Origin of the sequence: Ruminococcus sp. RTP21484sp1_RTP21281st1_A8_RTP21281_210402, assembly GCF_040914025.1 — a bacterium.
GTDB lineage: Bacteria > Bacillota > Clostridia > Lachnospirales > Lachnospiraceae > Blautia_A > Blautia_A faecis.
Window position 1 is genome coordinate 1 of record NZ_JBCPGE010000024.1, and the last position, 57,671, is coordinate 57,671.

Sequence of the window (57,671 nt, forward strand, 5' to 3'; positions counted from 1 at the left end):
GTCGCAGTTAGCAGTTAGTTCGCTGGAGCGTTGCGCCGGCGAGTGAGCAATCACCATTGTCCGAATGCGTCCGCCTTTAACAACTTTCAACACACTAAATAGTAATAAAATATACAGAAAAGAGGACACCCCATGAGCAAAGTAACCATAATCACCGGCGGTACATCTGGAATTGGAAGAGGGATTGCGGAGAAAATTCTGGAAAATTCTGCGTCGGACGATATTTTATATGTGAGCTATGGACATAACACGGAGCAGGCGGAGGAATTTCTTCATGCACAAACAGAGGAAAATCAGAAAAAAATCCGGTTGCTCCAGGCTGATATGTCATCCTATGATGAAATGATGAAATTTGTATCCCGGGTCAAAGAAGAAGCGAGCCATGTAGACTGGCTGATAAACAACGTAGGAATCAGCACCTATGCGAAATATGAAGATTACACTTTTGACGAATGGACCAAAATTGTGAATACTAACCTGTCTGTTCCGGTATTTCTGGTGAAAGAACTTCGCCCCATTATGAGCGAAGGTGGCAGCATTCTTTTTACCGGCTCCTACGCAGGACAGCAGGCTTATTCCTCATCCCTGGTGTATGGTGTCACCAAATCCGCCATTCATTTCCTTACCAAATCTCTGGTAAAAGAACTGGAACCAAAGCAGATCCGGGTCAATGCCATTGCCCCGGGATTTATTGAAACCAGCTGGCATAAGAACCGCACTCCGGAAAGCTATGAACGCATTAACCGTAAGATTGCACTTCACCGCTTTGGTGAGATCTCAGAAGTGGCAGATATGGCATACGAAGTTCTGAAAAATGGATACATGAATGGAAGCGTTGTAGACATTCATGGCGGATATGACTATTTCTAAAAAGAATCCTGTGATCTGATTCCAAATAAAAAATCTGTATCAGGATTATATTCGCGAAGTGATTAACAAAAACAAAATTCACAAATATAGTTCGGGATTTTTCTAAATATAAAATTTCTGGAATTAATTGATTTTAAGAAGATAGTGTGCTAAAGTATTTATAATGTTGTGCGAAAACGAGGAGAAAACATTGCACAAAAGTGATGAAAAATACCAGGCTTACGTAAAAATCCTAGAGGAAGAACTGGTTCCTGCAATGGGATGTACCGAACCCATTGCCATTGCCTATGCAGGCGCAGTGGCGAGAAAAACTTTAGGTAATCTGCCGGAACAGCTGGATATTAAAGTAAGTGGAAATATTATCAAAAATGTAAAAAGCGTCATCGTTCCCAATACTGGCGGCATGAGGGGAATTGCAGCTGCTCTGTGCGCGGGTGTGATCGCAGGCGATGCGGAAGCGCTCCTTGAAGTAATTGCAAGAGTAACATCCGGTCAGAAGGAAGAAATCAAGTCCTACATGGATCAGGTGAAACCTAGGATCACTCCGGCATCCACCGGGCATGTATTTGAAATCGATCTGACCGTAACCAAAGGTACTGAAACGGCCCGTGTCCGCATTGTAGATACGCACACCAACATCATCCTTATTGAGAAAAACGGCCAGCCTGTTTTCCGGAAAGATGTCTGTTCAGGTAAGGAAGAGAAAAAGACCGACCATTCCATATTAAACATAGAAGACATTATCGACTTTGCCAACACTGTTGACACAGAAGATGTAAAGGAGGTTCTGGAGCGTCAGATCCGTTACAATACAGCCATTTCTGAGGAGGGACTTCGTGGAAACTATGGAGCAAACATCGGAAAAGTCCTTCTTCACACCTACGGCGACAATATTAAGATCCGTGCCAGAGCCAAGGCAGCAGCCGGTTCCGATGCCCGAATGAATGGCTGCGAGCTTCCTGTGGTGATCAACTCCGGAAGCGGCAATCAGGGCATGACTGCCAGCATTCCGGTCATTGAATTTGCCAGAGAGTTGCAGGTTTCCCATGACAAATTGCTTCGCGCCCTGGTGCTTTCCAATCTTGTAACCATTCATCTGAAGACGGGAATCGGAACTCTTTCTGCCTATTGCGGTGCAGTAAGTGCAGGCTGCGGAAGCGGTGCAGGAATTGCTTATCTCTACGGCGGCGATTATGAAGTAATTGCACATACAATCGTGAATTCCCTGGCAATTGTTTCCGGAATCATCTGTGACGGAGCGAAAGCCTCCTGCGCAGCCAAGATTTCAGCAGCAGTCGATGCCGGAATCATGGGCTATGAAATGTACATACAGGGACAGCAGTTCTATGGCGGTGATGGAATCGTTACCCACGGTGTGGAAAATACCATCCGGAACGTGGGACAGCTGGCGAAGGAAGGTATGTGCGAAACGGATAAAGAGATTATCCGGATTATGGTAGAGCGTGGTTGAAAAAGGCTTTCTGCAAGATGTGCGCCACAATTTGCGGGAGCTTGCGGAAATACTTTTTCAAACAGGTTCTAGGAAAAGGAGATGAAGGGAAAACACTATGAAGTGGAAATACATATTAAAAAGAATACTGATTGCCATTCCCACTTTTTTCGGAATTACCATATTGGCCTATTTTATTCTGAATATGGCGCCTGGTTCACCGCTGGATGCACTTCTGGCAGATCCGGGAATTACTCCGGCAGAGCTGGAACGTAAGAGAGTGGCACTTGGACTGGATCAGCCGGTGATCATTCAGTATTTTACCTGGCTGAAACAATTGCTTACGGGAAATCTGGGATTTTCCTACAGCACCCAGAGACCGGTGGCAGCGATGATACTGGAGCGTCTTCCGGCTACTGCGATTCTGGCAGCAAGCTCCATTGTACTGTCATTGATCGTATCCATTCCTCTTGGAATCTTTGCTGCCTCCAGGCCGAATTCAGGAAGAGATTACTTTTCCGGCGGTCTGTCTATGCTGATGATGGCGACTCCGAACTTCTTTGTAGGACTGGTATTTATTTATCTGTTCGCCATTGTGTTTAACATTCTGCCATCAGGAGGAATGTACAGCTCAAGCGGAGCTCATACATTCGGAGATCTGATGAAGCACATGATCCTGCCTTGTCTGGTCCTTTCCTTTCAGCAGATTGGAGGATGGGTAAGGCACATGCGAAGCAGTATGCTGGAAGTTATGCAGGACGACTACATTCGTACCGCCAAGTCCAAAGGTCTTACCAAATGGAAAGTGATCATGAAGCACGCCTTGAAAAATGCCCTTACACCGGTCGTTACAGTTGTGGGAATGTCCATTCCTTCTATTGTAGGCGGTGCAGTTGTAACCGAGCAGGTTTTCGGATGGCCGGGAATTGGTTCTCTTATGGTAACAGCAATCAACGGACGAGACTACCCGGTTATTATGGGAATCACGGTTATGATAGCGGCAGCGGTTCTTATTGCGAATATTCTCACTGATGTTGCATACGGAATTCTGGATCCGAGAATCAGCTATAAATAAGGGAGGATAGAAGACAGAAATGAAAAAACAGAAAAACGAAAATGTAAGCTATCTTTCCGAGGTACTTGATAAACTGAAAGAACACAAAATGGCTATGGTAGGTCTGGTGGTCCTGATCGTGGAAATCCTGATGGTGGTTTTTCTTCCCATGATCCTGAAACTGGATCCTTATACTTCAGATTACACTGCCTTTTCTGCAGCTCCGGGAGGAGCGCACATCCTTGGAACTGATGCTATCGGGCGTGATGTTTTTGCCCGTCTGATGTATGGCGGAAGAACTTCTCTGCTGGTTGGTTTTGTTTCCACACTGATCAGCTGCGTAATCGGAGTTCCTCTTGGCCTGGTTGCTGGTTATGCCAGAGGAAAGGCAGAAGCAGTTATTATGCGAATTGCAGATATTTTTATGTCTTTTCCATCAATTGTGCTGATCCTGGTACTGGTTGCAGTTCTTGGACCGTCTGTCTGGTCTGTAACCTGTGTCATTGGTGTGCTCGGCTGGACACAGTTTGCCAGACTGATCTATGCAAATGTACTTTCCGTATCCGAGAAAGAATATGTAGAATCTGCAAGGGCAATTGGTACCTCCAATTTCAAGATCGTGACAAAGTATGTTCTTCCAAACTCTTTTGCCCCGATCCTGATCGCAATCACATTCCAGATGGCGAGTGCCATCCTTTCTGAATCATCGTTAAGCTTCCTTGGCATGGGTGTACAGCCGCCGGGAGCAAGCTGGGGAAATATGCTCTACGATGCGCAGTCCATTACTGTGCTTTCCCAGAAGCTGTGGATCTGGCTTCCGCCGGGACTTGCACTTCTGATCACGGTGTTAAGTATTAATTTTCTGGGCGACGGCATCCGCGATGCGCTGGATCCGAAAATCAAACTGTAATGTCTCAGGATCATGAAGGTCTTGATGCAAGGCCGGACAGTCCGTTGACATAAGATTGGTTCCGGGAGTTTCCCGGACTGATTTGCTTCACAAAACCTGTCAGAGAAAAAACATCCCTGACAAAAGAAAAAGGAGGAGACCTATGAAATTCAACATGAAAAAGGCTGCAGCGCTCCTGCTTGCAGGAAGCATGGTAGCAGGTTATGCTGTTCCGGCTGCTGCTGAGGCAGAGGAAAAAGTAGTAACAGCTGCTATGGACCAGGCATGGGATACCATGATGCCGCTGAACACCACAAGCAACTACACCCGTTTTATCTGTGACCAGATTTATGACCGCCTGACACAGACAAACGCAGACGGTTCCATTGAGGGACGCCTTGCTGAGTCCTGGACTGTAAACGATGCCAGTGACGCAGTTACCTTTAAGCTTCATGAAGACGCAGTATGGTCTGATGGTGAGCCGGTTACAGCAGAGGACGTTGTATTCAGCTACCAGATGTATTCTGATCCGTCTGTAGAGGCAAAGAGCCGTTATCACCTGGAGTACATTGCCGGTGTGGATGATTCCGGAGCAGAGCTTTCCGAGGATTCTATCGAAGTAACTGCAGACAGCGATTATGAAGTAACCTTCAAATTAAAAGAGGCTATGTATCCTGATACATTCCTGCAGGATATCGACACTGTTTTCATCATCCCGAAACATATATTTGAAGGAAAAACAGCAGAAGAGATCAATGCTCCTGACCTTTGGGCAAATCCGGTAGGTTCCGGCCCATTCATCTATGACAGTGAGATCAATGGTGAGCGTATGGAGTTCACAAAGAACGAAAACTACTATCTTGGAACTCCAAATATTGACCGTCTGATCATCCGTGTAGTACCGTCTGCAAACGTTCTTTCCGGTCTTATGAACGGCGAGCTTGATTTGATCGGATTCGGTTCCGTACTGACTGATGACTGGGAAACAGCCAAGTCCCAGGATAACCTGGTAACAGAGTCTGTTCCTACCACTTCCTATACCACTCTGATCTTCAATACTCAGAAGGAATATCTTACTCAGGAAGTTCGCCAGGCACTGAATATGGCAATCAACCGTGACGTACTGGTAAATGGTCTTCTTATGGGAGAGGGAACTCCGATCATGACCCCGATCGCACCGGTAAGCCCATACTACAATGACAAAGTTCAGGTTCAGTACGATCCTGAAAAAGCAAAAGAGATGCTTGCAGAAGCAGGCTTCCCGGCTGGACAGACACTGAAATTTTTCATCTCCTCTGGAAGCAGCATTACCGAGAGATGTGCAGCCCTGATCGTACAGGATTTTGCAAATGTCGGTGTAAATGTAGAAATTGAGCAGATGGACTTTGCAACTCTGATGAGCCGTATGCTTGACGGCGAGCATGATCTTGGAATCATTGGTTCCGGCGGAACTCTTGACCCAAGTGAGAGCCGTGAAATGATTTATCCGGAAAGCTCCTGCAACTTCTGCCAGCTTCAGGATACAGAGCTTTCTGACCTGATCGACAAAGGAAACGCAGAGCTTACTTTTGAAGCAAGAAAACCATACTTCGATGAGTATCAGGAAAAGGTTGTAGAAAAAGCAGCTATGGGCTACTTATATACAAAGAACCTTCTTACCGCTTACAACAAGAGCATGAAGAACCTGAACGTTGCAGACTTTAATTGTCTGAACTGGTCTTCCTGGGAGTGGGATAAAGAGTAATAAAAATGGGAAACAGGACAAAAGCGGATAAAGCTTTTGATCCTGGAACCCGCCAAATATGAGAGAAAAGACTCTCATGTCTGGCGGATTTCAGGAGCTGTGAAAGAATCACAGTGAGTTAATTAAGAGAAAAAGGAGTACAGCTATGGCATCTTTACTTTCAGTAGAGAATTTACAGGTACAGTTTCAGACAAAAAAAGGCATTAACACAGCCGTTGACGGTGTAAGCTTTTCTGTAGAAAAAGGCAGGATCCTCGGAATTGTAGGAGAGTCCGGATGCGGAAAAAGTGTCACATCCATGTCTATCCTTCAGCTTCTTGGAAGCAACGCCCGGATTTCCGGCGGCAGCATCAAACTGGATGGAAAAGAACTGATAGGGCTTCCGGAGAAAGAGATGTGCAGGATCCGCGGAAATGATATTGCCATGATCTTTCAGGATCCAATGACTGCCCTGAATCCGACTCTGACTATTGGAACCCAGCTGATGGAACCAATTATGCTCCACCAGAACTGCGGCAAAAAGGAAGCCTGGACAAGAGCTGTGGACGTTCTGAAAAGAGTTGGAATCGCAGCGCCGGAGAAGCGGATGAAGGAATATCCGCATCAGCTTTCTGGCGGTATGCGCCAGCGAGTGATGATCGCCATGGCAGTATCCTGCGAGCCAAGACTTCTTATTGCAGATGAGCCTACCACAGCCCTGGACGTAACCATCCAGGCACAGATCCTGGAGCTGATGTGTGAGCTCAGGGAAAAAATGGGAACAGCCATTATGCTGATTACCCATGATATGGGGGTAGTAGCAGAGACCGCAGACGATGTGCTTGTTCTTTATGCAGGAAAAGCAGTAGAATACGGCAGCATTGAGGATATTTTTGAAAGACCGAAGCATCCTTACACACAGGGACTTTTGAACTCTATTCCCCGCCTTGATGAGGATGTAGAGCTGCTGAATACCATTGAGGGCACCGTTCCGGCACCGGACGCCATGCCTGCAGGCTGCAGATTTGCTCCCCGATGTCCTTACGGAAAAGACCGCTGCATGAAAGAAAAACCAGGCGTTTACCATGCTGGAAATTCTCTGGTAAGCTGCTTCAGATACGAGGGTGAGAAATAATGAGTGAGAACACAGGAATCTTATTGGAAACAAAGGATTTATCCAAATATTTTACGGCAAAAAAAGGGCTTCTGAACCGTAATCCATCTGTAGTAAAAGCAGTAGACCATGTAAGTCTTTCTGTGAGAAAGGGTGAGACACTGGGCCTGGTCGGAGAGTCCGGCTGCGGAAAATCCACTCTGGGAAGAACTATTCTCCGCCTGATCCCGGCAACAGAGGGCCAGGTTATGTACAATGGGGAAGACATCCTTACCTATGATAAGAAAAAAATGTGGGAAATGCGCCGGAAGCTGCAGATTATTTTCCAGGATCCATATAGCTCCCTGAATCCCAGAATGACCGTTTATGATCTGATCAGTGCCCCTCTTGAGGTGTATAAAGTGGGGACTAAGGAAGAACGCAGGGAAATGGTGGAAGAGATCCTTCAGGAGGTTGGACTGGATAAACAGTATCTGAATCGTTTTCCTCACGAGTTTTCAGGCGGTCAGAGGCAGCGAATCGGAATTGCAAGGGCACTGATCCTGAATCCGGAATTTGTTGTCTGTGATGAGGCAGTTTCCGCACTGGACGTATCTGTCCGCGCGCAGGTGCTGAATCTTATGAGAAATATGCAGCAGAAGAAAAATCTGACCTACCTGTTTATCTCCCATGACCTGAGTGTAGTCCGCCATATCAGTGACAGAATTGCAGTTATGTATCTTGGAAGTGTGGTTGAGGTTGCAGAAAAAGCCCAGCTTTATTCCAATCCGATGCACCCCTATACAAAAGCTCTTCTTTCTGCAATCCCGCTTCCAGATGTGAAGAAGAAACGTCAGCGTATCATTCTGGAGGGTGACGTGCCAAGTGCCTACAATCCACCGTCAGGATGCAAATTCCATACCCGCTGTCCCTATGCAACAGACCGCTGCAGGCAGGAAGCTCCTGTGCTTCAGGAGGTGGAAAAGGGGCATAAAGCAGCCTGCCACAGGGCTTTGGAGCTTGCCTGAAAATTTATTTCCTGCAATCTGCAGGCTCCGCAAATTGTGACGTACATTTTGTAGAAAGCCTTTTTAAACATGTTCTGGAGTCTGCTGAATAATTACATATCAGGAAGGATACTACCGGTTTCCAAAGAATTCCATTAAAGGGATATCTTCGGGAAACCGGTATTTTTTTAAGCTATTTTTGTTTAATTTGACGTTGTTTTCGTTGCTTTATTGAAAAATATTTCATTTTTTGCTAAATTATATATAAATATGGAGTATTCTGATTTTGTTTAGAAATACTCCAAAATTTCGAAAGGGGATGGAATGGTGGAAAACAGAAATAACAGGTTGCTGAATGCGAAATTAAACAAGTATATCGTTCCAGGTATTATGATGTCGCTGGCACTTCAGCTTGGAAACATTGTGGACACTATCTTTGTAAGTAATTTAATTGGTGTAGAAGCAATGTCCGCAGTCACAATGAGTCTTCCGGTTGAAACGATAGTTCAGCTTACCGGTTACTGTCTGGGTGTGGGAGGTTCCATAGCCGCAGGAAATATGCTTGGTAAACGTGACAAAGAAGGGGCTTCGAGATTGTTTTCGGCCACTTTTATTGTCACACTCGTGGTGGGACTGCTGTTTTCTCTTATTGCATTTCCTGCTGCAGGACCTATTGCCAGATTTCTGGTATCCGGAGACGGAGTTTTGACAACTTATACAAGAGACTATATCCGCATTAGCATGTTAGGTGCACCGGTAATCGGAATCGGTCTGATGATGGTAAACTACCTTGGGGTGGAAAACCATCCGGAGCTTGCTTCTGTTTATCTGATCGCAGCCAATGTGATAAATCTTGTGCTGGATTACATATTTCTTAGATTTACACCACTTGGAGTTACAGGTGCATCCTTATCAACGGTACTTGGCTTTCTTTTTGCCATGGTGGTTTTCCTTTTCTATATTCGCTCAGATAAGAGGAATATCAGTTTCGTGCGGCTGAATGCAAAGGATTTCGGAATCGTGAAGGAGGCAGTGATTACAGGTGTGCCCATGCTTGTTTTCATGGCAACCAATTTTGTAAAAGCCCTTGGTCTGAACACCATCATTATGAATCAGATCGGGGAAGACGGAATGGCAGTATTTACGGTCTGCGACAATGTTTTGCTGATCGTGGAAATGCTTACAGGCGGAATCATTGGCGTAATTCCTAATGTTGCAGGAATTCTTTTTGGAGAAAAAGACTATGTGGGAATCCGTGTCCTGTGCAAAAAAATGCTGAAATACAGCTACATCGTGCTGGCAGTCATATTCGTTCTGATCATGCTGTTTACAGAACAGATCACCATTATGTTCGGAGGCGGCGGAGAGCTGGGACGGGAGATGGTTCATGCACTGCGTATTTTTGCTTTATGTGTAGTGCCTTATCTCTGGAATAAATTTACCGTAAGCTATTATGAATCTATTGAAGAGACTGCAATTGCAAGCTTTGTTACCTTCCTTGAAAACGCAGTGGCAGTTCTTCCTGCAACATTTATAGGAATTTCTATCTGGAAACAGATTGATGGAATCGGTACAAATGGAATTGGTGCTGCATTTGTTGCCACAGAGATCATAACCTTGATCGCAGCCTGGATTTTCCGAAAGATCAAACACAAAAATTCTACTTTTTATATTGTTCCGGACCAAAATCCCGGAATCAATTTTGATTTTTCCATTAAGAGCACCATGGAAGAAGCTGGCGCGGTTAACAGAAAAATCCTGGAGTTCTGCAAGGAAAACGGTGTATCCGGAAACAGAGCCAATCTTGCTGCCGTGTGTGCAGAAGAAATGACTGTGAATATCATTAAATTTGGTGGAAAAACTTCCAACTGGATCGACATCAATCTTTGCCTGGAGGATGACATTTGCCAGTTAAGGATAAGAGACAACGGAGTGAATTTTAATCCGTTGGAATACAGCTATGACCATGAGGAGTTTGATATCCATGGAATTGAGCTGGTGAAAAAGATTTCAAAATCAATGGATTATATCCGCGCAATTGATATGAATAATACTATAATATCATTTTAGGAGGTGCAGGAAATGTCTGACATTAACGAAAAGAGCAATTTTGTTTTTGAATTTCAGCCTGTGACAAAGCTGTTTGAAGAGCAGGTGCGGCTTCATCCTGACAAATGTGCTGTAGCTTCCAGCAAGGAAAGCTTTACCTACGCACAGCTGAATGAAAGAGCAAACAGAATTGCGAATTCTCTTATTGAAAAAGGCGTTGGCTGTGAAAAAATCGTAGGTGTGGTACTGGAGCGCTGCTGTGACTTTTACGCAGTCCGTCAGGGTATTTTGAAGGCTGGTGGTGCATTTGCTGTCGCAGCCCCGGATTATCCCGATGACCGTGTGCAGTTCATTTTTGAAGATGCAGGAGTTCCCTTTATTATCACCACAAAGGAAATCGCGAAGGACCGCCAGGAGCTGTTTTCCAGGCTTTCCTGTACGGTGCTTCTGCTTGAAGAATTGCTGGAAAATCCAAATGCCGGGAACCCGGATACCAGGATTAAGGAACATGATCTTTGCTACTGTATTTACACCTCCGGTTCCACGGGAAAACCAAAAGGTGTTATGATCGAGCATATCAACCTTGCCAATTTTGTAAATCCTAATCCAAAGAATGCAGAAACCTATGGCTATGTAAGCAGGGGAAGCGTTTCCCTTTCCATGGCAGCCATGACATTTGATGTTTCGGTGCTTGAGGAATTTCTCCCTCTCACCAATGGAATGACCGCAGTGATCGCAAGCGATGAAGAGATCCTGAATCCCATTATGCTTGGAGATTTAATTGTAAAAAATAAAGTGGATATTATGACCACAACTCCTACCTATCTTTCCAATATGATCGATCTGCCCCAGCTTCAGGAAGCAGCTGCCCAGATCAAGGTATTTGACGTAGGAGCAGAAGCATTCCCGCCTGCACTTTTTGACAAGATCCACGCAGTAAACCCGGATGCTTATATTATGAACGGCTATGGACCAACCGAGACCACCATCAGCTGTACCATGAAGGTGATCACCGACAGCAAAAATATTACCATCGGAGAGCCAAACGGCAACGTTCAGGTGTACGTGGTTGACAAAGAGAACAGGATCCTTCCGGACGGAGAGACAGGAGAGCTTGTAATTGCAGGTCTTGGTGTAGGTCGGGGCTATATCAATCTGCCGGAGAAAACAGCAGAAGTTTTCATCACTCTCAACGGCGAAAGAGCCTATAAAACAGGAGATCTTGCAAAGATCACTCCAGATGGTGAGATCGAATTTTTCGGAAGAATTGACAATCAGATCAAGCTTCGCGGTCTCAGAATCGAGCTTGGTGAGATCGAGGAGGTTGTTAACAGCTTCGAAGGAATCATCACCAGTATTACAGTACCGGTGGATAATAAATATCTTTGCTGCTACTTTATGGCAGACCGTGAGATCGATGTTGAAGCGCTTACCGCTTATGCGTCAGAATCCCTGGCTCATTACATGGTTCCGGATGTTTTCATCCAGCTGGAAAAAATGCCTTTAACACAGAATGGCAAAATTGACAAAAAAGCATTGCCCAAGCCGGTGGCGCAGCCCAGAAATCTGAAAGAGCCGGAAAATCCAATGCAGAAGAAGATTTTTGACATTGTGGCAAAAGTAGTAGAAAACGACTTCTTCGGAATCGACACCAGCTTTTATAAGGCCGGTCTTTCCTCCATCAGTGCAATGAAGCTCTGCGTCCTGATCTCAGAGGAATTTGGTGTTACCGTAAAAACAAGCGATATCCACGAGAACAATACCGTGGAGAAGCTGGAAAAATATGTCATGCTGGCGCCGAAGCTCAGAACCTACGAAAAGAGAGAGGTTTATCCTCTTACCGGTTCCCAGAAGGGTATTTTTGCAGAGTGCAGCAAAAATCCTGAGAGTACCGTATACAATATCCCCTTCCTTTTTGAACTGGATCCTGCAGTGGATACCCGGAAATTATCCGATGCAATTGCCAGAATGGTAAGTGCCCATTCCTACCTGCTCACACAGGTATATCTTGATGATAATGGGGAGATGGTACAGCGCCCTGGAAATGAGACATTTGTGCCGGAAGTGATCGAGACCACAAATGAGAAATTTGCCAGCCAGAAGGAAAGCCTTGTACGTCCGTTTAAGCTGGAAAAAGGACGTCTCCTTCGTGTGGCAATTTATGTGACAGAAGATAAGAAATACCTCTTTACAGATTTCCACCATATTATTGCTGACGGCAACTCTTATGATATCATTTTCGAGGATATCAATAAGGCCTATATGGGTGAAAAACTGGAAAAAGAGTCCTATACCGGATTTGATGCGGCTCTTGACGAAGAACAGCAGATGAAAGAGGGCAAATACAAAAAAGCCGAGAAATATTATGACAGTATTTTTGAAGGAATTGAAACGGAATCCCTCCCAATGCCAGACCTGAATGGAAAAGCTCCTGAAAAAGGTTATCTGGAGAAGACCATGGGTCTGAAAGAAGAGGCCATTCTTTCCTATTGCGAGAAGCTGGGTGTTACCCCGAATATTTTATTTACAGGTCTGTTCGGCATCCTTATGGCAAAATACTCCAATGCAGAGGATAGTCTGTTTTCCACGATTTATAATGGACGAAACGATTCCAGGCTTGAAAACACAGTCTGCATGCTGGTAAAAACCCTTCCTGTTTATTGCAAATTCGACCCGAAGACCACCGTACAGGCGTATATGGCAGAGCTTTCCGAGCAGATGCTGTCCTCCATGGCAAACGATATTTTCCCATTTTCCGATATCTGTGCAAAATATGGGCTGAATTCGGATCTTACATTTGCATACCAGGCAGAGCTCAGTGACGATTATCCAATCGGAGACACCATTGCCAGAGGTCACGACCTTTCCCTGGATATGGCTAAAATGCCTCTGCTGATCCAGGTAAGAGAGTACAACCACACTTATGTGCTTACTGCAGAATACCGCAGCGACATGTACAGCCAGGCCTTTATTGACGGAATCCTGGATTCCTATGAAGCTGCCATGAGTTCTGCGCTGAAAACAAAATATGTTTCTGAAATCTCTGTTATCTCTCAGAGTGGGGTAAACAAGATCGCAGAATTCAATCATACAGAAAACGAATTTGACAGAAGCAAAACCATTTCCGACATGTTCGATGAACTGGCAGAGACCATTCCGGACCACACAGCAGTGGTATTTAAAGACCGGAAATATACCTATAAAGAACTGGACGAGCTCAGCGACAGGCTTGGAAAATATATTGCATCCCAGGGAATCGGCAGGGAGGATGTAGTCTCCATTCTGATCCCCCGCTGCGAATACATGGCCATCGCACCAATGGGCGTAATCAAAGCCGGTGCAGCATACCAGCCTCTTGATCCTACATATCCGAAAGACCGTCTGATGTACATGCTGGAAGATTCTGCTGCGAAGCTTTTGATTGCAGACAGAGAGCTTCTGCCACTGGTAGACGGCTATCAGGGACCTGTTTTATTTACAGATGAGATTCCGCAGCTGGAAGACCGTGATGTGGAACTTAAGAAGCCAGAGCTTCATGATCTGTTTATTTTACTGTACACTTCCGGCTCCACTGGTGTGCCCAAAGGCTGTATGCTGGAATATGGAAATATCACTGCATTCTGCCACTGGTACAAAAAGTATTACCAGGTAGATCACAGCTCCAAAATAGCAGCTTATGCGTCCTTTGGTTTTGATGCTTCCATGATGGACATTTACGGTGCAATTGCAAACGGTGCAGAGCTTCACATTATTCCGGAAGAAATCCGTCTTGATTTCATTGCACTTCAGCGTTATTTTGAAGAGAATGGCGTTACCCATTCCTTTATGACTACACAGGTGGGAAGACAGTTTGCGATGGAAATGAGCTGCGAGAGTCTGCAATATCTTTCCATAGGTGGAGAGAAGCTTGTTCCTATGGAACCGCCGAAGGATTATAAATTCTTTAATGCGTATGGTCCTACAGAGTGCACAATTTTTACAACTGTATTTGAAGTGGATAAATATTATTCAAATATTCCAATCGGAAAAGCGCTTGATAATTTCAAGCTTTATATAGCCGATAAGTTTGGTCATCTGCTTCCATACGGTGCCTGCGGTGAACTGATGATCTCCGGATGGCAGGTTTCCAGAGGCTATCTGAATAAACCGGAGAAAACTTCGGAAGTTTATACGAAGAATATTTATGACGATGCAGAAGGTTATGAAGTCCTGTATCATTCCGGTGATGTTGCCAGATATCTTCCAGATGGAAACATCCAGATCATTGGAAGAAAAGACTCCCAGGTTAAGGTCAGAGGCTTTAGAATTGAGCTTTCCGAGGTTGAGGAGGTCATAAGAAGATACGAAGGCATAAAGGATGCAACCGTAGTGGCTTTTGACGATCCAAATGGCGGCGGAAAATATATTGCAGCTTATGTAGTATCTGACGGTCAGGTTGACATAAATAAGTTAAATGATTTCATCAAAGAAACCAAGCCTCCATACATGGTTCCGGCAGTTACCATGCAGATCGACAAGATTCCGCTGAACCAGAATCAGAAGGTAAACAAAAAAGCCCTTCCACTGCCAGAGCGAAAAGTGGAAGAAATCGTGAAACCGGAGAATGAGACTCAGCAGAAGCTGTTTGACTGTATTGCTGAGGTTCTTGGCTATACCGAATTCGGCATTACCACAGATATTTACGAGGCAGGACTGACCTCTATCACTGCTATTAAGCTGAATATCCTTATTTCCAAAGCTTTTGACATTGTGATAAAAACATCTGACATCAAGGATCACCCAACCATTCAGATGTTAGAGAGCTTTGTGAAGACTGCCGGAAAAGAAACCAAGAGGGAAATCCAGGAAAATTATCCTCTCACTAATACTCAGGAGGGAATTTTCATCGAGTGTACAGCCAATATGGGATCCACCATTTACAACATTCCATATCTTCTGAAGCTTGACAAAAAGGTTGACCTGGATAAGCTGGCAGAAGCAATTGACAGCACCGTTGCAGCTCATCCTTACCTGAAAACCCGTCTCTTTATGAGCGACGAAGGAGAAGTCCTTCAGAAACGTAATGATGCTTTCACTTATAAGACGCAGATTATAAATGGAATGAACCGGGAAACTCTGGTTCGTCCGTACATGCTGTTTAATGAACAGCTTTTCCGCTTTGAGATTCACAGAACCTGTGATGGAAATTATCTGTTCCTTGACATTCATCATATTGTTGCAGATGGTACCTCCCTGGGCATTATCCTGAACGACATTAACAGGGCTTACAGCGGAGAAAAGCTGGAAGTGGAAGAGTATACTTCCTATGATCTGGCCCTTGATAACAGGGATGCTCTGGCAAGTGATGCTTATAAGAATGCAGAGAACTACTATAAATCCGTTTTTGAAAATGCGGGCGGAAGCATCAACTTCTATCCAGACAAGAGCGGAGCAGCTCCAACCGCAGAGATGTATCATCGTGAGACCAGTGAGTTCTCCGTACAGGACGTGAAGGCATTCTGTAAGAAGCACGGAATTACAGAGAATGTATTCTTTATCTCTGCTTTTGGTATTACTCTTGGAAAATACAATTTCAGGAAGGATGCGGTATTTACCACTATTTACCACGGCAGAAACGATTCCAGACTTTCCGATACCGTGGGTATGCTGGTAAAGACTCTTCCCGTTTACTGTGATTTCTCAGGAAGCACTGCGGATTGCCTGAATGCTGTCCAGCAGCAGCTGATTAATTCCATGAACAACGATATTTATCCGTTCTCCCAGATCAGCCATGAGTTCAACATCAAGGCAGATGCCATGGTGATCTATCAGGGCGACAACTTCGCCTTTGATAATATCGGCGGGGAATATGCGCAGGAAGAACCTGTTCAGCTGAATGCGGCAAAGGCACCTGTTTCCATCAGTATTTCAATTGAGAGAAATAAGTTTGTCTTTGAGATTGAGTACAGAGGCGACATGTACAACGAGGAAACCATCAAATACCTTGCAGATAACCTGGAAACAACGGCAGATGGAATCCTGAGAGAATACGAGCCGGCAGACATCAGACTGATGTTTGAGGAAGAAACCAAAATGGAAGATGATCCTTCCCATGCCGGAAAGACCTTTGTAGACCTGTTCAGGGAAGCTGTTGCAAAATATCCGGACAGACCGGCGGTAAAAGACGGAATGGGCGAGCTTACCTATAAAGAACTGGACCATATGTCAGATTATGTTGCTCAGAAGCTTACGGAAAATGGCTTTGGCAGGGAAAAGGTTGCAGGTATTCTGTGCGGAAGAACAAAGGAATATGCCGTAGCTTATATCGGTGTTATGAAAGCCGGCGGTGCGTATGTTCCATTGGATCCGGAATATCCGCAGAGCAGAATTGAGTACATGCTGAAGGATTCCGAGGCAGAAAACCTGCTTGTAATAGACCGTTACCGCAGTCTGGTAGGCTTCTACGACCAGAATGTGATCAGCCTGGATGACGTGGCAGCAGAATCCAAAGACTTTGCACTTTCTGTAGAGCTCACAGCTCCGAAACCAGAGAACCTGGCTTATATGATCTACACATCCGGTTCCACCGGAAAACCAAAAGGTGTTATGCTTGAACAGCGGAACCTGCTGAACCTGATCGAGTATATCCTTATGACAAGAAAACTGACACCAGATGATATTGTGGCAGAGTTTGCAAGCTTCTGCTTCGATGCATCCGTGATTGACCTGTTTGCTCCGCTTACTGCAGGCGCGGTACTGTACATTTTGCCAGAGAGCATACGAAAAGATGCAGTTGCTGTTGGAAAATTTATAAAAGAAGAAAAAATTACCACAGCTACCTTCCCAACCCAGATGGGCGAGCTGGTTGCAGAGCTTCTTGACGATGCTCCGAGCCTGAAATTTGTCACCCTGGGTGGTGAGAAGTTCAAATATTACCGGGATAGAACTTACCAGATGATCAATGGCTACGGTCCAACGGAGAATACTGTTTCCTCCACAGAGTTCTGGGTTGACAAACAGTACGACAACATCCCGATCGGTAAGTCACAGCGGAATATCCGCAGCTACATTGTGGACGAAAATATGAAACGGCTTCCGGTAGGCGCTTCTGGTGAGCTTTGCCATGCCGGACGTCAGATTGCAAGAGGATATCACAATCTTCCTGAGAAGACGGCTTCCGTATTTGTGGAAAATCCGTTCTCCGTATGCGAAGAGGACAAACGTCTTTACAGAACCGGTGATATGGTCCGCATGAAAGGTGACGGAAATATTGAATATATCGGAAGAATCGATTCCCAGGTAAAAATCAGAGGATATCGTATTGAGCTTGGTGAGATCGAGGGTGCCCTTCTGAAGCATGATCTGGTGAAGAATGCGGCTGTTATTGTAATTGAAAAAGGTGGAAACAAATATATCACAGCTTATTATACTGGTGAAACCATTCCGGAAGATGAGCTGAAGCTGTTCCTGAACCCGCTGATTCCGGATTACATGATGCCGTCCTTCTTTGTCCATCTTGAGAAAATGCCGGTGACTCCTGGCGGAAAGATTGACAAAAAGGCACTTCCGGTACCAGAAGTAACCACCACAGCAAGCACAGCCTATGTGGAGCCTGTTACTGCTGTCCAGATTAAACTTTGCGAGATATTTGAAAAAGCACTTGGCATTGAAAAAGTAGGAATTGAGGATAACTTCTTCGAACTTGGAGGCTCCTCACTTACTGCATCGAAAGTTGCTGTTATGTGCCTTTCCAAGAATATTTCCATTGTATATGCGGACATTTTCAAATATCCGACTATCCGTGAGCTTTCTGCAATCGTGGATAACAGTGAAGCATTTGAAAATCCGCAGAGCGAGAATGAATTCTCCAGCTATAACTATAACCGGATCCAGAGCGTGATCAGCGGAAATGTGGAAGAAAACGTAAACCAGGTGACAAAGGAAGAAATTGGTGATATCATGATTACAGGTGCAACTGGCTTCCTGGGAATTCATGTTCTGAAGTCCTATCTGGATAATTATGACGGCAAGGTTTACTGCCTGGTACGTAAGGGAAAATATGAGTCCATGGAGAAACGAATGATGCATATGTTGATGTATTACTTCGATAATCCATGCCAGGAACTGTTTGGAGAGCGTATTATCTGTGTGGACGGCGATATTACCTCGAAAGAACAGGTGGAGAAATTTGCAGATTACAAATTTAACACCATTATTAACTGCGCAGCCTGCGTAAAGCATTTTGCAGCTGGTGATGTACTGGAGAAGATAAATGTACACGGAGTGGAAAATCTGATTGAATTCTGTAAAAATAGTGGACGCAGACTGATCCAGATTTCTACTGTTTCTGTTGCCGGAGAAGGTTCCGATGGTGTTCCGCCAATGTCCAGAGTCTTTAATGAAAACGATCTGTATATTGGACAGAACATCACAAATGAATATATCCGCACAAAATTCCTTGCAGAGAGAGCTGTACTGGAAGCTGTTTCCAGTGGGCTTGACGGAAAGGTTATCCGTGTAGGAAATCTGATGAGCCGAAATTCAGATGGTGAATTCCAGATCAACTTTATTACAAACGGATTCCTGCGAAGCCTGAGAGGATATGAGGCAGTTGGTAAATTCCCAATTGGGGCTATGCACGAAGTTACAGAATTTTCACCAATTGATTCTACTGCACTTGCAGTGTTGAAACTGGTGCAGACAGACCGGAGATTTACCGTATTCCACGCCTGCAACAGCCATCATATCTATATGGCGGATCTGATCTATGCAATGCGGAGCCATGGATTTGACATTGACATTGTAAGTGATGAAGAGTTTGAGGCTGCAGTAAAAGAATTTGCAAAGAACAGTGATGATTCGGATGTTGTTTCCGGACTGATCGCGTATACGGCTCATAATGAAAATGAGATCTATACCCTGGATTACAGCAACCGGTTTACAGCACAGGTTCTTTACAGACTGGATTACAAATGGCCGGTTACAGATGACAGATATCTGGAAAGCGCTATTGAGGCACTTGACAGACTTGCATTCTTTGATTGATTTACGCAACTTAAAGGAGGAAATTGTAATGGAAATTGTAAGTAAGACAGAGGGCAGCAAGGTAACTATGGAGATCACAGGATGGCTTGACACCCAGACTGCACCGCAGCTGGAAAAGGAGCTGTCAGCACTTGATCCTGGTACAACCAGCCTGGTATTTGACTTTGCAAACCTGGAATATATCTCTTCCGCCGGACTTCGTCTGGTAATCGCCGCTTATAAGAAGATGGCAGGCAAGGAAGGCTTCCGGATTGTAAATGTTTCTGATGAAGTGTACGATGTTTTCAGTCTTACCGGATTTGACCAGAAGATCAATATTGAGAAAAAATAAAGGTTGAATTCGTGCATGGCGAAACGTATTGCGGGTCACAGGTAACATTCCGCGAGGTGTTTTTGTAAACAAAGTTCACAGAAAACCCGAGAATTGCGGCGCGAAATCATGTGAATGCATGATTTCTGTGCATGGCGAAGCGTATTGCTGTGATTAGAGTGAACAGTAATCTGTCTGGAGTAGACATAGGGAATCCACGGTTACTATCCGGTTCTTTTATAGTAAGAAATGATAAAATTATATAGAATCAATATCAATACTCTTGAGGATCCCTTGCAGAATGAAAGCCTTTTGGAACAAGTTGGACCAGAGAGAAGAAAGAAGGTCATCCGGTATCTTCAGCCGGATGACCGCAAAAGGAGTCTGGGAGCAGGAATTATGATCCGAAAGATCCTGAATGGGAACGGACTTTCCGAAAGCAGCCTGAAATATTCCGAAAATGGGAAGCCTTTGGCGGACCATTTCCATTTTAATATCTCCCATGCTGGAGAATATGTGGTAGGAGTAGTGTCGGATGGTGAAGTGGGATGCGACATTGAGCGGAATGTCAATGCGCCTCTGGAAATTGCGGAGCATTATTTCCATTCGACAGAGCGGGAATATATAGAAGCTGCTTCTGACCCGGGCAAAGCTTTTTTTACACTTTGGACCTTAAAGGAAAGTTATATGAAAATGACAGGCAGGGGGATGAGCCTTCCGCTTGATTCTTTCGAGATCATTCGAAAAGATCAGGGCTTTGTTCTGGGAAAATCACCGAAAAGACCAGGCTTTTTCAGGACAATGGAATTTGAGAATTATATTTTCTCAGTGTGCATGGAAAGTGATTTTTCTTTGCCGCCCAAGGGCTTTACAGAGCTTCTGTGACACTACTGCCTTTTGCTGCTATCCAGCATGGATTGGAGCTTATTTTTAGTCAAAAAATCCTTAAGAATTATATGCAAAAGACTTGACGGATATGTCCGCTGTGTGGTAAACTGTACAAGCGACATGGAAGTTAGGTCTTTTTTTTATGCCGAAAAACGGTGGCGGATACACCGAAAAGGCTGATTTAAGACCATGCAAATGAAAACACTGGAGGTGGAAGTTGTGCGCGTTAGGATTACATTAGCATGTACAGAGTGCAAGCAGCGTAACTACAATATGACCAAGGAGAAAAAGAACCATCCTGAGAGAATGGAAACCAAGAAATATTGTAAGTTCTGCCAGAGACACACAATGCACAAGGAAACAAAATAGTCACTTTAGATTGTGAGGTTAGGCTATGCAAGAAAAAGAAAAATCTGCAGGCAAGACCGCCAAGGCTAAGGAGCCGAAGAAATCCTGGTTCCAGGGGCTGAAGGCAGAGTTCAACAAAATTGTCTGGACAGACCGCGATACACTGATGAAACAGTCAGTTGTTGTTATTGTCATAACCGTAATTCTCGGTGTGATCATCAGTGTGATGGATGCAGGCATTCTGGAATGCATTAATCTTTTAATCAAATAAGGACAAAGGTGATTGTATGTCAGAAGCAAAATGGTACGTTGTCCATACCTATTCCGGTTATGAGAACAAGGTAAAGGCCAACATTGAGAAGACAATTGAAAACCGACATCTTGAGGATCAGATTCTGGAAGTACGGGTTCCTCTGGAAGACGTTGTGGAGATGCGTAATGGTGTTTCCAAGCAGGTCCAGAGAAAAATGTTCCCAAGCTATGTTCTTATCAACATGGTCATGAACGACGATACCTGGTATGTTGTCCGGAATACCCGTGGAGTGACTGGGTTTGTTGGTCCGGGATCCAAGCCTGTACCGCTCACAGAAGAAGAAATGAAGCCGCTGGGCATCAAAGATGAGACTGTCCGCGTTGATTTCGTCGAGGGCGATACCGTTGTTGTAACAGGCGGAGCCTGGAAAGAGACTACAGGTGTTGTGACTGCCATCAATCCGCAGAAGCAGCTTGTAACGATCAATGTAGAGATGTTTGGACGCGAAACACCGGTTGTAATCAGTTTCGCAGAAGTTCAGAAAATGTAACAGACAAAGGTAACACAATATCGTGGGAGGGACATACCCCCGCCAATACCACATAGGAGGTGCCGAAAATGGCAAAGAAAGTAACAGGATATATCAAATTACAGATTCCCGCTGGTAAAGCAACTCCAGCACCACCTGTAGGTCCGGCTCTTGGACAGCACGGTGTAAATATCGTTCAGTTTACAAAAGAGTTCAATGCGAGAACAGCAGATCAGGATGGTATGATCATTCCTGTAGTAATCACTGTTTATGCAGATAGAAGTTTCAGCTTCATAACCAAAACTCCGCCGGCTGCAGTTCTTCTTAAGAAAGCTGCAAATATCAAATCCGGTTCCGGCGTACCGAACAAAACAAAAGTTGCTAAAGTTACAAAAGCTCAGGTTGAGGAGATCGCTCAGCTTAAGATGAAAGACTTAAATGCAGCATCCATCGAAGCAGCAGCAAGCATGATTGCTGGTACTGCAAGAAGTATGGGAATTGAAGTAGTTGATTAATCACAAATAGTAAGTGGGAGGGCTTTTCCCCGCAAATACCACAGGAGGTTATAGAAATGAAACGAGGAAAGAAATACGTGGAGGCTGCTAAGGCAGTTGACCGCGCAACATTATACGATACTAATGAAGCTATCAGCTTAGTTAAAAAAGCTGCTGTTGCCAAATTTGACGAGACTATCGAAGTTCATATCCGCACAGGCTGCGATGGACGTCATGCAGATCAGCAGATCCGTGGTGCAGTAGTTCTGCCACACGGTACAGGTAAAACTGTTCGCGTTCTTGTATTCGCTAAGGATGCAAAAGCTGAGGAAGCTAAGGCTGCAGGTGCTGATTTCGTAGGCGCTGAGGACCTTATTCCGAAGATCCAGAATGAAGGATGGCTTGACTTCGACGTTGTTGTTGCAACTCCAGATATGATGGGTGTTGTTGGACGTCTTGGTCGTGTACTTGGACCGAAAGGTTTAATGCCTAACCCGAAGGCTGGTACTGTAACTATGGATGTTACAAAGGCTATCAATGATATCAAAGCTGGTAAGATTGAGTATCGTCTTGACAAATCAAACATTATCCATGTGCCGATCGGTAAAGCTTCCTTTACTGAGGAGCAGTTAAGCGACAACTTCCAGACGCTGATTGGAGCTATTGTAAAGGCTAGACCTAGCACACTGAAAGGACAGTATTTAAAGAGCGTTGTTATTGCTCCGACAATGGGTCCTGGAGTGAAGATCAACCCGATCAAGTTAGCTTAATAGATGAAAATGAAGAGCACTCACCGCGAGGTGGGTGCTTTTTTTCATGTCATAATTTTGATATTTTATAGTGAGTTTTGGTATATGTTTTTTATCATATGAGATATCATATGGGAAAATCGGGTCAATATAAAGACCAGGAGGAGTGTGCAGGGATGAAATATGGATATTTTGATGATAAGAAACGAGAATATGTGATTACCAGACCAGATACACCAGCGCCTTGGGTAAACTATCTGGGAGATCCTGAGTATGGTGCCATTGTGTCCAATAATGCAGGCGGATACAGCTTTGTAAAGTCTGGGGCTAACGGAAGAATTTTACGTTATGTTTTTAATCAGTTTGACGAGCCGGGAAGATATATTTATCTGAGGGACAATGAAACGAAAGATTTTTGGTCAGCGTCATGGCAGCCTGTAGGAAAGGATCTTGAAAAATATAAAAGTGAATGTCACCACGGTACTGCTTATACCAGGATGATGGCAGATTACAGCGGTATTCATTCTGAGGTTAGGTATTATGTACCCCTGGGACAGTCTTATGAGGTGTGGAGCCTTTGTGTGGAGAACTGTTCTGATAAGGAAAGAGAAATTAATGTAACCGGATATGCGGAATTTACCAACAACAGCAACTATGAGCAGGATCAGGTAAATCTGCAGTATTCCCAGTATATTACCAAAACTGTTTTCAGAGGAAACCGTGTACGCCAGATGATCCATGCAAATCTGGATCGTCTTGATGAAGGGGAAAAGGTAGATAACAAAGATGTGACAAATCGGTTCCTGGGTCTGGCCGGCGTGCCAGTGGATTCCTGGTGCGGTGAAAAAGAAGCATTTCTGGGGAGATATCACGGTTATGGAAACCCGGTAGGAGTAATTGACGGCAAGCTTAATTGTGAGGGAAATTATAATGAAAACAGCTGTGGTGCATTGACAGCAGTGTTAAAGCTTGCCCCGGGAGAAAAGAAAGAGATGGCTTTTCTTGTAGGTATGAAAAAGAATGACGAGGCAGAAGCGATTGTTGCGCGTTATGACCAAAATTGCCAGCAGGTTTGCGAAAGGGAACTGGAAGAACTGATCAGTTACTGGCATGGACAGCTTTCACATTTTCAGATAAAAACTCCAAGTAATGAATTTAATACCATGATCAACACATGGAACGCTTACAACTGTTTTATGACTTTTATCTGGTCCAGAGCAGCATCCTTTACTTACTGCGGTCTGCGCAATGGATATGGATACCGCGACACTGTGCAGGATATTCAGGGCGTGATCCATCTGGCACCTGAAATGGCAGCGGATAAGATCCGTTTCATGTTGTCTGCCCAGGTAGATAATGGTGGTGGTCTGCCTCTTGTTAAATTCACCCATAATCCAGGACATGAGGATACGCCAGACGATGCTTCCTATGTACAGGAAACAGGGCATCCGGCATATCGCGCTGACGATGCTTTATGGCTTTTTCCAACTGTATATAAGTATGTGTCAGAGACAGGAAATGTAGATTTTATTGATGAGGTAATCCCATTTGCAAATAAAGATGAAGGAACAGTATATGAGCATCTGAAACGTGCGATCCAGTTCTCGATGGAACATCTTGGAAAACATGGAATGCCGGCGGGACTTTATGCAGATTGGAACGACTGCCTGAGGCTTGGAAAAGATGGAGAATCTACTTTTGTAGCTTTGCAGTTTTATTATGCAATGACCATTTTGAAGGAGTTTGCGGCTTACGAAAAAGATGAAGAATATATCTCATATCTGGAAAAAAGCCAGGAAGAGCTTGGGAAACTGATTGAAAAGCTTTGCTGGAATGAAGACCGGTTTATCCGCGGTTTTACAGAAGCAGGAGAAATAATCGGACAGCGTACAGATCCGGAAGCAAATATGTGGCTGAATCCCCAGAGCTGGGCTGTGATCAGTGGGCTTGCAACAAAGGAGCAGTCAGAACTGGCACTTGAGCAGGTTTATAAAAGACTGAATACAGAGTATGGTGCTATTCTCATGGATCCCCCATACCACGCACATGCTTTTGACGGTGCACTGGCTGTAATTTATAATGCAGGAACAAAAGAAAATGCAGGGATTTTTTCTCAGTCACAGGGATGGATCATTCTGGCAGAAGCATTAATGGGACATGGAGAAAGAGCATTTGGCTACTTTATGGAAAATGCTCCGGCTGCACAGAATGATAAGGCGGAGATCCGCAGACTTGAGCCATATTGCTATGGTCAGTTTACAGAGGGGAAAGCAAGTCCGAATTTTGGCCGTTCTCATGTACACTGGCTTACTGGAACTGCGTCTACTGTTATGGTAGGATGTGTGGAAGGTATTCTTGGAATGCGTCCTGATTTCTATGGTCTTCGTATCGCACCGTCCATACCGAAGGAATGGGATGGATTTGAAGTCGAAAAAGATTTCCGCGGCTGTCACCTGCACATTAAAGTGCAAAATCCGGGACATGCAGAGAGTGGATTTAAGAAACTTACTGTAAACGGTGAAGAGTTAAAAGATAATTATATCCCACAGGATAAGCTGACTGCTGAAACTGAGGTTGAATTGTATCTGTCGTAAAAATTTAGTAGGCCTGGTGGGTGGACGCAGGCAGAAAGCGAGAAACATTGATGAAACATATAGAATTTCAGGATAAAAACGGAAGCTTTATTATACATGATCCGGAAAATTATAGCGGTCTGTATCTGCCTATGGCGGGAGAAAAAGGACTGAAATCCAGTATCACCCCTAATCTGGGAGGTGACAGCAAAACGGATCAGAATCATTTCCTTCTTGAGCCTGTAAGTATTGAAAACCTGCATAACAACCGAAATACCAGAAATTTCTGGTGTCAGGTATATAAAAGCACAGAAGCATGTGATACTGCTCTGTCTGGAGCAGATCCGAAGCTTCTGGGCTGTTGGTCTGTCTGTGGAAATTCTGCAGAACAGGAATTTCAGAAATTTACAGATAAGCAGGACGAAAGCACACTGGAAGCTGGTTTTATGTGGCAGAAGATTTCCCGAAAATCACAAAAATATGGTCTTCAGGCAGAAGTAACATCTTTTGTTACAATTTCTGGGGACATGGAAGTAGAATATGTGGAAATCACAAATATTTCCGAAAAAAAAGTGGAAATTGTGCCAACAGGTGCAATTCCGGTATATGGAAGAAGTGCAGATAATCTTCGAGATCACCGCCATGTTACCTCCCTTCTCCACCGAATTCGGACCACCGATTATGGTGTGGAAGTAACCCCGGTTTTGTCCTTTGACGAGCGGGGACATCAGAAAAATAATACTACATATTTTGTATACGGTTCAGATGAAAACGGAGAGAAGCCGGAGTCATTTTATCCTACGGTGGAGGAGTTTATAGGAGAAGGCGGAACCTTTCTGAATCCAGAGGCAGTAAGAATTAATAAGCCCGGAAAACCCTCTGGAACAGAACTTCAGGGAAAAGAGGCTGTTGGAGGCATCCGATTCAGCCGGAAAACACTGAAACCAAGGGAAACAGCTGGTTATATTTTACTATGTGGGATTGCAGATGCCGGTGAGCAGCAGTTCCCAAGAAAGGAGAATACAGATAAAAAGGCAATAGATCCGGCAAAAGCTTCTAAATGGATAGAGTCGTTGACTTCTGGCTGCAGGACCCGCTCCCAGGTACGGAATATGCTGGAAGAAGTAAAAGAACACTGGATTCGGAAGGTTAATGTAGCGTTTGAAACTGGAAGCGAAGATGCGGATAATTATCTGAAATGGATCTGTTTCCAGCCAATCCTCAGAAGAATTTATGGATGTTCTTTTCTCCCCTATCATGATTATGGAAAAGGGGGACGCGGCTGGCGCGATTTATGGCAGGATTGCCTTGCCTTGTTGATCATGGAGCCATCTGAGGTAAGACAGATGATCATTGATAATTATGGAGGTGTTCGTATTGATGGAACAAATGCCACAATTATAGGAAGTGGTCAGGGAGAATTTATTGCAGACAGGAATAATATTACCCGTGTATGGATGGATCATAGCTTTTGGCCGTTTGTAACTACGAAGCTTTATTTGGATCAGACCGGGGATCTTGATGTTTTATTTGAGAAGATTCCATATTTTAAGGATCTTCAGTCAAAACGCGGAACAGCTCATGATGAAGAATGGAACAGCAGTTATGGTAATTTACAGAAAACAGATGCTAATGAAATATATCATGGAACTGTTCTGGAACATATTCTTCTTCAAAATCTGTGCGCATTTTTTGATGTGGGAGATCATAATGAAATGTGTCTGCATGGAGCAGACTGGAATGATGCCTTAGACATGGCCTGGGAAAAAGGTGAGAGTGTGGCCTTTACCTGTGCTTATGCCGGAAATTTGAAGGATATCGCTTATGTGCTTAGAGAAATAGAGAGTGTTCAGGGAATTAACAGGATTGAGCTTGCAGAAGAAATGGAATGTCTGTTTGCCTGTGGAAAACAGTTATATGAAAACCCTGAGAAAAAACAGAAGGTTTTGAAGCAATATACTGATTTGAGTGCCCATAATCTCAGTGGAAATAAAGTAGTGCTTTCTCTGAAAATGGTATGCAGCAATCTGGAAGAAAAAGCAGACTGGCTCGTGGAAAATATTCGGAAAAATGAATGGATCCAGGATGGGGATAAAGGCTGGTTTAATGGATATTATGATAATCATGGAAGAAAAGTAGAATATAGCGCGGTTTCAGATGAAACCGACAATAAAGCTGGTGCAGAGTGTAACACCCGAATGATGCTTACCGGACAGGTATTTGCTGTCATGAGTGGTACCGCTACAGAGGAACAGATACAGGCAATCTGCAGGAGTGCAGATGCATATCTGTATGACAGGAAAGCCGGCGGCTACCGCCTGAATACAGATTTCAAAGAGGAAAAATTTGACCTGGGAAGAATGTTTGGATTTGCATATGGAGAAAAGGAAAATGGTGCCGTCTTTTCCCATATGGCAGTTATGTATGCCAATGCATTGTACAAAACCGGTCACGCCAAAGAAGGATACAAAGTTCTTCAGACTCTGCTTGATACTGCAATGGATTTTGAACGCAGCAAAATGTACCCGGGAATCCCGGAATATTTCGATAATCAGGGAAGAGGCTTATACGCATATCTGACCGGAGCTGCAAGCTGGTATATGCTGACCATGATAACAGAAGTTTTTGGAGTAAAAGGCCAGCTGGGCGATATGGTGATAGCACCTGCACTTATGCCTGAGCAGTACGATCAGGAAGGAAAAGCTTCCTTGAAAATAGAATTTGCCGGAAGGAAATTTTCCATTCATATTTTTAACAGGGAGAAAAAAGAATGGAATAAAGTGCAGATAAAAGAAGCCTTTTGTGATGGTACTTTGCTGTCGGCAGAAGGCGGCAGGCAGGCTCGCCTGAAGCGCTCTGAAATAGAAAAACTGACTTTGGAAAAAGTACATGAAATTAATATTATTTTGAACTAATCTGGATAAAGAATTAGAAAAATGACCAGATATTCAGGAATAACAATGCATAAATAAAGGTTATTCCTGAATATCCGGTCTTTTTATGTAAGGCGGAGAATTATGCATTGCAGGAGCCTTACGTGCTAGAGCCTGTTTGAAAAATCATTCCCGCAATCTGCACGCCCCACTTTGCGGTATATTTTGCCCGAATTCAGTTGCCGTAGCCCGCTACGGCGCCTTCATCCGGACAAAATCTTCCACAAATTGTAACGCACATCATGCAGAAAGCTTTTTTCAAACACGCTCTAGGTCAGCTTACCACATGGATTTATAATACCTATCCCTGTATTTTTTTGGAGTCAGACCAGTGAAATTTTCGAATACCTGAATAAAGTGACTCTGGGAAGAGAAGGATAGGTAATTGGCGATGTCAACTACTGCTTTGTCCGAGTAGCGAAGAAGATGTGTGGCTTTTTCTATTTTTTTCTCCCTTATGTAGTCACTGATGGAAATTCCAAGATTTTGTTTGAATACCCTGGATAGATAATTCTGGGAAAGACCGGTGTGGCAGGCAAGGTCTTCTATGGTGATACGGTCCTTTATATGAGCATAGATGTAATCAATGCACTGCATAACTGGCTTGGAAAGTACGGATAATTTTTTTTGCAGGATCATTTTTCCGGTAAAATCCTTTGCCATAGTGTGGTGAAGGTCTGCAATCTGTCGCAGGGAAGTGCAGGAATCCATTTTTAAAATGTAAAAGTCACTAAGCCGGTAGGCCTGCTCTGCCTCCATTCCTCCGTCAATGCAATATCTGGTAAGCATCGCAGCTGTAACCACAAAGTGGTATTTCAGATTCGTGACAGGGTTTCTGGAAAGGACTCCGGTTCCCTCCAGATTCGTAAAAGAATCTGCATTACAGTTCTGTATGACAGTTTCCATATCTCCGGTTTTTACTGCCGTATAAAAGGAATATTCAACAGAAGGCGGCCTGTGCTTGGATTCAGTTTCGTTTTCTTCAAATTCTGTGTTGTACCAGTCTTTTGATATTGCCATGTAATCCCCTCCAAAACAAAAATGTGTCATTTTTTATATTATGACATGAATCTGATATTTTGTTAAGAGAAATAATATAATGTCAAAAATAAAAATGGTATATTTATTGCACCAAAGAGATACAGCATTAAGAAAATGCTCAAAAAAGGAGGATCTTTTATATGAAGAAGAGAGCAGTATCTATGTTACTTACAGCTGTTATGGCAGTTACCGGTATGGCTGCAACAGCAACCGTAGCACATGCAGAAGGAGAAGAGGGAAAGGTTATTAACATCTATTCCTGGAACGATGAGTTCCGTACACGTCTGGAGGCTATTTATCCAGAAGTTGAGTCCACTTCCAGCGATGGAACTGTTACAACCTTAAAAGACGGAACTGAGATCCATTGGATCATCAACCCAAACCAGGATGGTGTTTACCAGCAGAAGCTTGATGAGGCGCTTCTGAATCAGGCTGATGCATCTGATGATGATAAAGTAGATATTTTCTTAACTGAGACCGATTATGTTTTCAAATATACAGACAAAGATGCAGATGTAGCAATGCCGCTTACAGATCTTGGAATTGACCCGGATACAGATCTTGCAGATCAGTACGATTTCACAAGAACAACTGCTTCTGACTCTGACGGAGTACAGAGAGGTTCTACATGGCAGTGCTGCCCAGGAACCCTGGTATACCGTCGTGATATTGCAAAAGAAGTTTTTGGAACAGATGATCCGGCAGAAGTAGGCGAGAAAGTAAAAGACTGGGATACAATGAAAGAGACTGCTGCTCAACTGAAGGAGAAAGGTTACTACACATTTGCTTCTTATGCAGATACCTTCCGTTTATATGGAAACAGCATCACACAGTCCTGGGTACAGCCTGGTGAGACAACCATTACAGTTGACCAGAAGATTATGGATTGGGTAAATGATTCAAAAGAGTGGCTGGATGCAGGTTTCCTTAACCCGACTGTAAAAGGACAGTGGAACGATGACTGGAACAAAGCTATGGGCTCTCAGTCAAAAGTATTTGCATTTCTGTTCCCGGCATGGGGAATCGACTTTACATTAAGTCCAAACTGGGATGGCGATGCAGGTTCATGGGCAGTTACAAATCCTCCACAGGAATACAATTGGGGCGGTTCTTACATTCATGCAGCAACAGGTACTGATAATCCAGAGCATGCAAAAGACATTATCCTTGCTATGACTGCAGACAAAGACAACCTGTTAAAGATTTCTAAGGATTATTCAGATTTCACAAATACAAAGAGTGGTATGGCAGAGGCTGCTACAGATGATGCAAACTTCTCTTCTGAGTTCCTTGGCGGACAGAATCCATTTACATATTTCGCACCTGTTGCAGAGAACATTAAGATTGCTCCGCTTTCTGCCTATGACCAGGGATGCGTAGAACTGATCCAGAATTCCTTCAGTGATTATTTCCAGGGAAATGTTGACTTTGATAAAGCAAAAGCAAACTTCGAGACTGCTATTAAAGAGCGTTATCCTGAGATCTCTGAGGTTAAATGGCCGGAATAATGTAGATAGTTCTGAGGATTTTGTTTGCAAAAACATCTTGCAGAATACTATTAAAAAAATAATGTCCATGTGACATTTGAAAATTGGTATAAGGAACGTGGAGAGGATCCTGTAACATAGGATTCTCTCCTGTTCTGTAAGATGTGTGTAAAGGAGAACTGTTATGAAGAAAAACAAGAAAAGCATTAATTATGGAAAATGGGGCTACCTGTTTATCCTTCCTTTTTTTATAATCTATTTGATTTTTTCTTTGATTCCATTGGTTGATACGGTCCGTTACAGCTTTTTTGAATATTTCCGTTCTGGAATTAAAGAAATCGGACCCAATTTTATTGGAATGGCAAATTACATCAGTCTGCTGAAATCCGATATGTTTAAATATGGAGCAAACACATTGATTCTGTGGCTGATCGGATTTGTGCCGCAGATTGTGGTTGCGTTAGTTCTGGCAGCCTGGTTTACAGATGCCCGTTTGAAAATAAGAGGAAAACAGTTTTTTAAAGTGGTAATATATCTGCCGAACCTGATTATGGCATCTGCATTTGCACTTTTATTTTTTACTATGTTTTCTACAAACGGACCAATAAATTCTATTCTGATGTCTCTTGGATGGATTAAAGACCCTATTGATTTTATGGGATCTGTAGTTGGAACAAGATCATTAATTGGCTTTATGAACTTCCTTATGTGGTTTGGAAATACAACGATTATGCTGATGGCGGCTGTTATGGGTATCAGTATGGATATTTTTGAGGCTTCTGACCTGGATGGCTGCAATAGTATTCAACGTTTCTATTATATTACATTGCCGCTGATCAGACCGATTCTTGCATATACATTGATCACATCTATAATTGGTGGTCTTCAGATGTTTGATGTACCACAGATCCTGACAAATGGACAGGGTAATCCAGATAGAACGTCTATGACGCTGATCATGTTCCTGAACAGTCATCTGAAGAGTAAGAACTATGGTATGGCTGGTGCATTATCTGTTTACCTGTTTATTATCAGTGGTATTTTATGCTTCATCGTATATCGCATGACCAATGATAATGATCCGGATGGTTCCAAAAAGGCTGCAAAAAAACGTGCTAAGGAAGAAAGGAGAAGATTAAGAAGATGAAGAAGAAAGCAGGAAGCCAATTCAGAACAGTTTTCGCACATATCGTACTGATTCTTCTGTCTTTTATGTGCCTGTTCTTCTTTTACGTATTGATAATTAATGCAACCAGATCTCATGGGGATCTGCAGAAAGGTTTCTCAGCACTTCCAGGAAAATATTTCCTTGAGAATCTGAAAAACGTGGCAAACGACGGAAGCTTTCCAATGTTTCGGGGAATTTTGAACAGTGTGATCGTATCTTCCTGTAGTGCCGCACTTTGTACATATTTTTCATCCCTTACGGCATATGGTCTTTATGCTTATGAGTTTAAGGCAAGAAAGGTTGCTTTTACATTTATCATGGCAATTCTTGTAATGCCAACGCAGGTTACTGCAATGGGATTCCTTCGTCTGGTTACGAAGATGGGATTATATGATTCCCTTCTGCCGCTGATCATTCCCTCCATTGCATCTCCAGCTGTATTTTATTTTATGTACAGTTATCTGCAGTCGTCTCTGCCGCTTTCTCTTGTGGAGGCTGCCAGAATCGATGGTTCCGGAGAATTCCATACCTTTAATCGCATTGTGATTCCAATTATGAAGCCTGCAATTGCAGTTCAGGCGATTTTTACATTTGTTGGTTCCTGGAACAACTACTTTGTACCGGCCCTGATCATCCAGTCCAAGAGTAAAATGACGGTGCCGATTCTGATCGCTACTCTTCGTGGTGCTGATTATATGAATTTTGATATGGGTAAAATTTACATGATGATCACAGTTGCGATCGTGCCGATCATTGTTGTGTACCTGCTTCTTTCCAAGTATATTATTGCAGGTGTTACCCTTGGTGGTGTCAAAGAGTAATGGCGTTTACACAGTTTAAGCACAGTGGGACTTTGAATCCGGAAATATCTGTCTGCGAGAAAAAGCATAGCTCTTTTGCAGAAAAAGCGGCAGAGGAAGGCATTGTTCTATTGAAAAATGAAAATATTCTTCCCATTTCATTATCTGCATCGGTTGCCCTTCTGGGCATCGGTGCGGATAAAACTGTAAAAGGGGGGATTGGTTCCGGAGATGTAAATAACAGGCAGAATATTACCATTTACGAAGGAATGGAAGAATCCGGAATTCGGATCACCAGCAGGGACTGGCTGGATGATTATGAACATCGCTATCAGAAAGCGAGACTTATATGGAAAGAGAAAATTCTTGAAGAAGCAAAGCATGTAAATAATCCTTTTGATGCCTATGCATCCAATCCATTTATCATGCCGGAGGGGCGTCCTGTTTCTGAAATGGATATCCAGGAAGCTGAAATTGTTGTTTATGTAATCAGCCGTATTTCTGGTGAAGGAAAAGATCGTCGTCTTGAAAAAGGTGACTATTATCTTAGTGAACGAGAAGAGAAAGATATTCTTTTTCTAAACAGCAGAAGTGTGCCTATTGTTCTGCTTATAAATGCCGGTGGTCCTGTGGAGCTTACAGATATTCTGGAAAAAGCGCAGTGGATAAAAGGTATCCTCAATATTTCCCAGCTTGGACAGGAGGGGGGACGTGCGGTTGCAAGGATCCTTCTTGGAGAAGCTGTTCCAAGCGGAAAGCTTACAACAACCTGGGCAAAAAAATATGCGGATGTGCCATTTGCAGAGAATTTTAGTTATCTGAATGGAAATCTGGAATTGGAAGAATATAAAGAAGGAATTTATGTGGGCTATCGGTATTTCGATAGTTTTGGTGTAAAGCCACTTTTTCCTTTTGGCTTCGGTCTTTCTTATACAGATTTTAAGATTCAGTTTTGCAGTATTGAAATTGACAAGGATAAGATTGCAGTAAATGTATCTGTAGAGAATATTGGAAATACTTTTGCAGGAAGAGAAGTTGTACAGGTGTATGTATCACTTCCCCGGGGCAGGATAGAGAAAGAATACCATCGCCTGGTTGGATATGCAAAGACAAATGTATTAAAGCCGGGAGAAAAACAGGAGTTAAAGATCCTGTTTGATGGAAAAACTATTGCAAGCTTTTTTGAGGATGCAAATGCCTGGATCGTGGAAACAGGAAAGTATGGTCTCTGGATTGGAAATAATTCAGCCAATCTGAAGCTGGAGGCTTTTATAAATGTGAACCAGGATGTAGTTCTGGAGCAGACGCAGAAACTGGAAGCATTGGTTGAATTATCTGAAAAACTGGAAGCTTCAAAGAATGTAAAGGCTGCAGAAAAGCAGCTGGAGAAAAGTAGAAATGCTGATTTTCCCACCATACAGTTTGAAGCATTGCAGAGAAAACAAAAGGCTGGAAATGTTGACCGAGAGTCTCTGGTCATGGGAAACTCGCTGGAAATTCTGGCAGAAGAGCTGCCTGTAGAAGAATTGATCCCACTTTTATACGGAAATACTGGTGGTATTAGCAGCAATCTTGGAGCAGCAGGGATTAAAGTGCCTGGTTCAGCTGGCGAAACTTCAGAAGCTCTTTATGAAAAATATGGAGTTCCGGTATTGATCATGGCAGACGGACCAGCTGGTATCAGACTGCAAAGAAGTTATGAGGTAAATCGCGAGAATGATTCTGTTTATGGAATCGGTGTTCTTGGTTCTTTGGAAAATGGATTTCTGGTAACAGAAAAGCCTCACCAAAATGCAGATACGTATTATCAGTACTGTACTGCTTTTCCGGTTGGTACAGCTTTGGCGCAGTCCTGGAATCGGCAGCTGTTGAAAGAGTTTGGAGAAATGATAGCTGAGGAAATGGAGAAATTTGGCGTCAATCTCTGGTTGGCACCGGGAATGAATATTCACAGAAATCCCCTGTGCGGACGAAACTTTGAATACTATTCAGAGGACCCGCTGCTTGCAGGAAGTCTGGCCGCAGCAGTTACCAAAGGGGTTCAGAGTAAAGCAGGATGCGGGGTAACGATTAAGCATTTTGCATGCAATAATCAGGAAGATAATCGTATGGGAGTAGATGTTCATCTTTCTGAAAGGGCCCTTCGTGAGATTTATTGTCGTGGATTTGAGATTGCCATAAAGGAGAGTAAACCTGCGGCAATTATGTCCTCCTATAATCTGGTAAATGGGGTACATGCCGCAAACAGCAAGGATCTGTGTACCAGAATTGTGCGTGATGAGTGGGGATTTGAGGGCGTGATCATGTCGGACTGGAATACTACGGAACCCGAGGACGGAAGTATTCCATGGAAGTGCACAGCTGCCGGAAATGATATTATCATGCCAGGAAGTGAGAATGATCATAAAAGTATTCTGGATGGTTACAGAAGTGGGAAGCTTTCAGAAGAAGAAATTCGTATCTGTGCCAGAAGGGTATTGAAACTAATTGATAAACTGCGAAGCAGTTATTTGGTTATGAGCAAGTAGTGAAGCGGATTGCGAATATTCGCTTGACTAAAAGGACTGAGCAAGGTATGCGTATGTGTACTTTGCTCTTATTTTTTTTCATTTTTATAGAAATTATAAAGAGAGATGTGGTAGTATGGAAAATACCAGCGATACAAAAAGAAAATCTGGAATGGAGCTTGAGGTGAAAGATGGTGCTTTGCTGTGGCAGAGTATAGAAATAGACGAAAGTAAGAAGAGCGTATAAAAGCAGTGGAAAATGGAAGGAGAGTCTAAATGGATGAGCGAAGCAAACGGGCGCAGATGGAGCGGAAGAGGAGAATTCGTAGAAAGAAACAGAGACGTCGGGTTTTGATTAGTGCGCTGGTGGAAGTTTTGATTCTGGCAGTGTTGGCTTTGGCGTTTTGTTGGGATAGAGGACTTAGTGCTAAAGTGTCGGGAGTGCTCGGGATTTTCGACAGACCGCCTGCGACGGAACTGGATGTGTCGGGAGTGAACAGCTCAAATGTGCTTTTAATGGATGTAAAAAGCGGAAAGGTCATTGGAAATCTAAATGGGGAAGAGCGGATTTATCCGGCATCCATGACGAAGATCATGACTGCAATTGTGGCGCTGGAAGCATTTTCAGATCTGGATCATGAGATTACTTTAAGTGAGAATATTTTTTATGCTCTGGATGGACAGGATGCCACACAGGCAGGCTTTCAGCCAGGGGAGAGCGTGAGAGTGCGTGATCTGGTCTACGGCGTAATGCTGCCTTCCGGAGCAGAATGTTGTCTGGCTTTGGCAGATGAAGCATCCGGCTCAGAAGAAGCATTTGTGGAAAAGATGAATAAGAAGGCCAAGTCCATTGGGATGAAGGATACCCATTTTATGGATTGTACGGGATTACATGATCCAGAGCATTATAGTACAGCATATGATATTGCGCTGCTACTTAAGTATGCGTTACATAATGATACTTTCCGTGAAGTGGCAGAAAGCCATTTCCATTCTACGCCAGCTACCAATGTACATCCGGATGGAATTACCTATTACAGTACCATGTTTAAAAATATGTCGGATACATCGGTAACCGGCGGGGAAATTCTAGGTGGCAAAACCGGGTATACCTCTGAGGCAGGGCATTGTCTGGCAAGCTTTGCACAGATATATGGCAGGGAGTACATTCTGGTAACTGCAGGCGCCGCGGCGGACGCTACGGGAGTACCACATATTCTGGACGCGAAAACAATATATAACCGGCTGGGCGAAGCGGTGGCACAGAAATAAGAAATGACAAATCCAGTGAGGAAGTGAATGCTCTTTTTCTATGCTGTGTTTCGAGTCAGGCTGGTGTTATTTCGCCATTTGCAGGATTGCCACAATATCTTCTTTCGTCAACGGCTGGAAGAAGCCAATGTGTCCGTTTCTGCCGAAAACGCATTTCTCAGCCATTTCCTCGATTTGGGCATCGGTTGGATAAATGCCAAGTTCAGTGAGGGTGGTTGGCATGTCTATAGAGTGGCACCAAGTCTCCCAGGCAGTGATGGATGCGAGAACAGTATCCGTAATATCAGAATCGCTGGTCTGGGAAGCATCAATTCCGAAAACCTTCTCACCAAACTGTGCAAATCTTCCCGGATTTGTCTTATACACATATCTCGCCCAGCTTCCCCAGACAGATGCAAGTCCGGCTCCGTGAGCTACATCAAACATACCGCCGAGTTCATGCTCAATCTTATGTGTGGCGAAATCAGATACCCTTCCGGCACCGGTCAGACCGTTATGGGAAAGGCTTCCGGCCCACATGAGAGTAGCCCGGGCTTCATAGTTTTCAGGATCTTTTACAGCAACCTGGGCGGCATCACGAACGGAAATCATCAGTCCCTCTGCAATCCGGTCAGTAAGGCTGGTATCTGTGTCTGTAGGGGTAAAATAACGCTCCATAGTGTGCATCATAATATCAGCTGCGCCGCTGGCTGTCTGATACGCCGGAAGGCTGTAAGTCAGCTCAGGATTCATAATAGCAAATCTGGGGCGTGAGCAGTCGTGCCCATAGGAACGTTTCATCATACCGTCTTCAATGGTGAGAACCATGGAGGAAGACATCTCAGAACCGGCAGCTGCAATTGTAAGGATAACACCGATTGGCAGATTTTTATCTGTTTTTACACGACCGTAAAGCAGATCTTCTATTTCAAAATCATTGGCGATTCCGTAACCGATTCCCTTTGCTGTATCAATTACGCTGCCGCCTCCAATTGGCAGAAGGAAGTCAACACCTTCCGACCGTCCAATGCGGATCCCTTCTTTTACCAGGGAAAGGCGAGGATTGGGAACCACGCCACTAAAGTCTATATAGGAAAGTCCGGCTCCATTCAGATTCTGATGTACACGTTCCAATAATCCTGATGATTCAACATGTCCTCCTTTTTTTCCATAAATGATCATAACTTTATGCCCACCAAATGCGGCAACCTGTTTGCCAGCCTCGTTTTCCCGGTCTGCACCGAAAAGAACTCTGGTAGGAGTGTAAAAATCAAAATTTATCATGGGAAATGCCTCCGTAAAATATGAAAATAAATTTGCGATTCTTTGCAAAAAGTGTTCTGTGAGCGGTCTTATGCATCTGACATCATTATATATGCTGGAAATGTAAATGACCAGAGCGGATTTTGTAATTTTATGGGATAATTTTTCGAACGATAAAACTTTACTTTTAAGCTGTGATTTTGTAAGGTATGGTTATAGAGGAAAAACAGAAAAACGGTGCACAGTTATTCTTTACTTCCAATATAGAAAACTATATAATAAAAGGAGAACTGATAGATGAAAGATCTAAAGGATTTGAACCTGCTGGACCGTTTTCTGTTTGCTGAGGCGATGGAAGATCCGCAGAATATGCGGGATGTATTGGAAATTATTCTTGGAAAAGATGTAGTTTTGAAGCACCTACCCCAGACAGAAAAAGAAGCACGGATTTCACCAGCGTATCGTTTTGCTAAAGTGGATGTGTGGGCAAAGGATACAGATGAAGTTGTATATGATACAGAGGTACAGGGGACGAATACGAAGAATCTTCCCAAAAGAAGCAGATATTACGAAAGTATTATTGATGCGAAATTATTAAAACCCGGTGAACGTGATTTTAACAAAATGAATGATATCTATATTATTCTGATAGCTCCGTTTGATTTGTTTGGGAAGAGAAAATATATGTATACATTTGAGATGACCTGTAAAGAGGATCCATCTGTATCGCTTGAGGATGGCGCTACCCGCATTTTTCTGAATACCCATGGGGAAAATCCAGATGAAGTAAGTCCGGAGCTGGTAGAATTGCTTCATTATATTGAACATACCACTCAGGACATGGCAGATGGCTGTAAAAGCGAAAGAATACATAAGATGCAGAAGCGTATATGCAGTATCAAATCCAGTGAGGAAGTGAGTGTGAGATATATGCAGAGATGGGAAGAAATGGAAATGGAAAAAGAGGCGGCACGTGAATTAGGACTCGCAGAGGGCAGAACCCAGGGACTTACTGAGGGCAGAACCCAGGGTCTTGCGGAGGGAAGAGCGGAGGGAAGAGCGGAGGGAAGAGCAGAGGGAAGAAGTTCTATGGCACGATTGATAGATAAATTATTAGAAGAAAATCGCATAGAAGATTGTAAAAGAATAGCAAAAGACCCAGAATTTTGTCAACATCTGATGGAAGAATTTGGAATAGAGTAAAAAATAAAAGTGGAACATTCTTTAAAATTAATAAACAGAATGTTCCACTTTTCCTGTATCGTTATATGTTAGCTAGAGAATATCTGGCTTTTATCGATTTCCCTGGAAAGCAGCTTCTTATAACTGCAATCCATCCCGATTGCTCCAAGTGGTGCAGTGATCAGAATTCCCAGTACAGCCACAGAAAGCACGATCTGCCCGCAGGAAAGTCCCATAGCCATTGGAACAGACCCAATCGCTGCCTGTACGGTTGCTTTCGGAAGGTAGGCAATGGAACAGAACAGTCTTTCCCGCCATGTTAGGTTTGTTCCGGTAACACAAAGAGAAACGCCCAGGGTACGGATCAGAAGTGCTGCAAAGATCATGGCCAGGGCAGCAGGACCGGCTTTTAAGGTATAGCGGATATCTACAGAAGCACCTACAAGTACAAAAAGCAGGACTTCAGCAGCCAGCCATAGTTTCCCGAATTTCTGGGAAAGGCGGGCAGAAACGGAGGCGGTGCATTTTAGCTTCAAAACACAAGCCATGCTTATCACAGCCAGAAGTCCGGAGACGGAAACCACAGGCTTCAGCCATGTCTCAATGGACATAAGCAGGAAAGCCACGCCCATTACTACGATCACTTTCATGCTGTTTCGCACCATATGACTGTGCGCATAAGCAGTTTCGAAAAACAAGGAAAGAAGATAACCAGCCACACTTCCAAGTGCAATACCCAGGATAATGGAAACCGGAATGTTGATAAAATCTTTCAAATGTGCGCTGCCGCCCTGTGCCATAGTAGAAAATGTGGAAAACAGCACGATCACATAAATATCATCACAGGAAGCGCCTGCCAGGATCATCTGGGGAATGCTTTTGGCTGTGCCGTATTTTTCATCCATCAACTGTACCATTCTTGGGACAACTACAGCCGGGGATACCGCACCCATTACAGCGCCCATCACAGCCGCTTCCAGTCTGGTAATTCCCAGAAAATACGGTGCCAGCAAAAAGTAAGCCAGGATTTCGAAAGTTGCAGGAATGCAGGCCATCATGATGGCAGGACGTCCCACTTTCTTCAGATCGGCAAGATTCAGGGAAAGTCCCGCTTTCAGCAGGATAATGATCAACGCGATCTGCCGCAGCTCCGATGAGATGGACAGAATCGACGGATCCAATACGTTCAGCACATAAGGTCCCAGTAAAATACCGGTGATCAGCATACCGATAATACGCGGTAGTTTCAGTATCTGGCAAATAGCAGCCAGGGAAAGTCCCACAAGAAAAATAAAAGCCAGAGATGTTAACATTGTTATAAATTCCTCCTTTTTACGCAGAAAAGCTGATGCTTCCTGCGACAATTGTTATCACAGAAGTCATCAGCTTAATAAGCGGTTCGGGATGATCCCGGGGAGACATTCATTCCCATTTGTTTCTGGTGGTATAATAGCACATTATAAAAGTGGTGGCAAGAAGAAATTATAAATCAAATAACAACTTCTGCTGTGCACGTTACTGCTCACTCTGTGACCAGTAACCGCTCCGCGATGCACAGAAAGACGAACCTTCTTGTGACAAGCACAAGAAGTAGCGTTTGCTGCGCAAACTTAATTCTCGGGTTTTCTGTGAACTTTGTTCACGAAAAACACCTCGCGGAATGTTACCAGTGAACAGTAACCTGTGCACAACAACGTGCTTTGTAACATGTAGAATCTAAGTTTTGTATCATTAGGCGTTGGGTGAAGAGAATTAAAACAACGTCTCTTCATTCTCCTCAAAAAGTTTATCATTAATTTCAAACAACTTAAGCCTATGAAGCAGTCCATAATAAATAATGGCATCTCTTTTTAATTTCGGATAAAGCTGTGCCATTCCACAAAGCTTCAGCAGTTCCTGGGTTTCGTCAACCGTCGCTTCAAGCCCATAACACAGGCACAGCAGACGATTCCGCGATGGATTACGGCGGCCTGCGAAAATCTGATGGAGATATATTTCGCTCATACCGGCCTGTTTGGCAAGCGCTGCCTTAGAGATATGTTTCTTCTCGAACAGACGGTTTAATAATTCTGCCACACTCTTATTTTCAAATTGCTCCTGGTTCTGGGACAGAAACTGGCTCAGATCCGGGGAATCCATAAGCTCCTGCTGTAAACCATCTGTATTTTTCTTTTTCATATTCGCGCCTTTACAATAATTTGTCAATAAGTTAAAATAATTTTAACAATACAATCAAATAAAACTATACTATAAAAAATTCTGAAAAACAATATGCAGTCAGCATAGTGGTTGTTACCCTCTGGCAGTGTTCCATAGCTGTGGGAGTGCCATTGGCGAGGAACAGCTGATTCTCATAGCGTGCAGGTGATATGTCCATTTGGGGAATGATAGTTGGTGATAAGGAGAAATATGGAAATTTATGACAGTCTTTTAGGCGCAGTTTGTGACGAATATGACAGGGTCACATTGATCAAAAAAAGCGAGCGGGGCGAAGTAACCTTGATACGCCACAGGGCAAGCGGAAACCGCTATATTTTCAGACATTTTTCCGGCAGCAGTGAAGTGTACCGGAAGCTTCTTACGGTATCCTGTCCCAATCTGCCCCAGATCATGGAGGTGGGGGAAAAGGAGGGAAAAACAGCTCTTCTGGAAGAATATGTGCAAGGTGATACGCTGGGGGAGATTTTACAGGGCGGACTTTTGACAGCGGCACAGGCAAAGCAGATCACCCGCCAGCTGTGCATGGCTTTGTGGGTGCTTCATTCCCTGGGAGTTGTACATAGAGATGTAAAGCCAGATAATGTGATCATACGTGGAACCGAAGCGGTTCTTATCGATTTTGATGCTTCCAGAATTTATAAAAATGAAAACAGAGAAGATACACAGATTCTTGGAACCACAGGCTTTGCAGCACCGGAACAGTATGGGCTCTCCCAGTCTGATGGGCGTGCGGATATTTATGCACTGGGAGTTCTGCTGAACATTATGCTGACTGGGGAACATCCCTCCAGGAAGCTTGCCAGCGGAAGAATGGGCAGGATCGTCCAGCGTTGTACCATGGTAAATCCGGAGAAAAGATACAAGAATATCCTTCATCTGATGGAGGTTTTGTAAAGCATAAAAAGCTTATGGTCTCTGGAAAAAAGCCTGTAAATTTATAATACAAGATGGATAATTACTTACTAGAGTGTGTTTGAAAAATCATTCCCGCAATCTGCACGCCCCACTTTGCGGGAGATTTCACCGGAATTCGGTTGCCGTAGCCCGCTACGGCGCCCTCATCCGAGCGAAATCTCCCACAAATTGTGACGCACATTTTGCAGAAAGCCTTTTTCAAACACGCTCTAGCTGTAAGGTATGTTAACCATAAATATATCGTAATAGACCAGCTAGTTATAGTCAATACCTAAAAGACAAAAAATAGATATTTTTCTTTTATGTTTTGAAACCTAAAAATGAGTAACTTTAACAAACGTAAATCACTTGGATTTTCGTCAAGAAGCTCCTATGGTTTTATATAGCTGCATCTTTATGCAGCTGCTAAAGCAGGTCTTTGATACTGCTTACAGTGTTCTTCTGGTGACCGAAGCTCAAATGCCTTTTCATCACGAAGAACAGCAAATACGATGTTGCAGACTTTATGCATTACAGCACCGATTGCAACCATCTTAGGCTTTTGTCCAGACTTTAATTCGTAATACTTACGGAGGTATGGATTGATGCCCTCTCCATTACGTTTTGTACGAATGGAGGCGAGTGCTACGGCAAAGATAGCACGGCGCGCGATTCTGGAGCCACGTTTGCTCATATGTAACTGAGTGCCAACGAATTTTCCAGATTCATTTACTTCAGGATCTAATCCGAAGTAAGCAAAAAGTTGTTTTGGATTACGGAATGCTGAGAAATCACCTATTTCGCACATGATTGTTACAGCAGTCAGAAAGCCAACACCTGGGATTGTATTTAAAAGTTTAATCTGCTGAATAAACTTCTCGTTTTTATTGAATGTAATCAGCTGCCTAATACGATTCAGTATGGAATCCAAAGCAGAATCAAGCTTTTCAACAAGGTCCAAAGTTAAAAAGATATTGAAGTAGATACTGTCTATTTGACATCCAAATGTCTTTGCAGCATTAGCTGCAGCACAGAGTTTCTCATATCTTTCAGAAGCTTTGGCAAGACCTTTTCGTGAAGCTTTTGATATTTTTTCAATCATGGTCTTCTTATGACCACGAAGTATCTTGTCTGGAGTACCGTACTGGCGAAGAATCATTGTTGAGGTCTTGCCGGTAACATCACAGAAAACGTCAAGATACTGAGGAAACACGGTATGCAGGTCTCCTTTAAGTTTATTGATATGAGCAGAACGCTCATCAGTTAAATCGTAATACTTACGGGTAAGGCTACGCAGTTCAAGAACCAGCTTTGCTGGGAACTGGGAAACAGGAATATCTTTTGATAATCCTAGTTTGGCAATACCTTTAGAATCGATTTTATCATTTTTTACTTTTCTGATATTTCCATTCTTAGTAGAATGTGTAATAATAGGATTGATTATGGACGCGTTAAAACCACAATCAACAAGATAGCAGAAGAGCGGGAAATGATAAATCCCAGTGGATTCTAGAAAGGTGCGACTTTCTAAGGAATACAGCTCTTCTGCTTTTTTAATTTCAGAAACAGCTCGTTCCAAAGAATCCTTATTATTGTGAGTAATCTTGAAAGGTTTCAAGATCACTGTTTCGTCTGGCGCAAGAATTGTCATAAAGCTAAAAGCTGAACCGACATCAATGCCGACGGAAATATAGTTTTTGTTATGCATTATATGCTCCTTCCGATAGGGTTCCATAAAAAACAATGAATACACTACCTGGCGCGTTATACGGGTATAGCTTAATTGCTCCCAACCAGCCTAAAACATAAATTTTCATTGATGGAATGACAGTCTTAAGTTACGGGTATTACTGGACATAAGCCAGCTCCCTAGGAGAAAATCGTCCTTTTCCCTATCCAATGGAAAATAATACCTTATGTAACAGACATAGTCTAGGAGTGAATAATCATACAAAAATGTATGTAACTTATACACGTATCTATGGTTGGAGTGATTATGGAGGAGAATCCTCTTACCAACCAGGATATAGATTAGAGAATATGATGTGGATGACCTTATTGGTCTATGACTACATCATACCAGGAGAAAAATATGAGTAAAAAATGTATAAAATGCGGACAGCCTCTTTCGGACAACGCTTCTTTTTGTCCTCACTGTACAGCAGTCCAGAAGGAAAAACAGGAGATAAAAGCACCGAAACGATGGAGAAAGGCGGCTTTTGGAGCAGCTGCTGTGGTAGTGCTTCTGGCAGCTGTTGGAGCAGCTTTTTCCCTGCATCACCGTCCGAAGTCCTATGAGGGAGGGGCGCAGGTGGTTTATAAAGACAAAGGAAAATCTTATAAACTGCTGTTGAATTTTTCCGAAGATGATGGAGTAACAGGACATGCCCAGGGTGAACGTACTGATACATTGGCACAGGGAATGGAGAGTGCCCTTCCATGTCAGCTGTATGTTCTGGATCAGGAGACTGGAGAACTGGCGTGGGAAGAATTTACAGAAAAGGTAGTTTCCTGTAAGGTGGATACAAAACCTGGAGAAAATTCCCGGAAGGTAGATTATGTAGAACCGGTTCATAACGAGAGTTTTCCAAATGCAGCATATGTTTCTGATATTATTTATACCTCAGACAGCGGTACTAACGATATCTTGTGGAATCTGACGATGAAAAACGGAGATACGATTTCTCTTAGCACACGGCTTACCATTGAAAAGCAGGCAGCAGTTACCTATTTTTCAGAGGATACGCCTATGGAGACCACAGAGGAACTGAATGCATTGCTGGCTTCCATTGAGGAAGAGGTGTCATCGGAAATTCCGGTTTACCTTCATCTTCCGGCAGTAACTTATGATGGTGATATTGTTTTTGGAAATCATGTGTGGGGAATTTATGGCAGCTCAGACGGAGATGACGTGACTACTTTCACAGGAACCGTCAGCTTGCGCGGATTGAATGGAAATTACGCGGAAATGTCAGGAATCCAGTTTAAAGGGAATTCTGGAATTGGGGTGAACGCGTATTGTCTTACTTTACTTTCCAAATGCAGTTTTAATGGTTGGGATACGGCTGCAATTGCCAATAATGAAGCCTGGGTAAATGCAATGGACTGTACTTTTACCAATAATAAAATTGCACTGAAGTTTAACAGCAGCATGGCTTATGGTACAGCGCCCAACTATCTGAATAATACATTTACCGGAAATGGAACGGCGGTCTGCATTGAGAATCTACCTGGGAATGAAGTCCTTGATTTCGCGGGAAGTACTTTCTCAGAAAATGATGTGGACATTGATAATAAAGCAGAGCATTCGGTGGATACGGCGAAGGCAAATTTTGAGACTGCTTCGGAGTAATGCTCTGTGAGGGCTTTTTTATATAGCGTTCAAGTAATATTTTAATAAGAGTTTTAGGGTTACAGATTAATCATTTTGCGGTCTGTAACTCTTTTTATATTACGGCACAATGGCAGATGCCGCCGAGACTCCCTGCTGCAGTAGCAGAATCCTGCAAAGTATGATTTCTGTGCATCGCGAAGCGTGTTGCTGTGAAGGTCGTGAACAGTAATAATTTCTTCTTGTACTATGCTTTCAGGTAATTGCTTTCCTTCCTCCTATTATTATATGATAACTTATCAGTCTCAAATAAAATTACAAAAAATGGGGGTCAAAGGATGAAGAAAAGAACATTAGCGCTGGCGTTGGCATTGGGGTGCGTATTTATGTCTCCAACGCTTTCCTATGGGGAAGAGAATGCAGAGGTAGTTTCAGAAATAGAAGAGGATTCCAGTACGGATGAAGGAAACAATAACTCCTGGGGAAAAGTTGCGGTAGTAGATGACTTCGGGGATGCAACGGGGCAATCTGTTATAAGTACGGTTGTTTCCGGAACCTTTAGCAACACGGCAACAACCGGTAGTGATCTGCTTGTCACAGCATATATTAATTTTGATGAATTTGATTATTGTTATGATTTATCTTTTAAACTTTTAGAGTATAAGGATACCCCTGCTACTTATTTTTCTTCTGATTCTAAAGAATTGAAAATAAAAGTTGGAAGTATAAATACGGTATATGAATATGGTTTGCTAGGTGAGGAACCCAATGGCAATGTTTATGTCAGCGGATCTTCAGGAGAAGATATTGTGAAATGTTTATATGAAGGAAATGATATACGTTGTGTACTGAATCTTGGTTCATCTAAATATAGCTTTGCATTGGAAGCAGGCAATATCGCAGAGCTAATTGATGAAGGCGGATATGGTGCGCCGTTAGATGAGGAAGGCAGGAAGGAAAGAAAAAGTAAACATGAAATAGAAGAAGCGCAGGAAAGCAGCAGGAAAAAACAGGAAGCAGAGCTTGCACAGGCGGAGAAGGTTATAAAACCCAAAGATGATTTTATTGCTGCATATGTGAATCATACAGATGCGGATAATGACTATGAAAGTGGATTTTATTACTTCAAAGCTCATGCAGACGAGTTTGAGACTTTAACAGAAGAGGAATTATCCTCCATTTTTCCATGCAGATTCCGGTATTATACGGTCAACTGGGCAATTGGCGGAACCACTGGTGCCGGAGACCTTTATGAATATGACGCAGATGGTAATACAAAACAGCTTGGAAGCTTTGGAACAGATGACAGCTATCGCACAAGAGAAGAAATAAATCCCAACTGGCCTGAGATTAATGGAAGCTGGCGAATCGAAGATGGAAAACTGATCCGAACAATTACATCTGGAAATCAGGAAAAACGTTATATTGTGAAATCATTAGACCGTGACGGCTATTATTTATTATGCTTTGAAAGTGCAACCGGCGAGGTGAATGCGGTTATGATGATTGTTTTATATGATGAGAACAATATGCCGTTGTATGAATTTACAGAAAATTAAGTACAAAATAGCGAGAGAAGCTATGCGGGGAGGGACTGTGGTCAGCACAAATTAAACGAAACGGGAGAGACACATTTTGAGAGTTTTTAAGAGTGAAAAATGGGTTAGGGACACCTGATTTACATATTAAAAATGACGGAAGTCTGCCCAAAAAGGGAATCACGAAAGTGATTCCCTTTTATAAAAAGCTTTATTTTATGCGATTCCCCGGTAAAAATTATTCTCCGAAATATCTCTTAAGCAGACCAGCGAATGCTTTTCCGTGTCTAGCCTCGTCTCTTGCCATTTCATGAACTGTATCATGGATTGCGTCAAGGTTAGCTGCTTTAGCACGTTTCGCAAGATCAGTCTTACCAGCTGTAGCGCCGTTCTCAGCTGCTACACGCATCTCAAGGTTCTTCTTGGTGCTGTCTGTAACAACTTCACCTAATAACTCAGCGAATTTAGCTGCGTGCTCTGCTTCTTCATAAGCAGCTTTCTCATAATACATACCAACTTCCGGATATCCTTCTCTGTGAGCAACACGTGCCATAGCAAGATACATACCAACCTCAGAGCACTCGCCCTCGAAGTTTGCTCTTAAATCAGCAAGGATGTCTTCGCTGACACCTTTAGCAACGCCCACAACATGCTCAGCTGCCCATGCCATTTCATCATCCTGTTTCGTAAATTTCTCAGCCGGAGCCTTGCAGATTGGACATACTTCCGGAGCTGTGTCACCTTCATGAACATAACCACATACACTACATACCCATTTAGCCATAATTAAATTCTCCTTTTCTTATATAAAATTTTTATTTAGTTTTTAATAATAGTAATCATTACTGTTTTATGGTAACATATTGTTTCTTGCTTGTCAAGAGTTATTGAAACTTTTTTCTAACAGGATCGAATGTTCACTTAAAGTTTGGTGCTGTGGCCATTGCTTGTCGAGCGGCTGTAATTCCCTACAGAATAGCTATGATCAGAAAATGAAAAATTTATTCAACTGATTAGTGAGACTCTTCCTTCAGGCATTCCTTGCAAATTCCGAAAAATCTTGCTTTATAATCGGAAATCTGACCATCCTTAAAGTCAGCTGCAATACTCTCAAGGCTTTTATCAATATGTTCGCTGAATACGTCCATCACTCTGCCGCAGCGGGTGCACATAAAGTGACAATGGGGAACGGTGCGGGCATCGAATCGGTCTGCTCCGCCAAAGCTGGAAAGCTTCTGTATTTCACCCAGATCAGCGAGAAGAGAGAGGTTTCGGTATACAGTTCCAAGGCTGATGTTTGGATAAATCTGCTTCATATTCTCATAAACAAAATCAGCGGTGGGATGGTCGGTTCTGCCAGTAAGAAACTCCTTAATAGATTCTCTCTGGCGGCTGTATTTCAATGTGGCCATCTGATTCCTCCTTTCTCTCAATAATAGTAATTGTTACTGATATTAATATACAAGATAATTGCAAATTTGTCAATAGTAATTTGGCTAAATTTACACTAAAATTATAAATATTGCATCGCTGTAAAATGATAAATTTGGGTTTACAAACCCATTAAAATGTGATACGCTCTTTTATATGAATTTATAAGCCAAACCCATAGAAAAAGAGAGTACATTTGCGTACCGCATTACAGAGAATCCCCCGGGAGATGAGCAGTTAAGAGTTGCTTTTCCAGGCTGAGAGGGGGTGTGTATGGAACAGATGGAAGATGGCTTTGGAGGGGCGCAGTTGAAGTAATTTAGGCTGCGACAGGAACGCCTGTTATAGCGTAAGGGTATGAAGGTACCCGGTGAGATTCCCGAAGATGGTTTTTCCATCTGTACCGTGAGGCGGGAATGAATAGAAGTGGTAACACGGGATAACTCGTCTTCTCAGTATATTTGAGAAGACGTTTTTTTATGTTGTGACAGGAAGGAGAAGTTTAACCAGCTCTTTTTGTTACACAGAAAAGGAGGAAATACAATGAGTAAACCAAAATATTACATCACCACAGCCATTGCCTATACATCTGGCAAGCCGCACATTGGCAATACCTACGAGGCGGTTCTGGCAGACGCCATTGCGCGTTATAAAAGACAGCAGGGCTACGACGTATTTTTCCAGACCGGAACTGACGAGCATGGCCAGAAGATTGAGCTGAAAGCAGAAGAAGCAGGTGTTACACCTAAGGAATTCGTTGATAACGTATCCGGTCAGATCAAGAGCATCTGGGATCTGATGAACACATCCTATGACAAATTCATCCGTACCACAGATGAAGACCATGAGAAACAGGTTCAGAAGATTTTCAAGAAAATGTATGCAAAAGGGGACATCTACAAGGGAGAGTACGAGGGAATGTACTGTACTCCATGTGAGTCCTTCTTCACAGAATCCCAGCTTGTAGACGGAAAATGTCCGGACTGCGGACGCCCATGCGTACCAGCCAAAGAAGAGGCTTATTTCTTCAAAATGAGCAAATACGCAGACCGTCTGATTGAGCACATTAAGACACATCCGGAATTCATTCAGCCGGAATCCCGTAAGAACGAGATGATGAACAACTTCCTTCTTCCGGGACTTCAGGATCTGTGCGTATCCAGAACTTCTTTCAAATGGGGAATTCCGGTAGACTTTGATCCGAAGCATGTTGTATATGTATGGCTGGATGCCCTGACCAACTATATTACCGGAATCGGTTATGATTGCGATGGAGACAATTCTGAACTGTTTAACAAGATGTGGCCTGCCGACCTTCATCTTATTGGAAAAGATATCATCCGTTTCCATACTATTTACTGGCCAATCTTCCTGATGTCACTGGATCTGCCTCTTCCGAAGCAGGTATTCGGTCATCCGTGGCTTCTCCAGGGCGATGGAAAAATGAGCAAATCCAAAGGAAACGTTATCTACGCAGACGAGCTGGTTGATTTCTTCGGCGTTGATGCTGTCCGTTATTTCGTACTTCATGAAATGCCGTTTGACAACGATGGTGTGATCACCTGGGAGCTGATGGTAGAGCGTATGAATTCCGAGCTGGCAAATACTCTTGGAAACCTGGTAAACCGTACCATCTCCATGTCAAACAAATACTTTGGCGGCGTGGTAGAGAATAAAGGCGTAACAGAACCTGTTGACGATGATCTGAAGAGCTTCATTCTTTCTGTTCCTGCAAAGGTTGATGCAAAGATGGAGAAACTTCGTGTAGCAGATGCCATCACAGAAGTGTTCACTATTTTCAAACGCTGCAACAAATATATTGATGAGACAATGCCATGGGCACTTGCAAAGGACGAATCCAAACAGGATCGTCTTGCAACCGTTCTTTACAATCTGGTTGAGGGCATTTGCATTGGAACCACTCTTCTTGGGTCCTTTATGCCGGACACAACAAAGAGAATCCTTGGTCAGTTAAATGCTTCAGAGAGAACTCTTGAGGATCTGAAGACATTTGGACTGTATCCGTCAGGAAACAAGGTAACAGATAAACCGGAGATCCTTTTTGCCCGTATGGACATCAAAGAAGTTATGGAAAAAGTAAACGAGCTTCATCCACCGAAAGAAGAGCCGAAGGAAGAAAAGCCAGAGGAGAAGGTTGTAGATATTGAGGCGAAGCCGGAGATCACATTTGATGATTTCGCAAAGCTTCAGTTCCAGGTTGGTGAGGTTATTGCCTGTGAGGCGGTGAAGAAATCCAAGAAGCTTCTTTGCTCCCAGGTTAAGATTGGAAGCCAGGTTCGCCAGATCGTATCTGGAATCAAGGCTTACTATACACCAGAGGAAATGGTTGGCAAAAAGGTTATGGTAGTAACCAACTTAAAACCAGCGAAACTTGCAGGAATTCTTAGTGAGGGAATGATTCTCTGCGCAGAGGATGCTGAGGGAAATGTATGCGTAGTCAGCCCTGAAAAAAATATGCCGACAGGATCTGAAATCTGCTGATTTTGACCGGAAGCGTCCATCTGATATAGCCGGAATATAATATAATAGGTTAATATTGTTATAAAAAGGGACGAATTATGTGTAATAAACTAAGCCATTTTGATAAAAATGGTAATGCTGTTATGGTGGATGTCTCGGATAAACCGATTACCCACAGAACTGCAATTGCAACAGGTTCTATCCAGGTTGGAGCAGAAATCATGGAGCATCTTACTGCAGGCACTGTGGCAAAGGGAGACGTTCTTGGCGTTGCCAGAGTTGCCGGGATCATGTCTGTGAAGCACACCTCGGATCTGGTACCTATGTGCCATCCTTTGCCGGTTACCAAATGTACCATTGATTTCGAAATTGAAAAAGAAAATGGAATTATCCGCACTTTTTGCACTGTGAAGACAGACGGTAAAACCGGTGTGGAAATGGAAGCCCTTACAGGTGTTCAGGTGACTCTTCTTACAATTTATGATATGTGCAAGGCAATCGACAAGCATATGGTGATGACAGATATTCACCTGGTAGAGAAAACTGGCGGTAAGAGTGGGGATTTTTTGTTCAAAGAAATAAAAAATGAAGGGGAGAAAAATGAAGCGAGTAGCAATTATCACATCCAGTGATATGGGATTTCAGGGTAAGCGGGAAGATTTAAGCGGTCCGGCGATTCAGGAAATCGTAGAAAGAGAAGGCTATCAGGTAGTCTCTATGGATATTCTTCCAGATGACCGTGCCATGCTTTCTAAGAGAATGGCGGAAATCGCAGATGAGAATCAGGCAGAACTGATTTTGACTACTGGCGGAACTGGCTTTTCCCCGCGGGATGTTATGCCGGAGGCCACCGAAGATATTACAGAACGTAAGGTTCCGGGAATCCCGGAGGCCATCCGCGCTTACAGCATGACGATCACAAACCGCGCCATGCTCAGCCGCGCTACAGCCGGAATCCGAAAAAAGACTCTGATCATTAATCTTCCAGGCAGTCCGAAAGCAGTAAAGGAGAGTCTGGAATACATTATTGGAGCTCTTGGTCATGGTATTGAGATTATGACCGGGGAAGCTGGAAATTGTGCAAGGCAGTAAATATTCATAAATTTTATAGTAAATGAGAATCCCCTCCACTATGCAGCAGTTGCTTTTGTGGAGGGGATTCTTAGTTTGGGGGCTGACGAAGACTGCTTATGGCTGCTCTTTCATAGTTTTAAAATACTGGCTTGTTACAATCAGAGAGTTGTGCACCATATCTTCCAGTGCCTGATCTGTAAAATATGCGGCGTGAGGCAGCATAAGTACATTAGGCATAGAGTTTAAGATTGCCATTTCGTGATGTATAATCATCTGATTTTTGTGATCCCGGTAATAAATATTCCGGTCTCCATCAATTACATCAAGACCTGCTCCTGCAATATGGCCGCTTTCAAGTGCTTTGATAAGTGCTGTTGAATCAATGATGGAACCACGGGCAGTATTTTTTAGTGTAGGTTTTTCGCTGAGAAGCTTAAGGTCTATATTGTAATTCTGGTAATACTTCTCAAAAACAGGAAGTTCTTCCGGTTCAACAGCATATGCGATCATTTTCATCTGGTTTTTCATTTTCCGTCACTGTCCTTGGTATTGCCGGAAGCTGTGATCAGATCCAGTTTGGTAAGCGTGGTAAAAGCAAGCAAAATAAATGCACCGCCTCCGGCACCGTAAAAACCTGTGTAGGCACCTAATATCAGACCAATGAGTACCGCCCGGATTGCAAGCTGTCTTCTGGAAAGGGTGTCCATCTTGCTTTCTTCGCCTAAGCTTTTGTTGGCAAGGATGAAGACCGCTGCAACGGGAAGGAGTAGTACCATTATTATCTGCAGATATTTGGCTGAGAGGATCAGATTAAGCTTTGCGCCAAGGACGGAGCCGATGACAGCATTTATTCCTGCTATGGATGCAGTGAACCAGTAAACATGTCCGCTTTTTATAAATTTATAAAGTGATGTGAAGCCGCCGAGAAGACCGGAACACTGAAATAGAACTTTCAAAAAGCGGTTTATAACACTTTACTGGTATAATTTTTGTATGCTATAATTGTTGTATCTCAAAGAAAAATGAGGCAGAAAAATGATATTTGATACACATGCACATTATGATGATGAGGCATTTGACGAAGACAGAGATCAGCTCCTTTCTTCCATGAAAGACGGGGGAGTGGGCTGTATTGTAAATGTGTGCGCGTCCGTCGGAGGATTTGGCGGGACCTTGGAATTGATGAAAGCGTATCCTTTTGTGTATGGCGCAGTGGGGGTTCATCCCGACGATGCAGGAATTATGACACAGGATACTCTGGATGAGATCCGGCGTCTTTCCCATATGGAGAAAATGGTCGCCATCGGAGAAATCGGTCTGGATTACTACTGGCATAAGGAAGAGGCAGAGCATAAACAGCAGCAGGAGATGTTCCGGGCGCAGATGGACATTGCTAGGGAGGAGAAGCTGCCATTTATGATCCACAGCCGGGATGCAGCCGAGGACACTCTGGAGATTGTAAAGGAATATATGAAAAAAGATATGTTCGGAGGAATCATTCACTGCTTTTCCTACAGTAAGGAGATTGCGGCGGAATATTTGAAAATGGGACTTTATCTTGGCATTGGCGGCGTGCTTACTTTCAAAAATGCAAAGAAGCTGAAAGAAGTAGCTGCCATAGCGCCGCTGTCCCAGATCGTTCTGGAAACGGACTGCCCTTACATGGCACCGGAGCCCAATCGAGGCAGGAGAAATTCCTCCTTGAATCTGCCCTATGTTGCAGAAGCCCTGGCGCAGATCAAGGGAATTACTGCAGAAGAAGTAATTGCAGTGACGGAAGAGAATGCGAAGCGGTTATTATTCAGAGCATAAATTTTGACGGACAAGGAGACAAGTAGTGCAAAGTCAGTTAGTATTTCAGGAAAAAAAAGAGAGGGAACGACTGAGAAGACAGAATTTGCTGTTGTCACAGGCAGAGAAACCTGCGTTAGAGCATTTTTTTAAGGGAAAGTCAGAACTTTCTGTTCTGGATATTGGCTGCAATGATGGAGCCCGAACCTTTCACCGCTTTTCAGATGACAGGATTTCCAGGGTGATTGGCCTGGAGTATAATCAGCAGCTTGTGGAAAGAGCCAACAGTCAGTACGGAAATACTAAATTTTCTTTTTATCAGATGGATGTGGATCGGGATTCGTTTTCCGCGGATTTTCAGAAGCTATGCACGGAACCGGAAGACAGAGAATTTGATCTGATCTGTCTTTCTTTTGTATTAATGCATTTGCATGATGGGGAAAAGCTGCTTCGCACATTGAAGAATTTTTTGAAAAAAGGCGGAGTGATTTTTATCACAGAAAGCAATGACCGCATATCCACTTTGGCTCCAGATGAAAAGAATCTTCTTGGACAGTTTCTGGATATCTTAAAAGAGGACAAATACGCAGGAAAAAGAGAAACCGGTCAGGCCGTTCCCGGCTGGCTGACCAACTGCGGATACGATCATATCCATGTCTGGTGCAAGGGGATTTCCGCTGCCAAAGGCGAACAGCAGCAAAAAGAAGATATTTTCCAGACCTTTTTTTCCTATTTGCCCGAGGATGTGGAAATCTTGCTGGCGGAAGAACCGGATAACAGAAAATATCAGGACTGGCAGAACTGGCTGAAGAAGAATTATGAAGAACTTCAGCAGCTGATTCTGAGTGAGGAATCGGAGATTACAATGGGCATGCAGATTTTGTCCTGTGAGAAGGGAAGCTTATGACACAAAAGACAGGGAGGTTTGGGGCTTCTGGCAGAGAATTTTGTCTGTATTCATTGGAAAAAGAGGATATTGAGGAAACACTGCAGCTTATGGACAGGTGCGTAGGCGAAAATCTGTATCAGAAAGAAGAGCTTGAGCAGGCCATTGGAAGCAGTGAACGGGCATTCCTTCTGCTGAGAACTGCAGAAGGAGAGCTTGCAGGATATATTTATTACTATCTTACCAATGAGAAGCAGATTGCAGAGGATACCAGGCTTACGGAACAGAAAATTCAACAGGTATGCCAACAAGATACTTTGGCACCTGTTGGAAAGATCCAGTCTGTAGGAATAAAAGAAACATTTCGCAGACAGGGACTGGCAGTTTGGCTTATGAAGTATGCGTTGAGGCAGTTTGCGGAGAAGGGCATAGGGGAAGTGTTTATCATCTGCTGGAATGCAGGCGGTAAAGTTCCTCTGGAAAAGGCACTTCAGGAATGCAGGTTTGTTCATCTTTTTTCTGCAAAGATGATCTGGTATAATAAAAAAGAACTTTATTGTCCATATTGCAAAGGACGCTGCAAGTGTGATGCAGAGGTTTATTTTAAGAAAGTTAAGGAAAGGAATTGCAAATGAAAATAAAACTTCTTCCTAAATTTATACTTTCACTTGGCGTGATCGGTGTAATCCTTACCATTGCCATTTCTCTTTTCAGTTATAGAAGCTCCAGATCCTATCTGGAAAATCTATATGCACAGAGGGTAATGACGAACAGCAATAGTATTGCAGATATGATGTCGGTTTCGGATGTGAAGAAAATCCTGGCAGAAGGCGGGGACAAGACAGAAGAATATTCGGAAATGGTCACGCTGTTTAACAAGCTGAAAAAGGACGGCGATGCTACATATCTGTCTCTGGTTGTTCCGGATGAAGACAGTGTTCATTTCTACATAGATGCCCTGGTTGAGGAATTGGGAGATGATCCTGCGAATCAGATTGCCTATGGAAGTGACATTTTGTACACTGATGCTGCAAATCCTGATGATCCTGCTGACATGGAGAAATATATTACCATATGGAACCAGTATCAGCAGAATAAAGGTGTGGATCATCCGCTTGTGACGGACAACAGCTATGGCTATAATTACACGGGCATTTCGGTGATTCTGGACGAGAATGGAAAGGCTCTGGCAGAAATTCAGTATATTCTGGATATGAAAGAGGTCAGGAATTATCTGAATTCCTTTCTTATCAATATGTTTCTGATTTCTTTTTGCATTATCGCAGTGACGATGGCTGCGTATATTGTCTTTGTGCGAAAGACAATCACCAGACCGATCAGCAGGCTGGCTGATTTTACCCAGGAGATTACAGAGAGCGGAAAGTTTGAGAATCAGAGAATTACTATGAAAACTGGTGATGAGATCGAGGCACTAAGTGACTCTTTCAACTTTATGATGGAAGAGCTTGAAAATTACATTGCCAATCTGTCCAAAGTGACTGCTGAGAAGGAGCGAATCGGCACTGAGCTGGATATCGCCAGGAATATTCAGGCATCCATGCTGCCATGTATTTTCCCGGCTTTTCCGGATCGTAAGGAATTTGATATTTATGCAACTATGACACCTGCAAAGGAAGTTGGCGGTGATTTTTACGATTTCTTCATGGTAGATGAGACACATCTGGCAATTGTTATGGCCGATGTATCCGGAAAAGGTGTTCCGGCTGCGCTCTTTATGGTCATTGGAAAAACGCTTATCAAGGATCACACTACACCAGGAAGAGATTTGGGGGAGGTTTTCTCTACTGTAAATAATCTTCTTTGTGAGGCAAACAGTGAAGGCTTGTTTATCACTGCTTTTGAAGGTGTGCTGGATCTGGTGACAGGAGAGTTCTGTTTCGTAAATGCTGGACATGAAATGCCATTTATCTGTAAAGCAGGCGGCAGTTTTGCGGCATATAAGATTCGTCCAGGCTTTGTCCTTGCTGGATTTGAAGATATGAACTATAAAGCCGGCAGTATGACGCTGGATGTGGGAGATTTGATCTTCCAGTATACAGACGGTGTGACTGAGGCTACAAATGTAGAAAATCAGCTTTATGGAATGGAGCGTCTGGAGCAGGTTCTGAATCGTGTAAAAGACAGAACACCATCAGAAATTCTGCCTGAAGTGAAAAAAGATATTGATGCTTTTGTGGGAGAGGCACCGCAGTTTGATGATATTACCATGCTTTGCGTAGAGTATAAGGCGAAGATGGAAAAAGCATGATCGGGCAAAAAAAGGCTGAATTCTGGAAATGAGATAATTTCCGGAATTCAGCCTTTTTTAAATATGCTCTGGTCAAAAATCTATTTAGTACCAAAAATTCTGTCGCCTGCATCGCCAAGTCCCGGGCAGATATAAGCGCGGTCGTTCAGTTCTCTGTCCAGATGTCCTACATAGATCTGCACATCCGGGTGCACCTCATGAAGTCGTTTCAGACCTTCCGGAGCAGCGATAACAAACATACATTTAATGCTCTTTCCACCATGTTGTTTGATGAAGTTAACAGCGGAGATAGCAGAGCCGCCAGTTGCAAGCATGGGGTCAACCATAACGATGAGACGCTGGTCGATAGGATCCGGAAGCTTACAATAGTACTCATGAGGCTCATGAGTAACCGGGTCACGGTAAAGACCAATATGACCGATCTTGGCAGATGGAACCAGAGTGGTGATACCATTTACCATACCCAGACCTGCACGAAGTACAGGAACAACAGCAAGCTTCTTACCAGAAATCATAGGAGTTCTGCAAGTCTCAATAGGAGTCTCAACTTCAACATCCTCAAGGGGAAGATCGCGAAGAGCTTCAAAACCCATAAGAACTGCAATCTCCTCAATAAGTTTGCGGAATTCATTTGTTCCGGTCTCCTTATTACGAAGAATGGAAATCTTATGCTGGATCAGCGGGTGATCCATAATAAAAACATTGTCCATATCTGAAAAATTTGACATGATAAAAACCTCCGTAGTGTGATAAAGTTGCCATTGCCCTATGCAATAACAATCGTTACTGTTCACTCCGTGATCAGTAACACGCTTCGCGAT

Annotated in this window: 45 protein-coding genes, 4 pseudogenes, 1 riboswitch and 1 other annotated feature; of the genes and pseudogenes, 36 read left to right on the plus strand and 13 right to left on the minus strand. The window is 43.4% G+C overall.

The features are described from left to right. Positions 1 to 132: 132 nt before the first annotated feature. Complete coding sequence (locus tag AB5170_RS12405; protein WP_195590132.1) at positions 133 to 870, plus strand: SDR family NAD(P)-dependent oxidoreductase; 738 nt, start codon at positions 133 to 135, stop codon at positions 868 to 870. 190 nt (positions 871 to 1,060) lie between these two features. Next, on the plus strand, positions 1,061 to 2,341 hold the full coding sequence (locus tag AB5170_RS12410) for a serine dehydratase subunit alpha family protein (RefSeq protein ID WP_173771277.1): 1,281 nt from the start codon (positions 1,061 to 1,063) through the stop codon (positions 2,339 to 2,341). Positions 2,342 to 2,346: 5 nt separating this feature from the next. On the opposite strand, the pseudogene AB5170_RS12415 reads toward AB5170_RS12410, so the two are convergent. Then, positions 2,347 to 2,406 (minus strand): annotated as a pseudogene (locus tag AB5170_RS12415) (hypothetical protein); the annotation flags it as partial. A gap of 32 nt (positions 2,407 to 2,438) precedes the next feature. On the opposite strand from AB5170_RS12415, the gene AB5170_RS12420 reads away from it, so the two are divergent. The 16 genes from AB5170_RS12420 to AB5170_RS12495 all read left to right on the plus strand — a co-directional run bounded on the left by AB5170_RS12420 (position 2,439) and on the right by AB5170_RS12495 (position 28,218). Further along, positions 2,439 to 3,395 (plus strand): ABC transporter permease, encoded by a 957-nt coding sequence (locus AB5170_RS12420; protein ID WP_118577950.1) that lies wholly within the window; start codon positions 2,439 to 2,441, stop codon positions 3,393 to 3,395. A 19-nt stretch (positions 3,396 to 3,414) separates the two neighbouring features. Next, complete coding sequence (gene opp4C, locus AB5170_RS12425) at positions 3,415 to 4,284, plus strand: oligopeptide ABC transporter permease (RefSeq protein ID WP_195590131.1); 870 nt, start codon at positions 3,415 to 3,417, stop codon at positions 4,282 to 4,284. Between the two features lie 142 nt (positions 4,285 to 4,426). After that, positions 4,427 to 6,007: an ABC transporter substrate-binding protein gene (locus AB5170_RS12430; RefSeq protein ID WP_148463506.1), complete on the plus strand. Its 1,581-nt coding sequence runs from the start codon at positions 4,427 to 4,429 to the stop codon at positions 6,005 to 6,007. Between the two features lie 145 nt (positions 6,008 to 6,152). Next, positions 6,153 to 7,121, plus strand: a complete 969-nt coding sequence (locus AB5170_RS12435) for an ABC transporter ATP-binding protein (protein WP_118577947.1) — start codon at positions 6,153 to 6,155, stop codon at positions 7,119 to 7,121. Next, positions 7,121 to 8,107: an ABC transporter ATP-binding protein gene (locus tag AB5170_RS12440; RefSeq protein ID WP_148463505.1), complete on the plus strand. Its 987-nt coding sequence runs from the start codon at positions 7,121 to 7,123 to the stop codon at positions 8,105 to 8,107. Before AB5170_RS12435 ends, AB5170_RS12440 begins: the two co-directional genes overlap by 1 nt. Before the next feature lie 303 nt (positions 8,108 to 8,410). After that, the gene (locus tag AB5170_RS12445) at positions 8,411 to 10,156 is read left to right on the plus strand and encodes an MATE family efflux transporter (RefSeq protein ID WP_202030773.1); all 1,746 of its coding nucleotides are present in this window, start codon (positions 8,411 to 8,413) and stop codon (positions 10,154 to 10,156) included. Between the two features lie 12 nt (positions 10,157 to 10,168). Further along, complete coding sequence (locus tag AB5170_RS12450) at positions 10,169 to 19,159, plus strand: amino acid adenylation domain-containing protein (RefSeq protein WP_368361426.1); 8,991 nt, start codon at positions 10,169 to 10,171, stop codon at positions 19,157 to 19,159. Positions 19,160 to 19,187: 28 nt separating this feature from the next. Then, positions 19,188 to 19,490, plus strand: a complete 303-nt coding sequence (locus tag AB5170_RS12455; RefSeq protein ID WP_118577945.1) for an STAS domain-containing protein — start codon at positions 19,188 to 19,190, stop codon at positions 19,488 to 19,490. A 273-nt stretch (positions 19,491 to 19,763) separates the two neighbouring features. Next, a complete protein-coding gene (locus tag AB5170_RS12460; RefSeq protein ID WP_237925824.1) occupies positions 19,764 to 20,354 on the plus strand; it encodes a 4'-phosphopantetheinyl transferase superfamily protein in 591 nt (196 codons plus the stop codon). 222 nt (positions 20,355 to 20,576) lie between these two features. Further along, a complete protein-coding gene (gene rpmG, locus AB5170_RS12465) occupies positions 20,577 to 20,726 on the plus strand; it encodes a 50S ribosomal protein L33 (RefSeq protein ID WP_117853039.1) in 150 nt (49 codons plus the stop codon). A 25-nt stretch (positions 20,727 to 20,751) separates the two neighbouring features. Continuing rightward, a complete protein-coding gene (gene secE, locus AB5170_RS12470; RefSeq protein ID WP_173718538.1) occupies positions 20,752 to 20,976 on the plus strand; it encodes a preprotein translocase subunit SecE in 225 nt (74 codons plus the stop codon). Between the two features lie 16 nt (positions 20,977 to 20,992). Beyond that, positions 20,993 to 21,508, plus strand: a complete 516-nt coding sequence (gene nusG, locus AB5170_RS12475; protein ID WP_173718537.1) for a transcription termination/antitermination protein NusG — start codon at positions 20,993 to 20,995, stop codon at positions 21,506 to 21,508. A 68-nt stretch (positions 21,509 to 21,576) separates the two neighbouring features. After that, complete coding sequence (rplK, locus tag AB5170_RS12480; RefSeq protein ID WP_117852954.1) at positions 21,577 to 22,002, plus strand: 50S ribosomal protein L11; 426 nt, start codon at positions 21,577 to 21,579, stop codon at positions 22,000 to 22,002. 56 nt (positions 22,003 to 22,058) lie between these two features. Next, on the plus strand, positions 22,059 to 22,751 hold the full coding sequence (gene rplA, locus AB5170_RS12485; RefSeq protein ID WP_118577943.1) for a 50S ribosomal protein L1: 693 nt from the start codon (positions 22,059 to 22,061) through the stop codon (positions 22,749 to 22,751). Positions 22,752 to 22,906: 155 nt separating this feature from the next. Continuing rightward, positions 22,907 to 25,324 (plus strand): N,N'-diacetylchitobiose phosphorylase, encoded by a 2,418-nt coding sequence (locus AB5170_RS12490; protein ID WP_173718536.1) that lies wholly within the window; start codon positions 22,907 to 22,909, stop codon positions 25,322 to 25,324. Between the two features lie 50 nt (positions 25,325 to 25,374). Continuing rightward, entirely contained in the window at positions 25,375 to 28,218 is a 2,844-nt protein-coding gene (locus AB5170_RS12495) for a cellobiose phosphorylase (protein WP_173718535.1), read from the plus strand. Positions 28,219 to 28,336: 118 nt separating this feature from the next. Here the strand turns inward: AB5170_RS12495 and AB5170_RS12500 are convergent. Continuing rightward, positions 28,337 to 28,465 (minus strand): annotated as a pseudogene (locus tag AB5170_RS12500) (DUF6783 domain-containing protein). On the opposite strand from AB5170_RS12500, the pseudogene AB5170_RS12505 reads away from it, so the two are divergent. After that, a pseudogene (locus tag AB5170_RS12505) lies at positions 28,415 to 28,534 on the plus strand (DUF6783 domain-containing protein); the annotation flags it as partial. The pseudogenes AB5170_RS12500 and AB5170_RS12505 overlap by 51 nt on opposite strands. On the opposite strand, the gene AB5170_RS12510 reads toward AB5170_RS12505, so the two are convergent. Further along, entirely contained in the window at positions 28,516 to 29,256 is a 741-nt protein-coding gene (locus AB5170_RS12510) for a helix-turn-helix domain-containing protein (RefSeq protein WP_148463499.1), read from the minus strand. The pseudogene AB5170_RS12505 and the gene AB5170_RS12510 sit on opposite strands and share 19 nt — an antisense overlap. Before the next feature lie 161 nt (positions 29,257 to 29,417). On the opposite strand from AB5170_RS12510, the gene AB5170_RS12515 reads away from it, so the two are divergent. The 5 genes from AB5170_RS12515 (at position 29,418) to AB5170_RS12535 (ending at position 36,511) form a co-directional block, all read left to right on the plus strand. Next, positions 29,418 to 30,785, plus strand: coding sequence for an ABC transporter substrate-binding protein (locus AB5170_RS12515; protein ID WP_173718534.1), 1,368 nt, complete (start codon positions 29,418 to 29,420; stop codon positions 30,783 to 30,785). 163 nt (positions 30,786 to 30,948) lie between these two features. Next, positions 30,949 to 31,911, plus strand: a complete 963-nt coding sequence (locus AB5170_RS12520) for a carbohydrate ABC transporter permease (protein ID WP_148463497.1) — start codon at positions 30,949 to 30,951, stop codon at positions 31,909 to 31,911. Continuing rightward, on the plus strand, positions 31,908 to 32,753 hold the full coding sequence (locus tag AB5170_RS12525) for a carbohydrate ABC transporter permease (protein ID WP_148463496.1): 846 nt from the start codon (positions 31,908 to 31,910) through the stop codon (positions 32,751 to 32,753). The genes AB5170_RS12520 and AB5170_RS12525 overlap by 4 nt, the downstream gene beginning before the upstream one ends. Then, the gene (locus AB5170_RS12530) at positions 32,753 to 35,260 is read left to right on the plus strand and encodes a glycoside hydrolase family 3 N-terminal domain-containing protein (RefSeq protein WP_173718533.1); all 2,508 of its coding nucleotides are present in this window, start codon (positions 32,753 to 32,755) and stop codon (positions 35,258 to 35,260) included. Before AB5170_RS12525 ends, AB5170_RS12530 begins: the two co-directional genes overlap by 1 nt. 255 nt (positions 35,261 to 35,515) lie before the next feature. Beyond that, positions 35,516 to 36,511, plus strand: a complete 996-nt coding sequence (locus AB5170_RS12535) for a D-alanyl-D-alanine carboxypeptidase family protein (protein WP_226821653.1) — start codon at positions 35,516 to 35,518, stop codon at positions 36,509 to 36,511. A 66-nt stretch (positions 36,512 to 36,577) separates the two neighbouring features. On the opposite strand, the gene AB5170_RS12540 is transcribed toward AB5170_RS12535, so the two are convergent. Beyond that, positions 36,578 to 37,774, minus strand: coding sequence for an iron-containing alcohol dehydrogenase (locus AB5170_RS12540; RefSeq protein ID WP_173718532.1), 1,197 nt, complete (start codon positions 37,772 to 37,774; stop codon positions 36,578 to 36,580). Between the two features lie 276 nt (positions 37,775 to 38,050). Here AB5170_RS12540 and AB5170_RS12545 point away from each other — a divergent pair, with 276 nt between their 5' ends. Further along, positions 38,051 to 38,956 (plus strand): Rpn family recombination-promoting nuclease/putative transposase, encoded by a 906-nt coding sequence (locus AB5170_RS12545; protein WP_195379951.1) that lies wholly within the window; start codon positions 38,051 to 38,053, stop codon positions 38,954 to 38,956. Between the two features lie 68 nt (positions 38,957 to 39,024). Here AB5170_RS12545 and AB5170_RS12550 read toward each other — a convergent pair whose 3' ends face one another. Beyond that, a complete protein-coding gene (locus AB5170_RS12550; protein ID WP_173717003.1) occupies positions 39,025 to 40,248 on the minus strand; it encodes a sodium:proton antiporter in 1,224 nt (407 codons plus the stop codon). A gap of 53 nt (positions 40,249 to 40,301) precedes the next feature. Next, a riboswitch (Fluoride riboswitch) is annotated at positions 40,302 to 40,374 on the minus strand. Positions 40,375 to 40,687: 313 nt separating this feature from the next. Next, a complete protein-coding gene (locus AB5170_RS12555) occupies positions 40,688 to 41,113 on the minus strand; it encodes a helix-turn-helix domain-containing protein (RefSeq protein WP_148463803.1) in 426 nt (141 codons plus the stop codon). 231 nt (positions 41,114 to 41,344) lie between these two features. On the opposite strand from AB5170_RS12555, the gene AB5170_RS12560 reads away from it, so the two are divergent. After that, positions 41,345 to 42,049 carry a serine/threonine-protein kinase gene (locus tag AB5170_RS12560; protein ID WP_148463804.1) on the plus strand — a complete coding sequence of 235 codons (705 nt, stop codon included), beginning with the start codon at positions 41,345 to 41,347 and terminating at the stop codon, positions 42,047 to 42,049. Positions 42,050 to 42,110: 61 nt separating this feature from the next. On the opposite strand, the gene AB5170_RS12565 is transcribed toward AB5170_RS12560, so the two are convergent. Beyond that, the gene (locus tag AB5170_RS12565) at positions 42,111 to 42,239 is read right to left on the minus strand and encodes a DUF6783 domain-containing protein (protein WP_319017833.1); all 129 of its coding nucleotides are present in this window, start codon (positions 42,237 to 42,239) and stop codon (positions 42,111 to 42,113) included. Here AB5170_RS12565 and AB5170_RS12570 point away from each other — a divergent pair. Further along, positions 42,189 to 42,299 (plus strand): annotated as a pseudogene (locus tag AB5170_RS12570) (DUF6783 domain-containing protein); the annotation flags it as partial. The gene AB5170_RS12565 and the pseudogene AB5170_RS12570 overlap by 51 nt on opposite strands. A gap of 165 nt (positions 42,300 to 42,464) precedes the next feature. Here AB5170_RS12570 and AB5170_RS12575 read toward each other — a convergent pair. Further along, positions 42,465 to 43,757 carry an IS110 family transposase gene (locus tag AB5170_RS12575; protein WP_023921410.1) on the minus strand — a complete coding sequence of 431 codons (1,293 nt, stop codon included), beginning with the start codon at positions 43,755 to 43,757 and terminating at the stop codon, positions 42,465 to 42,467. A gap of 384 nt (positions 43,758 to 44,141) precedes the next feature. On the opposite strand from AB5170_RS12575, the gene AB5170_RS12580 reads away from it, so the two are divergent. Continuing rightward, positions 44,142 to 45,401 carry a zinc ribbon domain-containing protein gene (locus AB5170_RS12580; RefSeq protein ID WP_173717434.1) on the plus strand — a complete coding sequence of 420 codons (1,260 nt, stop codon included), beginning with the start codon at positions 44,142 to 44,144 and terminating at the stop codon, positions 45,399 to 45,401. A gap of 317 nt (positions 45,402 to 45,718) precedes the next feature. Further along, positions 45,719 to 46,939: a hypothetical protein gene (locus AB5170_RS12585; RefSeq protein ID WP_173717435.1), complete on the plus strand. Its 1,221-nt coding sequence runs from the start codon at positions 45,719 to 45,721 to the stop codon at positions 46,937 to 46,939. 217 nt (positions 46,940 to 47,156) lie between these two features. Here AB5170_RS12585 and AB5170_RS12590 read toward each other — a convergent pair whose 3' ends face one another. Together AB5170_RS12590 and AB5170_RS12595 are read right to left on the minus strand one after the other, a co-directional pair. Next, positions 47,157 to 47,702 carry an NADH peroxidase gene (locus AB5170_RS12590; RefSeq protein WP_148463755.1) on the minus strand — a complete coding sequence of 182 codons (546 nt, stop codon included), beginning with the start codon at positions 47,700 to 47,702 and terminating at the stop codon, positions 47,157 to 47,159. Positions 47,703 to 47,931: 229 nt separating this feature from the next. Beyond that, positions 47,932 to 48,330, minus strand: coding sequence for a transcriptional repressor (locus AB5170_RS12595; protein ID WP_118577930.1), 399 nt, complete (start codon positions 48,328 to 48,330; stop codon positions 47,932 to 47,934). A 188-nt stretch (positions 48,331 to 48,518) separates the two neighbouring features. Next, positions 48,519 to 48,804: a binding site (T-box leader), on the plus strand. A gap of 88 nt (positions 48,805 to 48,892) precedes the next feature. Between AB5170_RS12595 and metG the strand changes: the two genes are divergently transcribed. The 3 genes from metG (at position 48,893) to AB5170_RS12610 (ending at position 51,922) form a co-directional block, all read left to right on the plus strand. Next, entirely contained in the window at positions 48,893 to 50,851 is a 1,959-nt protein-coding gene (metG, locus tag AB5170_RS12600; RefSeq protein WP_368361425.1) for a methionine--tRNA ligase, read from the plus strand. Between the two features lie 77 nt (positions 50,852 to 50,928). Further along, on the plus strand, positions 50,929 to 51,462 hold the full coding sequence (gene moaC, locus AB5170_RS12605; protein WP_368361424.1) for a cyclic pyranopterin monophosphate synthase MoaC: 534 nt from the start codon (positions 50,929 to 50,931) through the stop codon (positions 51,460 to 51,462). Next, the gene (locus AB5170_RS12610) at positions 51,431 to 51,922 is read left to right on the plus strand and encodes a molybdenum cofactor biosynthesis protein B (protein ID WP_173735405.1); all 492 of its coding nucleotides are present in this window, start codon (positions 51,431 to 51,433) and stop codon (positions 51,920 to 51,922) included. The genes moaC and AB5170_RS12610 overlap by 32 nt, the downstream gene beginning before the upstream one ends. Before the next feature lie 96 nt (positions 51,923 to 52,018). Here the strand turns inward: AB5170_RS12610 and AB5170_RS12615 are convergent, their stop codons facing one another. Both AB5170_RS12615 and AB5170_RS12620 read right to left on the minus strand, forming a co-directional pair. Beyond that, entirely contained in the window at positions 52,019 to 52,432 is a 414-nt protein-coding gene (locus tag AB5170_RS12615; RefSeq protein WP_173774000.1) for an NAD(P)-dependent oxidoreductase, read from the minus strand. Beyond that, positions 52,429 to 52,860 (minus strand): TSUP family transporter, encoded by a 432-nt coding sequence (locus AB5170_RS12620; protein WP_173735403.1) that lies wholly within the window; start codon positions 52,858 to 52,860, stop codon positions 52,429 to 52,431. Before AB5170_RS12620 ends, AB5170_RS12615 begins: the two co-directional genes overlap by 4 nt. 79 nt (positions 52,861 to 52,939) lie before the next feature. Between AB5170_RS12620 and AB5170_RS12625 the strand changes: the two genes are divergently transcribed. Genes AB5170_RS12625 through AB5170_RS12640 form a run of 4 tightly spaced genes read left to right on the plus strand, consistent with a single transcriptional unit; the run spans position 52,940 to position 56,850 of the window. Next, positions 52,940 to 53,716, plus strand: a complete 777-nt coding sequence (locus AB5170_RS12625; RefSeq protein ID WP_173773999.1) for a TatD family hydrolase — start codon at positions 52,940 to 52,942, stop codon at positions 53,714 to 53,716. 25 nt (positions 53,717 to 53,741) lie between these two features. After that, positions 53,742 to 54,602, plus strand: a complete 861-nt coding sequence (locus tag AB5170_RS12630; protein ID WP_173769707.1) for a bifunctional 2-polyprenyl-6-hydroxyphenol methylase/3-demethylubiquinol 3-O-methyltransferase UbiG — start codon at positions 53,742 to 53,744, stop codon at positions 54,600 to 54,602. After that, complete coding sequence (locus tag AB5170_RS12635) at positions 54,599 to 55,216, plus strand: GNAT family N-acetyltransferase (RefSeq protein WP_148463568.1); 618 nt, start codon at positions 54,599 to 54,601, stop codon at positions 55,214 to 55,216. Before AB5170_RS12630 ends, AB5170_RS12635 begins: the two co-directional genes overlap by 4 nt. Beyond that, positions 55,213 to 56,850, plus strand: a complete 1,638-nt coding sequence (locus tag AB5170_RS12640; RefSeq protein WP_368361423.1) for a SpoIIE family protein phosphatase — start codon at positions 55,213 to 55,215, stop codon at positions 56,848 to 56,850. Before AB5170_RS12635 ends, AB5170_RS12640 begins: the two co-directional genes overlap by 4 nt. 80 nt (positions 56,851 to 56,930) lie before the next feature. Here AB5170_RS12640 and upp read toward each other — a convergent pair whose 3' ends face one another. Then, the gene (gene upp, locus AB5170_RS12645) at positions 56,931 to 57,560 is read right to left on the minus strand and encodes a uracil phosphoribosyltransferase (RefSeq protein WP_118579383.1); all 630 of its coding nucleotides are present in this window, start codon (positions 57,558 to 57,560) and stop codon (positions 56,931 to 56,933) included. Positions 57,561 to 57,671: the final 111 nt, after the last annotated feature.

Excerpts from the sequence above, each read along its gene's own strand:
- AB5170_RS12405 (WP_195590132.1), top strand. The coding sequence starts at position 133 with ATGAGCAAAGTAACCATAATCACCGGCGGTACATCTGGAATTGGAAGA.
- AB5170_RS12420 (WP_118577950.1), top strand. The coding sequence starts at position 2,439 with ATGAAGTGGAAATACATATTAAAAAGAATACTGATTGCCATTCCCACT.
- opp4C (WP_195590131.1), top strand. The coding sequence starts at position 3,415 with ATGAAAAAACAGAAAAACGAAAATGTAAGCTATCTTTCCGAGGTACTT.
- AB5170_RS12430 (WP_148463506.1), top strand. The coding sequence starts at position 4,427 with ATGAAATTCAACATGAAAAAGGCTGCAGCGCTCCTGCTTGCAGGAAGC.
- AB5170_RS12435 (WP_118577947.1), top strand. The coding sequence starts at position 6,153 with ATGGCATCTTTACTTTCAGTAGAGAATTTACAGGTACAGTTTCAGACA.
- AB5170_RS12440 (WP_148463505.1), top strand. The coding sequence starts at position 7,121 with ATGAGTGAGAACACAGGAATCTTATTGGAAACAAAGGATTTATCCAAA.
- AB5170_RS12445 (WP_202030773.1), top strand. The coding sequence starts at position 8,411 with ATGGTGGAAAACAGAAATAACAGGTTGCTGAATGCGAAATTAAACAAG.
- AB5170_RS12450 (WP_368361426.1), top strand. The coding sequence starts at position 10,169 with ATGTCTGACATTAACGAAAAGAGCAATTTTGTTTTTGAATTTCAGCCT.
- AB5170_RS12455 (WP_118577945.1), top strand. The coding sequence starts at position 19,188 with ATGGAAATTGTAAGTAAGACAGAGGGCAGCAAGGTAACTATGGAGATC.
- secE (WP_173718538.1), top strand. The coding sequence starts at position 20,752 with ATGCAAGAAAAAGAAAAATCTGCAGGCAAGACCGCCAAGGCTAAGGAG.
- nusG (WP_173718537.1), top strand. The coding sequence starts at position 20,993 with ATGTCAGAAGCAAAATGGTACGTTGTCCATACCTATTCCGGTTATGAG.
- rplK (WP_117852954.1), top strand. The coding sequence starts at position 21,577 with ATGGCAAAGAAAGTAACAGGATATATCAAATTACAGATTCCCGCTGGT.
- rplA (WP_118577943.1), top strand. The coding sequence starts at position 22,059 with ATGAAACGAGGAAAGAAATACGTGGAGGCTGCTAAGGCAGTTGACCGC.
- AB5170_RS12490 (WP_173718536.1), top strand. The coding sequence starts at position 22,907 with ATGAAATATGGATATTTTGATGATAAGAAACGAGAATATGTGATTACC.
- AB5170_RS12495 (WP_173718535.1), top strand. The coding sequence starts at position 25,375 with ATGAAACATATAGAATTTCAGGATAAAAACGGAAGCTTTATTATACAT.
- AB5170_RS12510 (WP_148463499.1), bottom strand. The coding sequence starts at position 29,256 with ATGGCAATATCAAAAGACTGGTACAACACAGAATTTGAAGAAAACGAA.
- AB5170_RS12515 (WP_173718534.1), top strand. The coding sequence starts at position 29,418 with ATGAAGAAGAGAGCAGTATCTATGTTACTTACAGCTGTTATGGCAGTT.
- AB5170_RS12520 (WP_148463497.1), top strand. The coding sequence starts at position 30,949 with ATGAAGAAAAACAAGAAAAGCATTAATTATGGAAAATGGGGCTACCTG.
- AB5170_RS12525 (WP_148463496.1), top strand. The coding sequence starts at position 31,908 with ATGAAGAAGAAAGCAGGAAGCCAATTCAGAACAGTTTTCGCACATATC.
- AB5170_RS12530 (WP_173718533.1), top strand. The coding sequence starts at position 32,753 with ATGGCGTTTACACAGTTTAAGCACAGTGGGACTTTGAATCCGGAAATA.
- AB5170_RS12535 (WP_226821653.1), top strand. The coding sequence starts at position 35,516 with ATGGATGAGCGAAGCAAACGGGCGCAGATGGAGCGGAAGAGGAGAATT.
- AB5170_RS12540 (WP_173718532.1), bottom strand. The coding sequence starts at position 37,774 with ATGATAAATTTTGATTTTTACACTCCTACCAGAGTTCTTTTCGGTGCA.
- AB5170_RS12545 (WP_195379951.1), top strand. The coding sequence starts at position 38,051 with ATGAAAGATCTAAAGGATTTGAACCTGCTGGACCGTTTTCTGTTTGCT.
- AB5170_RS12550 (WP_173717003.1), bottom strand. The coding sequence starts at position 40,248 with ATGTTAACATCTCTGGCTTTTATTTTTCTTGTGGGACTTTCCCTGGCT.
- AB5170_RS12555 (WP_148463803.1), bottom strand. The coding sequence starts at position 41,113 with ATGAAAAAGAAAAATACAGATGGTTTACAGCAGGAGCTTATGGATTCC.
- AB5170_RS12560 (WP_148463804.1), top strand. The coding sequence starts at position 41,345 with ATGGAAATTTATGACAGTCTTTTAGGCGCAGTTTGTGACGAATATGAC.
- AB5170_RS12575 (WP_023921410.1), bottom strand. The coding sequence starts at position 43,757 with ATGCATAACAAAAACTATATTTCCGTCGGCATTGATGTCGGTTCAGCT.
- AB5170_RS12580 (WP_173717434.1), top strand. The coding sequence starts at position 44,142 with ATGAGTAAAAAATGTATAAAATGCGGACAGCCTCTTTCGGACAACGCT.
- AB5170_RS12585 (WP_173717435.1), top strand. The coding sequence starts at position 45,719 with ATGAAGAAAAGAACATTAGCGCTGGCGTTGGCATTGGGGTGCGTATTT.
- AB5170_RS12590 (WP_148463755.1), bottom strand. The coding sequence starts at position 47,702 with ATGGCTAAATGGGTATGTAGTGTATGTGGTTATGTTCATGAAGGTGAC.
- AB5170_RS12595 (WP_118577930.1), bottom strand. The coding sequence starts at position 48,330 with ATGGCCACATTGAAATACAGCCGCCAGAGAGAATCTATTAAGGAGTTT.
- metG (WP_368361425.1), top strand. The coding sequence starts at position 48,893 with ATGAGTAAACCAAAATATTACATCACCACAGCCATTGCCTATACATCT.
- moaC (WP_368361424.1), top strand. The coding sequence starts at position 50,929 with ATGTGTAATAAACTAAGCCATTTTGATAAAAATGGTAATGCTGTTATG.
- AB5170_RS12610 (WP_173735405.1), top strand. The coding sequence starts at position 51,431 with ATGAAGCGAGTAGCAATTATCACATCCAGTGATATGGGATTTCAGGGT.
- AB5170_RS12615 (WP_173774000.1), bottom strand. The coding sequence starts at position 52,432 with ATGAAAAACCAGATGAAAATGATCGCATATGCTGTTGAACCGGAAGAA.
- AB5170_RS12625 (WP_173773999.1), top strand. The coding sequence starts at position 52,940 with ATGATATTTGATACACATGCACATTATGATGATGAGGCATTTGACGAA.
- AB5170_RS12635 (WP_148463568.1), top strand. The coding sequence starts at position 54,599 with ATGACACAAAAGACAGGGAGGTTTGGGGCTTCTGGCAGAGAATTTTGT.
- AB5170_RS12640 (WP_368361423.1), top strand. The coding sequence starts at position 55,213 with ATGAAAATAAAACTTCTTCCTAAATTTATACTTTCACTTGGCGTGATC.
- upp (WP_118579383.1), bottom strand. The coding sequence starts at position 57,560 with ATGGACAATGTTTTTATTATGGATCACCCGCTGATCCAGCATAAGATT.